This window comes from Candidatus Saccharimonadales bacterium (assembly GCA_035945435.1).
In the GTDB taxonomy this organism is placed as follows: Bacteria; Patescibacteriota; Saccharimonadia; order Saccharimonadales; family DASZAF01; genus DASZAF01.
Genome location: DASZAF010000028.1, coordinates 1 through 57,671, shown reverse-complemented (window position 1 = coordinate 57,671; position 57,671 = coordinate 1). Strand labels below are relative to the sequence as shown.

The following is a 57,671-nucleotide window of genomic DNA, read 5'->3' as shown; positions in this document are numbered from 1 at the left end:
CCGGGCTTGTATACTACGCCCCGGCAATAGACGGCAACGGGCACCGTCTGCCGTTCATCGCAGCAGATGTTGGCATGTGTCTCTGGGCCTATTATGATCATGAATCGGTAGTTGACGATAGGTGTGTTCGTGATGTTGTCGAGCGCCTGGTACGACCAGATATGCTTAACCCACAGGCAGGCATACGTGATTATAGCCTCGGTGCATCGTTCAAGCAGGGGACACACTATCATGGAGACCCGTATACGTATTGGCCATTCGTCTCGGCTCTGATCGTTCGTGGCCTAGATCACTTTGGCTACCGTGGGGAGGCACGAAGAGTGGCTGAGTCGCTTCTCAGAGGGGTCTCGCACTTCGATACCTGTATCGAGCTTTTCGTCGAGACTGCTAATCGCGGCTATAAGCCGTGGCATCATCCCACCCTGCCACAACAGAGCTCAGAGAACCAGGCATGGACAGCCGCAGCCATCTATTACGCCACGTCGTATCTGTTAAAGTAGAATGCTCGTTGTGATTAATATCATTGTGAAGCGGATATTCTAAGACTATAATTACAGTATTGTGTGTGTGATTGCACCCAGTCTTTGAAATGCGCGAAAAGAAGCTAAAAGTAGCTATAATCGCGCCCCCCTGGTTGAGACTCTATCCAGGCTGCTACCACGGTATCGAGAACGTGGTACATTACTTGGCTAGCTCGCTATATAAGGCGGGGCATCATGTCGAGCTCTTTACGGTTGGTGGTTCGACAACACGAGTCAGCAAGAAGCATTGGTACCACAAAGAGGAACAGTACAAACATATCCATCGGCCGTGGTATGAAGCGACTAGCGTAACTGCTCCGCATATTCTCTATGCCCTTGAAGTTATCAGACGGGCGGGGGACTTTGATATTATTCACGACCATAACAGTTTTATGGGGCCAGCCATGCTCTCATCAATTGGCGATGACCTACCTCCAGCCCTACATACACTCCACGAGCCGTTCACAGATGAACGGCTTCTTGGTCGGGGTATACCGGACAACCGATTACTCTTCAAGCACTTTAAACCTGGTAGTCGTCTTCACTTCAATGTCATATCCCAGAAGCAACTCGATGACGCTCCGAGACAGCTCAAAGGTTTAATCCACGGCATCGTCCACAACGGAGTAGACCTCGACTTTTTGCCGTTCTCCAGCGAGAAAGAAGACTACTTTATTAATGTAGGACGAATCGCCAGGGATAAGGGTCAAGGTCTGGCGGCACGTGTCTGTGATGAACTAGGCGAAAAGTTCAAGATGGCTGGGACGGTTACGCCAACTATCACAACTGCCCGCAAACTTGCCAGGGCGCTAGCTGATATCGAGCACATTGATTTGTGGCACGAAGATCTCGCTTACTATGCCAAGGAGATTCTGCCTCATACTGCCAAAAACAAGATAGAATACCTTGGCATTGTCACTGGTGAGGCCAAACAGAAACTATTTGCGAAAGCGAAAGCATACCTTGCACCGTATACCTGGGAAGAGCCGTTCGGCATGTCGATCATTGACGCTCTTGCCAGTGGGACACCAGTGATTGCCTATCGACGCGGCGCTCTGCCGGAGATTATCGAACATGGCGTCAACGGGTTCTTGGCAGATGACGCGCGCGAGCTTCGCAAGTACATTCAGCGTATCGGCGAGATTGATCCTGCGGCCTGTCGTAAGACCGTCGAGGAACGTTTCTCTGCTGACAGGATGGCTGAGGACTACGCGCGTCTTTATCGTGAGATCATCGCTCAGTCAGCTTGACGCTAGGCCTTAGACGTAAGTTACAATAGCAGAGTATGGTGGGCATTACAGAGCCTTGGTTCAGACACGCTGTCCTCTATGAGATCTACCTGAATAGCTTCTACGACTCGAATGGCGATGGCGTGGGCGACCTCCCTGGTATCATAGAAAAACTCGACTACCTAGCGGGTGGTGAGGATTCTCTTGGTGTTGATGCGATATGGATCACTCCTTTCTACCCATCGCCAATGGTCGACTCCGGTTACGACATCACCGACTACTATTCTGTCGATTCTTCGCGTGGTACGCTCGACGACATTAAAGTATTGGTGGCTGGGTGTCGCAAGCGTGGTCTCAAGATTTTCATCGACTATATTCCTAACCACACCTCTGATCAGCATCCGTGGTTTCAGGACTCTCGCAGCTCGCGTACGGCAAGGTATCGTGACTGGTATGTCTGGCGCTATCCGAAAGCTGATGGCTCTCCGCCCAACAACTGGCTCAGTGTTTTTGGCGGATCAGCCTGGCAGTTGGATAAGAAGACGAACCAGTACTACTTACACAGCTTCTTGACCAGCCAACCCGATCTCAACTGGGAGAACGCAGAAGTCCGCAATGAGATGAAGAAGGCACTGCGTTTCTGGCTCGACATTGGAGTGGACGGCTTCCGTTTCGACTCTACTGACTATCTAGCTAAAGACCCTCTTCTTCGAGATGATCCACCAAACAAGCGGTTGGATAAGCATAAAGATAGAAATCCGTATCATACCTTATCTCACGTCCACAGCAGAGATGGAGAGAAAGTATACGAGCGGCTCAACGATTTAACTTCAGTCGTCGCTGAATATTCGGGCCGTTTCACGGTTGCCGAAAACAGCCCCAATAAGCCCGACATCAATCAGTACTTCAAGGGTTTTTACGACAAGATCGATCATGCAGTCGCTGCCCCATTCAACTTCGGGCCCATTAACGCGCCGTGGGATGCCACCTACTTCAGTGATTTCGTCGGTCACTTTCAATCCTCTCTTCGCGGGACAAGCGTACCAGTCTACTGTTTTAGTAACCACGACCATGAACGGATAGCCACTCGTTACGGCCACGAACAAGCACGAACGGCAGCCATGATGATCCTGACGCTGCCAGGGATCGCTGTCATTTACAATGGCGATGAGCTTGGTCTAGCCGATGGCCGTATAGGACCACGAACGGCCAAAGACCAGTTTGAACGCAATGAGCCGGGTATCGGTTTGGGTCGGGACCCGGAGCGGACCCCAATGCCTTGGACTGACGGTGAGAATGCGGGGTTTACGACTGGCAAGCCATGGCTGCCAGTTGCCTCAGGTTATAAAACCTATAACGTGGAAGCCCAGGATAAGGACCCATCGTCGATACTGAATCTCCACAAAAGATTGATTCGTTTTCGGAAAGGCTCAACGGCTCTTCTGACAGGATCATATCATGGCCTTGATCTTCATCCGGACGTCTTTAGCTATACTCGTAGATCGGATAACGAGAAGCTCACAATATTGCTCAACTTTAGTGCCAGGCCGGTGACTATTGGCCGTGAGGTGAGTGGGCAACGGGCGATCTTATCTACAGACATAAACAGTCCGCTACCCGAAGTCGTCAATGACCATCTGACACTCAAGCCACACGAAGGTCTTATCTTAAGATAGATCGACAATGTCGCATCTTGCACAACGCTCAGGTAAAGCTTATGCTTTGCTATATAAGTAAGGAGTGTGCTTGATGGGACCTCTACAAAAGTTAGAAAAACAACTCGCCGTGCCGCTTGATACAAAGGCGCCATATAAAATGTCTGAAGATGCGCGCAAATCACTCGCCGGTGCCCTATGGTGGCTCGCCTTGATTCTGGGATTAATCCAGCTCATTGCTGCGTGGTCTCTCTGGCGCTTAGGTCAGGACGTTAATACGGTCGTCACGGTTGTCAACAACTTAGCCAATGCGTATGGGGCAACAACAACGGTTTCACTAGGCGTCTTCTTCTACATATCTCTGGCGGCCGTTGTCATTGATGGAGTCATACTCCTTCTGGCCGTCGCACCCCTCAAGGCCCTTAAGAAAGCAGGCTGGAACCTTGTTTACTACAGCTTGCTGCTGAATGTCGTATATGGCATCATCCGCGTCTTCTCAAATGTTGGAGGTGGGTTCGGTGATCTAGTGGCAGCCGTTGTAGGTTCAGTCGTGGCTGCGTACTTCATCTTCCAGGTACGAAGTGACTTTATGACGAAAGGTTCAGCTAGCGCCTCTGCGCCAAAGCCGGCAGCCCCTGCCTCTAAAGTTTAATCCATCATATCCTGTCCCTTGCCGCTTAGACACCCAATAGGGTACATTGAAACACATGGATGTGGGAGGTATATGGAAATCGCTCAGTCGTCGCTGGTCACTCTTTAGGGTCCAGCTTTCGAGGAGTCTCGCACTCCGTATCCTGACAGGATTTATCTGTCTATTCGTCGTTGGCGTGATTGGTGTTAGCCTATGGCTTACTTTTCTCGATCGGACCTCAGCTAATGCTAACCCGTTTACGGCTCAGGTCTTAGCCTCGGTCCAGTTTCCGTTATACTATCCGACTAACTTGCCGACTGGTTTCCGGATGGATCCCACCTCAGTAAGCAAACCCAGGGCTGACGTAGTCATATTCAACCTCGATGGGCCGGGTAGCCAAAAGATCTACTTCAGCGAGGAACCGAAGCCTGGAAAATATAACATCGGTGACTTCTTTAACTCACTGACAGGTCTGAAAGAGTACGGTGTTAACGGCGGCACGGTCGCCATTGGTCGGAATGCGCAGAGTGATGCTGAAATAGCTAACTATGTAAATAGCCAGGTATGGGTACTCGCCAACACGAACGCTCCCATCCCTACGGATCAAATGACCACCATGATGGAGACTCTGATCCTAGGCGGCCAAACGCGCAACTAACCGAGCGTCAAATTAGAAGCGGCAGTACTCACTATCTCGTCAGGGGTTCATTTACCCAGAAGGCTTCGTAGTCGTCTCCCATAATATGGAGAGATGAAGTTGTACTGGTTTCGGCAGCGTCACCACAGCCTGTTGTGCCGGTTGGGATATTGGTCGTCAGCGAATCATGCCAGAGCTGGGTCCCGCTGTCGTTGTATATGTAGAAATCGACCTGAGTAGCGTTGCTATTGACTTGGACCTTGACTCGATACCATGTCCCCGTGCTCATAGTGTATGTGGTGCCGGTTGAGCTCTGGGTGCCGGCTTTACTGGTCATGCCGGTGGCTACGCCGCTGGAGTTGACGTCCACCCAAGCGCCGTTGCTAATGGCGGTGTTAGCATTGTTATCGAAGTAGCCGAAGCGTTCTTCAACACCTGAGAAGCTATGAGGTATGATCGTTGTCTCGAAGCCGTTGCCACCGCCCAGCACAAAGGCGCCCCAGTCGGTCATCAAGTTATAACCACCGCCAGCCGATCCACCACCGTGGAAGTCTATGACGCCGATGTGACTACCAGTCTCGTCCCCTGTATCCATAGCGGCCGATCCACTCCCTTGGCCGGAAGGGTTGAACGGCGCCGTCTGGGAGCTGTTAAGACCAATCATGTCGGAAGAATAAATTGGCATCTGGCGCTGAAGATCAGGACTCTCGCCGACACAGTTGTACCACTTGCCCTGCTCCTGACATCTGAACTGACCAAGGCCTGAGTTGTAGTACATAGCACCGTTCGTGCCGGTCGGATCAGAGGTGTTGCTGTTGTTGTTCAAAACAAGCAAGATATTGTTTGTGTTTGCGGACGAGCTGCCGATGGTGATATATGAGTCGGTCGTATCTGCCGTAAGCAAGTTAACCCCGCTCTGGTTCTGTACCTGGAACGAGGTGGTTGAATTCGTCGTGTTCTTAAACGTGGCAAATCCGTTGGCGTTTAGTTCTCCAGAACTGTCGGTTGTTGGAGCACTGCCCCCGCCACCGGCCAGCCCTGTGTCGTTCAAATAAGTGTTGGAAGTGTTACCGATCAGGCCTGTTGTGCTCGGGCTGCCAGAGCTTGCTGTACGATAGACGTCGTAACTCACCGCGCCTATGATTGGCGACCAGCTGACGACGTTGTAGTTTGTGCCATTGAGTGTGGCTGCGCCCCCGCTCGTCGTAGTAACGGACGATGCTGGCGTTATACCGCCAGATGCTGAGACCGCCGCTACAGCGTAGCTATAGCTTGTAGAAGCGCCCGTGCCTTGCTGGGTAATCGTCGGCGCACCTGGTGTACTCAAACCGTTGATAGTTGCCCCGCCTTGGATACCACCGGCTACATTAAGAGCGCCCTGGATGAGAGTGCTACCAGCGATTCCGACGTTGCCGTTGACTTCAAGGTGTTGCCCTACTGATAGCCCGCCTTGAACGTTCTGGTCACCGGCGACCGTTGCGTTGGCATCGACTTGAAGTGTGCCGAATTCTGCGCCACCCGCCTGTAGCTGCTGGATATATGAACCGCCGAGGTCGTAAACGAGCAGATTGTTGGTCGAGTTGTTTGTAACGTATGCGTACCGACCAACGACTTTCATATCGAATGGTCCTGAGCCGCTTCCTGTAGAGACGGTTCCATCGCTGATGGGGTTATCAGGGTTAGAGATGTCCACGATCTGCATGGTATTGGTGCCGTTGTTAATGATGTACGCGTACCGACCTTGAACCTGAACAGCCTGAGGAGTAGTGCCCGCGCCTACGGCGAAGGTGCTATCGAGGACTGGCGACGTCGGATTAGAGATATCGAAGGTCATCAAGTTGCTATGGTTGGTATTCGTCGTCGTTACGTAAAGATATCGGCCTTGGACAGTGACTTGGTACGGGTTGCTATTCGAACCGGTTGAGGTCGAGTTAACGACAACCGGGCTTGTTGGCGTTGCAACGTTTACTACCTGTATCTGGTTGCCACCATTACCAGCTATATAGGCAAAGTTGCCATTCACGTAGATATAACGTGGCGAGCTTGCGAGAGATACTTGACCGAGGGCTACTGGCGCGGCGGGGTTGGAGACGTCATAGACTTCTAATTGGGCTGTGGTATTGAGAACGACGTAGGCGTATTTACCTTGGACGTAGACATCAACCGGGTGGGTACCTGTACCTGTCGCGATGGTGCTGACCGAGGACACGTTCGATGGATTAGCGACATCGAAGATCTGTACGGTGTTGGAGGTGTAGTTGCAGACATAAGCATACTGGCCGCTAACGTACACGTAACGCGGGTTGTTGCCAATCGAAGGCTGGCTGATAAGTGAAGGGCTGGCCGGATTGGAGATATCAATGACGTCCATGAGGCTACTGCCGTTATTGATGACGTATGCATAGTTGCCTTGGACAAAGATTCCTTCCGGTGATGCGCCACTGCCCAGGCTATAGTTGCCGATGGCTCCGGTCGGCAGGTTGCCGCCGACATACTCCTGGCCAGTCGGGGTACCCATCCCGCCTACAAGCACCTGGAGGTCGTTACTTGTGAGGGCGGCTGAGGTGTAAGCGGTGTTGGAAGCTGGGGCTACTGCCGTCCCGGCAACAAGATTGCCGTTGTCGGTGTAGCCAGTGGTGAGTGTTGTGGTCAGGTACACTTCGCTGCCGCTTGTCGTAGCTCGGTAGACTCGGTAACCGCTTGCGCCAGTTACAGCCGTCCAGGTAACGGGCAGAGTGAGATTAGATGAAGTTGTTGCACCTGAGGCTTCGGTTGAAGCGGCTGTCTCTCCGCCTGCACTATCTATGGCAGTGACCTTATAGTAGTAGGTTGTCGTTGCAGCTAGACTGCCCCCTGAAGTAGCGGTCCCGACGGACAGACCAGTAGGTGTACTCATGGCTGTTTCGGAAGCACCGAAGGCTACTCTGTTGTTTGTCGTATCCCCGGTCAGTATTGAAGTTCCTCCAGAGTTTTCAACCTCAAAGGCGGTCAGAGAGTTAGTACTGTTCTCAAACTCGGCTTGACCGCTGCTCCCGAACATACCTACCTGTACTCCGCTCCCGTTCTTGAGGTCTAAGATGTCTCCTGTCCCACCGCTGTTTGCTTCCAGAACAGCAGTCACACTACCACTCGTCGCAGCCTGCACGTTAAAGTTACCGGATTGGGTTGTGGTGTTGTTAACGATGTAGCCTGTACCAGTAAAGTTACAGTTCTGAGTATTCAGACAGACCGTACCTGAAGCATTGGGGAATTTAACAGTCTGGTTACCCGTCAGAGTGTTGGTCTCGACCTTGAGGCCGAAGTTATCTGTGGTGCCGTCGGCGAGTTCTAAGATTCCCGTTACGTCTTGGCCGGCCGTAGCGCTGGCGTTGCCGATTTGGACTATCCCGTTGGTCGTATCAACATTGAGAACTGGGTTGCTGCTTGCGTTAGCAACGTAGAACTCTTGAGTCGAGCTTCCGTCACCAAGTGCAGATGTTCCGTTAACAGTGAACGTTGACCCTGATGAGCTACCCGAGCCGACGGTCGTCCGATCGTTGACGGTATCAACGAAGAGATCGGCAACACCTAAGTGGTTCTCGACCATGAAGGCGGTCGTTGAGTCACTGCCGTTTGTCTTGACGACACCAATCCCGTTGATTGTCGTCGAGTTATTGGCAGAACTATTGCCTATATTAATTGCGGTAGCATTTGCAGTTCCGATATTGAGTGTCGCGCTGCTCATGATATCGAAGGCAGAAGCGGTGTCTATATTACCCCCTGCCGTTATGGCCGCGATGGTGGAACCGCTCGAGTTCTCAATTGCCAGCGAATTGGCGGTCTGGCCACCCCAACTCTGCAGGGTCAATGATGTACCAGCTGGTGTGGTTGGCGGTAGACCACTCGTTGTAGCTGTCCCAGTGTCAGAGTAGCTGACAGTGGCTCCGTTAGTGATGGTTGTTAGAAGGAGCGACCCTGAAGTAAAGCTATTACTTGTATTTCGGTAGACCTTGTAGCCAGTTGCCCCAGGAATCTGAGTCCAGGATAGAGTGATGGTGTCGTTGCCGGTAGTCGGCGTGTCGTTGACGCTGGAAGAGGCGACTGTCTCGCCGGCTGCATTTGTGGCCGTCATAACATAGTAGTATGTGGTGCCGGTAGTCAGTGAACCACCTGCAGCCAGACCGGGAGTATTAAGCGCTGGTGTGGTCAGAGCAAGTAAGGAGTTGTTAGCCCCGTAACTGGTAAATCCGCCAGAAGAGGTAATGCTACTGAGAGCGACATTGTGGCTATCAGTGTAGTTAACCAAGTTGCCAGTCTGGCCTGATGCGCCACTGATTTGCTCGGCGACCGCACCAGCGGCGAGAGTATTAACATTGAATGCTGGCGTGCCGTAGAACGTACTTCCGCCATTAACGACTGTATCACCGAATGTATCGCTTACATGGAAGTATGAAGTAGTATCGGTGTTATTCTCAACGTCAAAAGCGTTACGGGTGACGTTGGCATTGGGTGCGCCAAGAACGACCAAGCCGTTACCACCCGACTCTGCAGTAATAAGCGCTGCGGCATTGGTGGTACTGGCTTGGCTGTAGCTGCCATTGACATCGATATTGCTGTCGAAGGTAGTATGACCTTCTTCATATACGGGGACTGACGCCGATTGCACCAAGTCAACATTATCTATATAAAGGGTGCGGGAAGTAGCGTCTGACTGATCAATATAGATATAGGTTGAACCTGACGTCGTTCCGGTGGTGAAGGTACAGTTGTCTTGGTACCATTGACCGGAGAACGCGTCCTGGCTAGTCGCACAAGTGGTATTGGTCGAGCCGTTCTCTGAACGTCCCAGCTCGAGAGTGGTTGGGTTGCCTGAACCGGATTTGATGTACATGGAGAGGGTATACGTCGTTGAGCTGGCCAAGTTAACCGAGTATTCGGCCCCATCGTTAGCAGCGGCAGTAGTCGAGATCTTCAAAGAGTCTGCCCCAAATAGTGCCTGCGTATTGACCTGGCTAATGGTGGCGCTTCCTTTAGCCGACCAACCAGTCGTTCCACCTTCGAAGCCAGGGTTAGTGATAAGGTTGCCGGTGCCTGTGGTGTCGCTGTTTAGAAGGCTGTCACCTGACGCATTCTCTACTGCGAAAGCGTTTGTCGAGTTTGTACTATTCTCGAAGTTTGTTGCACCGCTGCTTCCAACTGTTGCCACTTTGATTCCACTTCCGTTCTCCAGATCTAAAATATCCCCGGTGCCACCCGAATTTGCCTCAAGAACGCCAGCCACGCTACCGCTTGTCGCAGCCTGTACGTTGAAGTTGGCGCTCTGCGTGCTCGTTCCGTTTTGGATGTAACTGCCCGATCCGCTGCTGGTCGCGAACCCACAGGCAGTCGAGTTGTCTAGACAGACGGTGCCTGTCAGGTTGGGGAATGTTATCGTTTGGTTGGTCGTTAAAGTGGTGGACTGTAAGGTTAAGCCAAAGTTGTCGTTAGTGCCGTCTGCGAGGATAGCCGAGCCTTGGACCCCCTGACCAGATGTGCTAGTAATGTTCCCAAGGGTTAGGGCTCCAGTAGATGTATTGACGGCCAGGTTGTTATAGCCGGACGAGTTTTCTACCACGAACGCTGTTGCTGAGTTGGTGTTATTCTCAAAGTTCGCAGCACCTGTGGAGCTGATGGAGGCCACTGTGCCGTTACCAAAAGTGCCGCTACCTACATCGAAGTTAATACCGTGTCCTGGACCTGATTGGACAACAGCGTGTTGGCCGTCATACCCATAGAAAGCCCGACCGTTGAAGCTCATATTAACCGATGTGTTAGTGGTGTCTCCGACGTAGAGGGATTGACCATTTGTGTTGGCTTCCAAAACCCCTGCGATGCCTGTGCCAGATATATTGAAGTTACTGCTGGCTTGCTGAGACGTCTGGTTGAGAATGAAACCACAGGCTGTTCCACCGATTAGACAGACGGTTCCTGATGAGTTGGGGAAGGCAATGGTTTGGTTGGCAGTTAGGGTGTTGGAATCAAGGGTCAAACCGAAGTTGTCGTTAGTCCCGTCAGCGAGGATGATACTGCCCTGGACGCCTTGACCCGAAGCAGAAGTGATGTTACCGACCGTCAGAGCCCCGGTGCTTGTGTTGACGTTTAGGATGTTGTAACCTGATGAATTTTCAATCTCGAAAGCGTTAGCTGAGTTAGTCGAGTTTTCGAAGAGTGCGGTGCCGGTTGCGCTAATTGTACCGACTGTTGTACCGGCACTATTTTCAAATGTCTGAAGAGGGTTTACCTGTCCGCCCCAGCTCTGCAGGGTCAGGGTTGTCCCATTCGGAGCTGTGGGTGGGAGACCAGTAGTCGTAGCGGATCCGGTATCGGTATAGCTTGTAGTTTGACCGCTGGTAATTGTCTTTAGTAGGCGCGCTCCTGATGTAAAGTTGTTTGATGAGTTGCGGTAGATCTTGTAGCCGGTAGCCCCTGGGACAACTGACCACGCGAGGGCGCTTGTGTTGTTAGACATGCCGAGGGATGCACTCTGGACAGTCTCACCGGTTGAGTTTGTAGCCGTGATGACATAGTAAAAGCTGGTACCAGTCGGAGCTGTAGTAAATGCGGGTGTGGCAAGGGCGAGAAGACCGGTGTTGGTGCCGTAGGTCGTATAAGCGCCGTTAGAACCAAATTGGCTGAGAGTGTCTCCGTTGCCAGCATCTTGTATCTGTATAGCAGCAACGGTGCTGCTGCCCTCAACAACTTCTCCGGCAATGTTACCGCTCTCTTCTACGAGAAGGTTCGATGCCTGATTGTTACTTCCGGTCTGCCCACTGACTGTCATGCCCGCAGCAGAATCTGAGTTGCCATACTGATTGACGTAGAATGAACAACTGCCTGAATAGTTCTCTACGCATAGCCCATTGACTGCAGGTGGAGATGTCGGAGGTGTCCCGGCGCTTGTCGTAGTCGTTGAGTCTATATAGCTCGTAGTGCTGCCTCCTGAAATTGTAGTCAGCAGCAGTGAACCAGAAGTAAAGCTATTGCTCGTATTCATGTAAATCTTATAGCCGGTCGCCCCGTTGTCAGCGTTCCAAGTCAGTGTGATCTGGTCGTTGACGCCAGCTCCAGTCGTGGCGTTAAACGATGGAGATCCCTCTGTTTCTCCGTCAACGTTTGTGGCAGTGATCTCATAGTAGTATTTGGTGCTACTGGCTAGACCGCTCCCACTCGTCGCAGTTGCCGAGGTGCCTGTTGGCCAGTGAAGAACTCCGAGAGTCGTGATGGTACCTATCCCAGTGTAGTTGCCATTACTATCGGTATGAGCGAGCACGTTGCCGTTCGAGTCAAGCACATCGATCAAATCACCAGTCTGTCCAGAAGCGGCTTTAATATTGAGGTCTGCTTGCGAAGCAGAGCCTGCATTATTAATACTTACTACCGCTGATGGCGAGTTTGTGCCGATGCCAACTCTGTCATTCGTTGTATCAACGTTAAAGACCGTCGTCGGTGAACCACCAGAAGTCTCAACCTGCAGAGCGTTTGTGGAGTTGGTCGAGTTCTGGAGGGTGACAATCCCGTTATAACCAAACGTTGCCACCTTCGCCCCACTGCCGTTTTCAAGATCTAAGATATCTCCGGTACCCGAGCTGTTTGCCTCCAGCACGCCCGCCACACTCCCGCTCGTCGCAGCTTGGACGTTGAAGTTGGCACTTTGGGTGGATGTGCCATTCTGAATATAATTCCCTGAACCTGTTGACGGAGCGAATCCGCAGGCCGACGAACTCTCCAGACAGACAGTCCCTGTCAGATTGGGGAAACTGATAGTTTGATTTGCCGTTAAAGTGGTGGACTCAACAGTTAGACCAAAGTTATCGTTGGTGCCGTCAGCTAGGGAAATTTGACCCGCAACACCTTGGCCCGAGGTACTCGTAATGTTGCCGAGACTTAGTAGTCCGGTGGTGCTATTAATATTCAACAAGTTGTATCCGGCTGCGTTTTCAATCTCAAATGCATTAGCCGAGTTGGTAGAGTTCTGGAAGAGCGTTGCGCCTGCGTAGGCAATTGTCCCAACTTTAGCACCGCTTCCGTTCTCCAAATCGAGGATGTCTCCCGTCCCAGTGTTATTGGCTTCAAGTACGCCGGCCACACTACCGCTCGTCGCAGCTTGGACGTTGAAGTTGGCGGCTTGCGTAGCAGTGGTGTTGTTTACGTAGCTGCCCGATCCACTGCTGGTAGCAAAGCCACAAGCGGCCGATCCTTCTAGGCAGACGGTGCCGCTTAAGTTGGGGAATGAGATGGTCTGGTTGTTAGTCAGAGTCAGGCTTTCGATCGTCATGCCAAAGTTATCGTTGGTACCATCGGCAAACGCGACCGCACCTTGGACCCCATGCCCGGATGTGGAAGTGATATTGCCTAGGGTCAGGGCACCAGTACTCGAGTTGACGTTCAGCAGGTTATATCCTGAGGCATTCTCAACTAGTAGTGCATTGGCAGAGTTAGTGCTGTTCTCAAACGTTGTAGCACCGCTGCTTCCAAACGTTGCCACTTTTGCTCCGCTTCCGTTCTCAAGATCCAGAATGTCGCCGGTGCCTGAGGAGTTTGCTTCAAGGACCCCGGCTATACTGCCACTTGTGGCCGCTTGGACATTGAAGTTAGCACTTTGAGTACCTGTCCCGTTCTGAATATAGCTGCCCGATCCACTGCTTGCAGCGAATCCACACGAAACTGAGTTATCCAAACAAACCGTGCCACTTGCATTCGGGAACGCAATCGTCTGATTGGCCGTTAAGGTCGCCGTATCTACGGTCATTCCAAATCCATCAGCGGTGCCGTCAGCGAAGATGACACTGCCAGCCACCCCGTCGCCCGTGGCGCTGGTGACGTTACCAAGAGACAGGGCGCCCGTACCGTTATTGACGGCTAGGTCGGTAAGACCGGATGTGTTCTCAACTACCAAAGGCCCGCCATTAAGAGTCAGTGATCCGGATGTATCGGTCGTTGGAACGCTATTTGTCCCAGTTAAACCAGTATCGTTAAGTGACAGACTCGTCGTATTGCCGATGAGGCCAGTGGTAGTCCCGCCGACCGTACGATAGACGTTGTAGCTAGTAGCGCCAGGTACTGCCGGCCAGGAGACGGTGTTGTAGTTAGTGCCTGTCAGTGTGCCTGGGCCGCTGGTTACCTGCGTCGCCGTTGAGGGTGCGCTCTGACCTCCCATACTGGTTTGAACGGTAATCTCGTACGCATAGGTAGTTGAGCCTGTTGCACCGTGCTGGGTGATCGAGGGTGTGGGGATATTATCGGTTACGAGAAGGTTACGAACGCGGTGGTTGTTGTTGAGAGCTCCACTTCGTGCACCCCAACCCATAATCGAGCCACCAAGCCCTCTATTAGAATCAGTGTATGAGAACTCCTGAGTGCCGTTCCAGTAGACTGTAATAACGTCGCCAGCTTCGGTGACTTGGACGTTCGTCCATGTTGAGTTGTTCATACCCGTCTGGCTGGCACTATCAAGCGAGGTGCCATTATAAAGCAGGCTGATCGTATTCGTGTGTTCATCCCAGCTGACCATGTAGCCGCCGGTTGCACTCGTCTCGTTGATCGGTGTCGTCGTGCCCCCCCAGTAGAAGTACTGCGAGTCTGCGCCGGTCCCACCGCCGGTAAACATCTGCCAAGTCGCCGTAAAGTAAGAACCTGGATTGGTCGAGTCGTATTGCAAAGCACCCCACGTATTGTTGGTGGCTGGGTTAAGTTGAACATACTGGCCCCCGCTACTGTATGTCGCTTGGTTAAGTAGCTTACCTTTTGGCGCAACGACCATAGGCTCGTTGACATATGTGGAGGTTAGGCTGTTAACTGTCTCACCACCTACAATGTTGAGCGCACCAGCGCTGTTGGTGTAGTTATCAATGGTATCGACGTTGAAGACGTTATTGGAGTCGCTCGACCCGCCAGCATATTCGATATTGAAGGCGTTCGTGGCGTCTGATGATGCTTGGAAGAATGCGCTACCCGAACTTCCAAACGTTGCTACTTTTGCCCCACTGCCGTTTTCCAGATCCAGAATATCGCCAGTCCCCGAAGCGTTAGCCTCGAGGGTTCCAGCCACGGTTCCGCTAAGTGCCGCCTGGACGTCAAAGTTAGCCGCTTGGGTACTCGTCGTGTTGTTGACATAATTGCCAGAACCGCTACTCGTTGCAAAGCCACAAGCTGTTGAGTTTTCCAAACAGACCGTTCCAGTTAGGTTGGGGAAACTGATAGTTTGATTTGCCGTTAAAGTGGTGGACTCAACAGTTAGACCAAAGTTATCGTTGGTGCCGTCTGCGAAGGCAATGGCCCCAGCAACACCTTGGCCAGAAGTCGCGGTGACGTTGCCAACCGTAATAACTCCCGTACTGCTGTTAACGTTTAGCAGGTTGAAGTTTGAAGCGTTCTGAATCACGAATTCGCTCGAGGAGTTGCTGTTGTTCGCGAAGACATTGCTCCCTCCCGTGAAGGTCTGAGTGGCGTTTAGCTTAGCCAGATTTGACGAGTCAGAAAGATTTGAACTAGCAATCTGTGAGCCATTTATCTGGAACTGGTTGCCAGTTGTGAGGTTGATATTACCGTTAACAGTAACTGTTCCACCTGACTCGCTTATGAGTGAGTTGCCGATTACCTGCGAACCGGTGAAGACGGCTAAATCGCCGGTCGTTCCGCCCGATGTCGTCACCCCGCCGCCAACACCTGAACAGTTGCCAACCGTGGTACAGATATTGTAAGTACCTGCAGCCGCTGTCTGGAGTAGATAGGTGACGTTTGCCGTTGGTGTCTGGAAACCGAGAGTGGTTGTCGAGCTGCCGTTTGTCGCCGTGAGCTCCGTTGACCCGTTGCCTTGGATGGTCAGCGTTTGGCTACTTGATCCGATGGTCATCGGCGCGGTCGGCGTGATGGTGTTGGCCGTAAGTGTGCCGGTCACCGTCGCGCCGCCGTTTAGGTTTGCTGCACCAGCCACCGCCAAGCTTCCTGTTAAGCTGGCCGCACTTGAAATGGTCTGACCGTTAACCGTCCCGTTGAGGGTGATATTACCACTTGCGTCGACATGTAGTTTGCTACTTCCATTCAACTGAAGATCTAGCAGGTTTCCAGTCGTGCCGGTATTCGTGTTGTTAACCAGCAACATGGCGTTTGAAACCTGGCTGGAAGTTAAGTTCAGAGTTGCGAAAGTCGGTGTGGCAGCCGTGTTAATGTTTTGAACAGTATTGGCGATGCCAGAACTAACCGTAAAGTTGGTCGAATTGAACTCAGCCAGACCAAGTTGACTGGTTGAAGCATTCTGAATGGTAACTGTGCTGCCGCTGCCAGTTGAGTTGGCGATTGTCAGAGAGCCTGCCAAGCCGTCGAGGAGACTGACGCCGGTATCTGGACAGGTTGTCCAGACCGGCGCACCTGAAGTGGAGACGAGGCAGTCGTTACTAGACCCAGCGACGAGCGAGGATATTGCTCCAGTGCCGTTACCCAGGAGCACTCCATTGGCTGTCAATGAGGTTGTTCCAGTTCCACCCTGGAGGACACTTAGTGCGGTAGTGAGTCCAGAAAGTGAGGTGATGTCAGAGTTGGAGCCGCTTGCAGCTGCACCCAAGTTACTACGAGCGACATTGGCACTGTTTGCGCCAGTCCCGCCGTTGCCGACACTCAAGGCGTTGGTTAGCGTTACGGTTCCTTGGACAGTCAGCCCGCCAGTATCTGTCACGACTGTACCGCTGTCGCTTAGTTCCGAGTTGCCGATACCTTGAGCAGCCGTGAACTTCGGGATGGTATTAATCGTTCCGCCCGCAGTTGTTACTCCACCACCAATACCAGTACAGTTGCCCGCAGTCGTACAAACGTTATACGTCCCAGCGGCAGTTGTCTGGAGTAGATAGGTGACGTTTGCCGTTGGTGTCTGGAAACCAAGTGATGTCGTAAAGCCGCTGTTGGTCTGGGACATAGTCGTCAAGCCACCCTGCAATGTCGTCGTCTTGCCAGCTGCGCCGACGGTTAAGGTTGTGCTAGAGGGTGAGATCTGGTTCGTATTCAGCCCGGCAAATGTGGGGGTTGAACCGGGGTTAATGTCCTGGACGGTATCGACTTGGCCGGTCGTGACGATAAGGTTGGTATTGTTGAATGAGGCTATACCTTCCTGGGTGTTGCTGGCTGTATCGATCGTTACTGTGCTGCCGCTGCCGGTTGAGTCGGCTAGGGTCAGGTTACCGGCCAGCCCGTCGAGGCTGCTAAATGTACCACCCGGACAGTTGACCCATTGTGGGGCTCCGTTTGTTGAGAGCAGACATTGGCCCGCTGAGCTGGCGGCTATGGTAGAGAGGGCCCCAGTCCCGCCTCCGACAACGAGGTCGTCACTAGCTAGACTGCTAACGCCGGTGCCACCTTGTACAACACCTAGTGGGTTTGTCAGATTAACATTTCCAGTGACGTTCAAGCCGCCGTTGACGGTAACCGTCGCACCGGTCTGACTGATCAGTGAGTTACCGAGTGTCTGACCGCCCGTGAATACGGCTAGGCTGCCAGCTGCTCCGCCGGCACCACCAGTCGATACGTTGCCGGACTGGGTGACGCTCAAAGTGGAGCCGTTCATCGCTAACCCGCTGCCTAGGTTTATCTGTCCCGCCTGACCCTGCAAAGAGAGAACGCCGCTGTTAAAGATTTGGCCGCCCGAAGAAGTCAGGCCGTTGCCAAGGTTGATAATGCCCCTCGAGCCGTTGAGGGCTGAGTTTGATTGAGAACTGCCAAGCAGGTTTACAAACTGACTGCCGTTGAAGTAGCTGAGCTCGTCAGTCTTCTGGTCAAAGTAGAGCTGGCCGGCTACTGCGTTAGTCGGTTGGCCATTCGGGGAAAGAACCAGGGAGTTGTTGACATCAAGCTGACCGTTGATGACTAAGTTGTGAGAGCTTTGGATATTAAGCTGACTGCCATTAGCCAGTTGGCCGAGGGGGAGTTCCATGGCGTTGAAGCTGCCCTTTGCGCTGTTTGAACTACCTACCGAGTTATTGATGTGGTTATTGGTATTGCGTCCGGTACTGATATGGCCGGCGATCAATGCGCTTCCGACCAAGATGGCTGTGACCAGCAAGCCAAGACCGACCATCTTGTAGGGGAAACCACCAAAATAGCTGGTCATCTTCTGCGAGAAAGATAGCGATGGTGACTCTTGAATTGCGGGAGCAGGTGTCGGAGCAAAACCGGGGGTCTGCTGCGGTTCAGTCTGAGTAACAACTGCCGGATTTTGGGCAGCTTGATTATCAAGCGTACTAACTGGTTGTACGCCTGGGCTTGCTCCCGCGGGAGCGCTCGACGATTGCGATCGCTCTTCCACCTCTGTAAAAATTTTTGTTTTAGTCTCTCTAAAACCTCATCAAAAGTATACAACGCTTATGCCTGTAATAAAACCCCGAGTCACACAGAGGCGGTCAAACTGTGGAAAAGTTGTGGAAAGACTGAGTGTTAGGCTTTGGCTGATTTGGCTTCAGTCGCGGCTAAGTAACCCGAGTCGATATCGACGAAGAGCGTCACCTTGTTCTGGGTCACTTTCATGATGCCACCAGAGATTGGGAAGGTCAGTATCTTAGAGCCCATACCGATGTTAACCGACACATCGCCCTTTGTCAGGATAGAGAAGAAGTTGGCGTGTCCGTCAAGGATGTCGAACGGCCCAACTTTATTCCGAGCCGAGACGGAGAGAGCCAGGCTGTTGTAGTAGACCTGGGTAGGGGAGAGGATCTTGACATGCAGCTTCGGTTCACCACTAAGGGCAACTCTGCTCATATCAGGATCTCCTCGATTCCCTTGAGCGTCTCTTCGCGGGTGAAGTACTCGCCCTTAGTGCCTGTCAGCTCTTCGGCGACCGAAAACGACTGCGAAAAGAAGTTGATCAGCTTCTGGGCTTTTTCGTAGTCGCGACGCTCATCGGGAGAAAGTTCACTCTGACCGATAATGGCGATGATGTTCTTAAGCGAGTCATACTTCTGCATGATGGTCTGGACCTGGGTTGCTAAGAGGTAATGACGGTCTCCGACGATCTCGGGTGAAAGTAGCGATGAGGTGGTTCGCGTGATGTCAACGGCCGGACGAATACCACTCTCGGCAACGCTCCTGGAGAGAACGACTGTTGAGTCGAGCTGTTGGGAGATCTCTTGGACCGCCGGGTCACTCAGATCGTCTGCGGGAATATAGATTGCTTGGACTGAGGTAATCGAGCCATCGCGGCTGGAACTGAGACGGTCTTCAAGTCGTCGCAGGTCAGAGAAGAGTGTCGCTTGATAACCGCCCTCGCTCGGCATCATGCCAAGACTGGTCGCCAGTTCGTTGCCAGCCTGGACGAAGCGGTAGATGTTATCTACGAAGACAAGAACGTCTCGCTTCTCAGTATCCCTGAAGTACTCGGCCACCGTGGCTCCGGATAGCCCAACTAGCGTACGCATGGCGGGTGTCTCGTTCATCTGGCCCATCAGCATGACTGTCTTGTCCATGACTCCCCGTTCGGTCAAGGTATGATAGAGCTCGTGGCCCTCACGGATACGTTCCCCAATGCCGATAAACATGGCCAGCTTAGAGTCATCTTTGGCAATGTTGTGAATAAGCTCCATGGTCAGGACGGTCTTGCCAACACCGGCGCCGCCGATAATACCTATCTTGCGTCCCTTGATGAACGGGGTCAGAAAGTCGATGATCTTGATACCGGTTTCGAGCAGCTCTGGTTTGCCAACGAAGCCGTTATGGACGGACGTCTGTTCCCGAACCGGTTTCCTGGACTTGCTTTTGACTGGACCTTTGCCGTCGATTGGCTCACCAGTAGCGTTCAGGACTCGACCGACTACTTCTGGACCGATGGGGACGGAGACGGGCTCACCGGTGGCTACGATATTGGCGCCACGCCGGACCTCTGAACTCCCTGTTAGATTGACGCATAACATCACATACGGTGTTGGATATGAAGTAACCTCCAGGACAATTTTCGGATTGTCGGCAAGGGCCACCAAATCGTTAGGCGCAGGGCGATCGCCGACGATGTCGACTTCGCATATTAGGCCGCGGATGGACTTAATCTGTCCTACTATGTCCATGGTGTACTACCTTCATAACTTCTTTGATCCGTTCGTCGCTCTCGGCTCGCTTAGCGTGATTAAACTCTCTTCGGTACTCACCAAAAAGGTCCTTGGCCTGCTGCTTGGCATTGCTCATAGCGTTGAAGCGACTGGCATACTGGGCCAATTTGGCTTCCATGATGATCTGGATTAAGGCCACGCCCATCATGACTGACTCCATGTAGTCCGCAATCTCGGTTATGTTTGGCTCGAAGATGTAGTCGTGACTGGAGACGACGTCGGTGGCATTTGTGACATCCTCACCGAGGCTGCGCACGGCGGAAGTTAGGCTGATGGAGGCGATCTTCTGGGACCTGAGCGATTCGTACGTTTGATAAAAGACGGTGATACGTCGATATTCGTTGAGAACCTTGATCATGTCGTTGACGCTGAAGTTAAAGTCGCTGATTGGCAGGGAGAAGGCGTGAGCTACTCGGATCCCTCTGCGGTTTAGGTAACTAAAGCCGTGGCTGCCAATGGTGACGAGGTCTGTCTTATGGGTACCTTGGTATGCTGTTAACACTTGCTCCAGAATCTTCTCGTCGGTTGATCCGCTCAGACGGCTTCCCTCACCGGTGACGGCAACGATGACGTCACGATCTTTCTGGATGGCCCGAGTACGTGCTAGTCGATCACGAGGATCGACTCTAAGACCCTGGTAGGTCGTCCAGAGTTCGGCAAAGAACGATTTACTGGCGACCACCCGGTTGCGGATTTTAGAGATATGGATGCTCGCAATACCTTCAAAGACTTCGGTTAGCGACTCGACAGTATCGGTCTGCTGCATATCCTGCTGGACAGCCAAGGATCGCCTCATAAGGTGCCTCCAATACGGGTCGTCTGGAGTAACTGCTGGACAGCCAGGTCGATGTCGACAGCATTTTTAATCTTTGGCGCGACTTCCTTGGCCTTTTTCTTAAGGTCACTGACATTCAGGGCAGACGTTCCACCGCTAGCGATAACCGTCTCCAGCATGAGCTCCTGCACAAGCGGTAGGTGAAGTTCGCGCGGGCCTTGTCGGAAGACTTCGTAGATCAGCATGCCAAGCTGTAGGGCGTGCTTAGACTCAGGTGTGATATCGGTAGTGAAGTGAGCAAACTCACGAGCCTGTCGATATTCAGCCAGTCGTTTGGTGACAGTTGCCGAGAGCAGTTTTTGACGGTTGTTAAGGGCCCGGCCCCCAACACGTGAGACCGAGAGACCAACATTGACGGCTGGCCTGATATTTTGACGAAATGTCTGGAGATCGAAGATGATCTGGCCATCCGTCATGGACATAATACTGGTTGGCAGAAAGGCGGTGATGTCATCGCCAGGTGTGATGACGACTGGCAGGGCGGTCAACGTTTTCGAGTTGCTCTTCAACTTGCCTGCCCGTTCGAGCAACGATGAGTGCGCGTAGAACATGTCGCCGGGGTATGAGTCACGGCCCGGACTGACGTTGGTTAGTAGTGAAACTTCGCGGTAGACCTTAGCGTGACTAGTTAGGTCGTCGTAAATTACGACGACGTCCTTACCTTTCTTGGCCCATAAGTATTCGGCGATGGCACAGCCGATGTATGGGGCGAGATACGACTGGGCCAGTGAGTCAAACATGTCGGCGATGATTAAGATGCTGTTGGCCATTGCCCCTGTTTCTCGAAGAGTGGCGATGGTCTGGCCGATCTCGACTCGCCGCTTGCCGATTAAAACATAGACGACGATTCGGTCGGTGCCGGTCTGGTTCATGCCGAGCTGCAGCAGGAATGACGTCTTACCGGACTTAGCGTCACCGAGGATGGCGATACGCTGCCCCAAAACGATAGGAAAGAGAAAGTCGACGATCGTCACTCCGCTACTGAGTTGATCTTTGAGTAGCTCCCGCTCTATCAGCCCGGGTGCTTCGTTATAGACTGGCCACTGAGCTTCGTACCGAATCGGCCCCTTGCCGTCGAGAGGTTCGCCAAGTGGAGTAACGATCCGGCCGATGAGTGCTTCCCCAACATCGGCCTTCATGCTGTGGTCCTGGAGAACCACTAAGCTACCAAGCTTGGTCTCCTCGCCCTGCAGGTTCAGGATAAGAACGGTCTCATCTGTAAGCTCTCTAACCATGCCCCGTTGGCCGGATTCGAAGACGACGAGCGCCCCGACACCGACACCATCGAGTCCTTTGACGGTTACGAGGAAGCGGTCACTCCCGATGACCTCGCCCGTGGGGTAGTTGGCTGTGACTAGTTGCTGGAACAGGTTATCGTTGTACACCGTGATATATCTCAGCGATTCTGGTCTTATTTGTCTTTAACTGTGTGCGAAATGAGAGATCGTAGATATGTGAGCCGGCTCGTAGAATTAGACCACCACCGATGTCTTCTCGAGTCGCAAAACTCAGAAGGGTATACGGGTTTATTTGGGTCCTAAACCATCTGACGAGCTGTGCTTTAAGAGCGGGTGTCGGGCTGGCAGTCAGGATGATATGGGCAACGGGCGCCTTATCCCTAATGGTACGGAGCTGTGTGGCCATCTCTTCTAAAGAGGCCATGTCTGTGGTTTCTATCTTGCTCTCGATGAGAGTATTGGTTAGCAATCCTGAAAGGTGCGGCTTCGGTCCAGTCGCTGCCTGATTGGTCACCTTTGCTTTAACGGCCGCATCACGCTGGGTGTCGATCGTCGTTCTCAGCTCAAGCATAATAATCCCGAGTTGATCGGGAGAGTAGAGTTCGACTGGCAGCCTGACGTTCACAACTGAAGGTCCTGTTTGATCTGGTCCTTGTGAGCTTCGAGAGCGTCGAAGATATACGTAGTCTGAGCGCCAAGGTCGACGTTGTTGCCGAGCGTCTCAGTCAGGTAACTGGATACCACGTCGTTGAGCCGGGCATCGAGTTCTTTGGCGAAGGCCTCCGACTGCTTCTTTTGGGCTTCACTGACTTCGCGAGTCAGCTCCTCTAGCAGCTTGCTTCTCTGGGCGTTGATCTCCGCCTGTAGTTTATTAAACTCTGCGATGCTTGACTCACGCAGCCCTTGAAGGCTGACTTGATATTTCTGAGTCTCTTCTTCGAGTGACTTTTCGGCAACTTCGTTAATCCGGCTGCTTAGGTTGGTTACCGTTTTGCTGACTGAGCTTTGCAGGGAAGACGAAGATTCGCCGATGACCTGCAGCAGCTGTTGACGGGCCGCCTCTTCAACCTTAGCCATGTCCAGTTCGGGAAAGACCTTGGCGCCGTCGACGTTAACGTTATATACCTTCGGTGTCGGCTTACCGTGCGCCTTCTCATTGGCGTAGAAACCCCAGATAAGACTGACGGTATTGGTGCCAGCCATGACCAGAATTCCTGCGATAAGTATGATTTGTGTTGTGTCCACGCTGCCCACCTAGGTTGTCAGGATTAAATATATCGTAATAACCATAACTAGTAAAATACCGAGCGCGATGCTACCAATCTCAACGAGGCTGTGATTAATAGCACCATGCGAAAGCGGATTACGGCCGATCGAAATGATACTTGAGCGTATCGAGGCGTAGATCAGCAAGCCGACGCTGATGAACCCGAGGCCGAGAACGATGAATGCAAGTAGGGCTCTGGTGGCTGACACGCTCTTACCGACAAGACCATCTGCCAGGTTCTGGAGCTCTATGGGTAGAATGGCCTTTTTGAGTGGTTGTGGCACGGTGAAGTAGGCGACGGCAATCTGGACCGGTATGACTCCCACATGGACGGTCTCAGCACGACCGGCAGTGTCCTTGACCGTTTCGCTGTGGAGAGAGGCACTCATTAGGTTGGCCTGGGCAGTACCGACGATCTGCCCGTCTGTCGAAGCCCTCATACCTACGCCGTCTATGGGTGAGGCGGTAATCTTATCACCTGTCTTGATTGGCCCATTGATATCGCTGACAAGGGTCGGAGCAGTTCCGTCGGTGACTACCTGGACCTGAGACGAGGAAGTCGAGTTAGAGAGCTCTACTAATGGTTTATTGCCAACCACCCCGACCATCTCTTCGACGTTGTTGATGGTTGTCAGACCAACTGTATCCTGGCTGGTCAGGCTGACAAGTGCATCGGGAACTACATTCGTATCACTAGTTTGGTAGCCTTGGGAAATAGCGGCATTTTGGGCATACACTATCGCCTCGCAGGCCGGAGCAAGGGCAACCATAAGCAGGTACGCAGAAACAGGGACCAGTGCGCACCAGGTCCTTAGCCGAACTCTAACTGATACCAGCGTCATCCCTCTACTCGTGGCCCACCGTTTATAATGTCTATGATTATAACGTAGTTATAACTGTTAAAATGTGGCAATCCGCACAGTCTGCGTGCTTGTGCTATCGACCCACTTCTACTACACTTTATTGGTAAGTTAAGTCTCACAGAGAGGTACGGGGTATATGGAGAGAGCGTCTGCTAAAAAGAATACTACTCAGCTCGTCGTTGCTGTTGTTATCGTGGTTGTCGTCCTGGTCGCAGGTTTTATGTGGTGGAAGAATGCTAACCCGGCATCCGGTATCAACACTGGAGAGTTTCAAGCCATCTTCTTGACGAACGGTCAGGTTTACTTTGGCAAGCTGACTGACACTAATAACACCTACGTCAAGATGACCGACATCTACTATCTACAGGTCCAGCAGAGCGTCCAGCCGCAGGGTGGTACCAGCAGCAATTCTAAGATCTCACTTACCAAGCTAGGTAACGAACTTCACGCACCTGAAGACGCCATGTACATCGCTCGCGACCAAGTCCTGTTCTGGGAGAACCTCAAGAGCACTGGTAAGGTTGTCCAAGCTATCGACACCTACCAGGCTCAGCACCCTGGCACCCAGTAATGACGGGTCGGACGCATGATCTGGCAGCGATTACTGCTCTCGGTGCAGTCGCCTTTGCCCTGCATCCGCATACGATCACTCTCTCGACTGTTCTAGTGGCTGTCTTTGCGAATCAGATTGGCGGGATAACGCCTGATATTGATCAGCCGACAGCACCTCTTTGGAAGAACCTGCCTATTGGGCACCCACTCGGGAAGTTTACTGACGCACTGATGGGCGGTCACCGGTTTCTAACCCACTCGATTCTTGGCTTGGCTCTGTTCGGATTTCTGGCCTTCACGCTACTCAAATTCTTAAGCCCTATCATGCACAGCGTCGACACCATGATTGTCTGGTGGGCATTCATGATCGGCATGGTGTCGCATCTTATCATGGACTCCTTTACTAAAGAAGGAGTACCGTGGTTACTACCGATAACAACTAAGTTCGGTCTTCCCCCAGAAAAAGCCCTTCGTATCACAACTGGGCACTTCGTCGAACTATTCATCATCTTTCCAGCCCTGCTCCTGCTCGACGGTTGGTACTGCGTCAGCCACTACCATCACCTGCTACTACTGATGCATCAGTACGTCATTTAGTTTTGACGTGATATTGCCAAGCAGGCATTATAGTATTCATCGTGAACGTGTTCCGCTCTCGTCGCAAAAAAGCTCTTAATGTCGTCATTACGCCGTTACGGCCGAGTGAGGTTGCTTCGTTGAGGCGTCTCTTCCTGCATGCTCTAGAGACAGACTTTCATTACTTTCCGTATGAGTACCGCCACCTGATAGCCAGACAGAATCGGCACCGGCACTTACTGACAGCCTATCTGCGCAAAGAGCGGGTTATCTATCTGGCCAAGCAGTCACAGCAACTGGTCGGCTATGTAATTGCCGGTATGCTGCCTGACGGGCGTGGCTACATCTATTGGCTCTACGTCGACCCGACGGCTCGCGGCGACAAGATCGGCGTGAAATTGGTTGAGCAGGCCAAAGAAACGCTCCGTAAGCTGGGCGCGACGGAGATTGACTTAGTGACCTACAACTTCGATAAGTACTATAAAAAACTAGGCTTTGAGTACAGTGGCACACAGGAGATACATGGTGTGACATTACATGAAATGACATATAATTATCATGATCATGCCCCAGAGCAAAAAACCAGCGACGCCTCGAGGCCGAAAGACGGCAAAAGAAAGGGCGCACGCCAAAAAAGAGCTTCATAAGAAGCGGGTCCGCTTTGCCTTTCTCGCTGGTTTTGTGGCGCTGATCTTTGCTGCAGGGATCATCATTTACCACATCAGTCACGAATCCAAAGCAGCGAAAACGGTAGCGGTTCAGACGAAACGCAAGACGACGTCTCCAACGACAAATAAACCTATCATCCCGCCAACGCCGGGTACTATCGATCAGATCATCTCCACCCAGACATACCCGGCCTCAACAGTCACGACGCTTGCTTCTCAAGATTACGGTAAAACCGTTCCGGCTAGTACGCATAATGTCACCCAGGTCCTCTTTACCTACTACAGCCAGGATACTCAGAACAAGCCGATCGTAGTCTACGCCAGGGCCTATATACCCCAGACCTCAACAGCCGCCCCGATACTCGGAATGGCACCGGGCACGACAGGTATCGGCGACGAATGTGCCGCCAGTCTGGAAAATGTCGCTATCAGCAACTGGGGGAACTATGAATCAGTCATGATGGCCTATGCCTCACAGGGTTTTGCCGGGGTCATCACTGACTATGAGGGCATGCGCGATCCGTCTCGCATCCATCACTATATGGTCGGCGTGCTTGAAGGACGTGCTGTTCTTGACAGCATCAAAGCCTTTGAGAAACTGCCACAGGCAGTAGGCCATCTCAACACAAGTCAGGTCTTTCTGGCTGGCTACTCACAAGGTGGACACTCGGCTTTCTGGGCCGACACGCTGGCTGCGAGTTACGCGCCGAGCATCAAGATATCTGGGCTTGTTGTCTGGGCGCCTGTTCTTAATGTGGAGCAAACCCTGCAAGGGATCTTGAGTGGTTCGACCCTCGACTGGTTCGGACCCTACGTTCTCGTCAGCTACAGCGACTACTACCATACCAACTACAACATCAGCAATATCCTGTTGCCAAAGTGGTCGTCGAACTTAGACGCCAACGTTCTTGGCAATTGCGTTGGAACGGCCATCTCATTCTGGGGGACTAACCCCGCGGCAGTCTATACGCCGCAATTCATAAGCGATCTACGAAGCGGCACCTTGCCCAGCAGTCGCTACGGTTCACTCCAAGACGATATGGCCCAGAACGTCACCGGCGATGAACCAACGGCAACACCGAAACTTATCGAGCAAGGAGAGACGGACAACGTCGTCTTAGCATCTCAGGCGAAAGACGCCCTGCCAGGCATCTGTGCCGCCAGCAAGGGCCCGGTCACTCTCACTCTCTACCCTCAAAACAACCACTACACCATCATGCATTCCAGCTTTACCAACAGTATTAGCTGGATGAACGGGATCGATAATGGCACCGTCTCGACTGCGCCCTCATGTAACACCGTTGGTGGCAGCTGATCGTGAAATGGTCAATCTATATCACGGCGACCGTCGTAGGTTTACTAGCTGGTTACATTCCGGTTCTGTTCTTTCACGCTAGCGCTTTCGGGATGGCTTCGCTAGTCTGGGGTTCAATCGGTACAATCGCCGGCATTTGGGTCGGCGTTAAGGTCGGCAGGGCTCTCGGTTACTAGCTTACGAAGAGGAATTCGTGGGGGTTGATGGGGTAGGGGACGGACTTGTGCCTGAGCCGGATCCAGATGGTTTAAGCTGGTTGATAATCGAAAGAGCATCAGACTGTGCTTTCAGCAGATCGGCCCGGGCCGTCTCAAGTTGCCCGACGTAGCCGCCGAGAACGGAGTTGTTGGCATCGTAGCTCTGAGCGTTCAGCGGGATAACGGCGTTATCTACCGCTACTGAGATTGACTGTGCAGCGCTTATCTCGCTATTCATATTACTGAGGGTTGATGCGAAACTGGCGGCGTTACTCAGTCCGCTAATATGCGATTGGATCTTCTGGGCGATAGTCGTCAGCTTACTTTCTATTACCTGCTGGTCGTCTGCCGCCCGGATGATATATATCTGAGGTGTGACCAGAAGATAGACCCGATATTCAGTGGTAATTCCTTGGGCGGCCGTTAAGGCTGCTTGAAGGGTGGTCGCCTGGTCGATAGTGGTCTGTAGGCTCTTCAGCCCGCTGATAGTGCCGTTGACCTCACTATTCAAGCTGGACTTATCGGAGCTAGTCATCTTAACGTCCAGGGAGATGACATTATAGAGGGTGTTGAGGTTACCGAGCCGTCTCTGTATCTCATCGTTCGCCTTCGATTGAAGAGTCGTCAGTTGTTGCTGCTCTTTGGCAGTCTGAGCGGCCTGCTTAGCCTGTAGGGCCGCCTGTTGTTCAGCCTGTTTGGCTTGCTGAGCGGCCTGAGCTGCCGCTTCGGCAGTCGCCTTAGCGCTTGCGGCGTTGACTGATTGGCTGTTGGTCGGCGGGATATTCTCGGACGTAGTAGCGGCACCTGAGCTTCCACTATTCGTCCTGCCCGTGTGGGAGGACGAGTTGGTCGTATCGGCGGCGAGAGCGACGTGTATTGGTCTACCGACGTAGAGTCCTATCGCCAAGAGACTGGAGGCTACGACGGCAGCGATGGCGAGTTCCTTGAGTCCGTGAAGCATATATCTCATAGCCAACCCCTAGTCGCTGACATTTAGTTGATGATCATTGACCGCCCCGGTACTGTTGTTGATGTTAGTACTGTCCTGGTTGAGGCTGTTTGATATGTTCGACATATCACCTTGGAGGTCGGAGTAGCTGTTACCGCTCGAAAGGGGCGCAGCGTTAGGGTTGGTCGAAGTTGCCGTTTTGGTGGCCACAGACGATGACGAAGAAGCACTCGGTGTGTTTTTATGTCGAGCCGTGTAAACCCGCCAACCTGCAAAACCAAAGATAGCCAAGAAAGCTATGACTACCAGGAGTATCTCCAGATGATTGCCGGCTTCGGTATCTTTATTTTGTTTTTGCATTTTTATTCCCACATTTAATACCTACTGTTATAGCATAAGCGTGAAAGAAGAGCCATCGGGTGTCTGGAGGGACAGTGTTAGGGGCGATGATCTCTCTGCTACAATTACCTCATGGATCATGAGATAGAAGAGCGTGTTAAGAAGGCTATCCACGAGCGCGTGACTCCGAATGCGGTTATTGGTTACGCCCTACCTGACGGACAGCAACACGTCATGGCTTTTGGAAGGAATACCTACGAAGTGGGCTCGCCCGAAGTCCGTGCCGATTTGCTCTATGACGTTGCCTCCATCACCAAATCGATCCCAACAAGCTCGATAATCCTCTGGCTTATCGACCAGAAACGCCTTGGTTTCAACGACAGAGTGAGAGAATTTTTACCGGATTTCGACGGCCAGTATAGTGACGAAGTAACGATCTACCATTTATTGACCTATACGGCCATTCTCGACTTAAAAGAGGCGGGTCTGAGCACCTACGCCGAGAGAGGCATAAAGGAGCTTCGGCGCGCGCTACTGCATAGTGGCTTGAAGTCCCGTCCTGGAGGTGAGTACTGGTACACCAATGCACCCGCCATCTTGCTAGGGATGGTGGCAGAAAAGATATTTCAGAAACGTCTGAACGAAATTGCCGAGGAACTGTTCTTCGGCCCACTTGGCATGACACGAACAACCTTCACTCCCGAGCAGTTCAAGCTAAGTGAGATTGTCCCGAGCGAGATGGATGAAGACGGCTTTGTGCAAGGAAAATCTACCGACGAGGCCGCCCGTGTCTTTCTAGAAAACGGACAGCCAACTGGCGTGGCCGGTCTTTTCTCTACGGCTGGCGACTTACTGACTTTTGCTCAAATGATGGTTAACGGCGGTGAATATGAGGGTCACAGATATCTCAGCCCAGATATTATCGGCCAGCTACGCACCAATCAGGTTGCTGAACTTGGCGAATCAACTGGTCTCGGTTGGGAGATTGGCAGGCCGTATATGGGTAGATTCCGTGATCGGCTCTTCGGCAAGGGCGGCTTTACTGGCTGTAGCGTGGTTATGGATCCCGAGAAGAAGCAGGCTATCGTTGTCATGGCCAGCTACCTCTACCCCAAGCGCCGGGGTCTCTACGACAGGGGCCCGATCAACCAGTTTCGTGGTGACTTGGCTGACATCGTCTTCAGGACCTAGAGAAAGGTATACTAGAGTCCATGACAGACAATCGGGTGAGGGAAGTGCCTATCGTATCACTTGATGAGGCGCTGAGAGAAGGTTCGGCAATGTTTGCTGGTGGGACTATCAAAGAAGCGCCAGCCACAGACCCCGATGTGGTCAGATTGAGACACAAACTCACGACCATCTTCGAAAAGTTACCACGCTGTCGTCTAGGCGAGAAGGCTATCGTTCACTCTCAGAGCGGCCTTGTCTTTAACGAGCTTATTATCGATCGGACTGTGTATCTGGTCGGTTGTGGTGAGACAAAAGGAACTACTCTGCAGCCGGGTCGCCAAACGGACATCATCACAGGGAGCTGTCTGTTCGGGTCGGAAGCGATCGTCGGCCATGCCGAAAGCCGGACTTACTCGCTAACAGATCCCCACGCTATACGTAATCTTAAGGAGCCTATCGAGACCATCTCAGTTGACACACGTCAGCACGTCTACGAGGCAGAAGCCGTTGCTCGCCTGAGTATGTTTGTTGAAGATTTAGCGAGCCAACTTGAAAAAGCCGAGATAACTGTCCACGTCCATGTCCCCGTACCAGAGTATGAAATCTACGGTCTCAGTCTCTACTGCGCTGGCAAAATGACCCGGGAGATTTTCGAACAGTATAGGGAGGCCGTTCGACAACGCGGCAGACTGGTGGAAGCTCTCATCACTGGTAAGATGAGTCGGAAAAACGTCCGGATTGTAGCCAAGTCTCCGCTCAACTGGCTCGATACGTTCGACGTCTTTGGCCCAAAGCCCGAGGAACTGGCACGACGTCTCTGTATCCGAGCTAGAGAGTACAATGGCCTCTGGTACGATCTGATCGGCGAAGACGACACGCTGCCCCTAAGCGAACTCAATCATCTTAGCTACATCTACAGCTACCTGGCTACCGCCAAGCAGGCTGCTCACTTACAGTCGCAGGTTCTCTTTGTGGAGGATCCAGACGAGGCGGCTATCTACTACCATGCCTTGAAGGCGCAGGAGCGAACCGGTATCTATATCGACAAGATGACCGGACTCTATGTTCATCCCAGGGTAGCTGTGAAGAATCTGGCTTTTCCGAATGAAGATTATGTTCTCTTCAACTGCAAAGACGGCTGTGAGCCGGAAACGGTTGACATGACCTTGCGTCTATACGAGCGCTGACCACTGTAATACGATTGACGTATAAGTACTATAAGTGGTATAATAGTTATGGTAATAAACAGTGGTGGGCCCTTGTCAAGTAGGTCAATATTAAGAGGACAACCAGGCGATGGGCAAACCATGTGTAGCAGTGATCGGTGGCTATTCGGTCCCCGAGCAATCGATGGGGCTTCTTGCAGAGGCCATTGACGGTCTCTATCGAGTAGATGACGTCAGGACGATAAGCTTCAGAAACGGGCTGCAAGACCCGGACCGTCTTCGAAGAGTGGCGAAAGGCGCCGTCGTTATCGGCCACTCGGCTGCCATGCTGGCTCTCGACGAAGCCCAGCTGGGTCATACGATCAAGCTGAAAGGCCTTATGACGGTTGACGGTGCCGAACCTATGTCCGTTCCTCGGCTGGTGCGCGGCGGTATGAGGATCACAAGCAATGAGAAACGCATCATGAAGTTACGCTCTACCCCGTCTGGGGTACGAGCCGCTATGAGTGAGCAGTCCGCTGCAGCCCAGCGCGAGGTCCTCCGACATCCAAGTTTCCACGCTCGTGTCATGCCACGTATTGCCCGTCTCTCAAGTGTACGGAGCGTGACTATGGCGCATGGGATCAGGCGGCTGGATGGCCAGAATCTACCAGCTGTCTGCCTGAAGTTTGACAATAGCGAGTTTGGCTTCCAGGCATCTGGTCAAGATGCGCTCGATGCTCAAGCGGAAGGCGTTCGGCTCGATACGGTTGGGGGCGACCCGAACAGAGTCACGCATAACGCTCTTTTGTGGAACCCGTATCACGTATTAGGCATGCTGGGCGTCCAGCGAATCGGTCTTGAGCGACGAGACAGGTTGCCGATCTAAACCTCCTGTATCAGTCTTCTTTCAGAAAGCCTGCCTACAATTCCCCTCAACATCACATAAATGTTAAGGGGAATTTTCGTTTATGAACACGATTACCTTCGGGATTCGCAACACTACGCGTAATCTCATTCGGAGCACGTCGATCGTCCTCATTCTGGGTCTCAGTATCGGTCTCAGCCTGACGATGTTGATTGCCCACCAGGCAGTCTCAAACAAGATCAAAACGATAGAAGGTTCAATCGGTAACACCATCTCTATCTCACCGGCTGGTTTCAGCGGGTTTAGTTCAGTGAACAATGCCCTGACAACCAGCCAATTGAGCAAGGTCAAAACGTTACCGCACATAACGAGTCTTCAGGAATCACTGACTGACCACCTGACAACGGTCGGGTCCAGTCAGCCGGTCACGCCATTTGGCGGTTCGTCGAACAGCACAAATCAGACAAGCCTGAAGTCACCTATTAAGATTAACTTCAGCGGCAACGGCGTCTCGGGAACGACTGGATCAGGCGGCGGCTTCAAACTCTTCATTGCCGGCGGTCTCGGCCAGAGCGGGATACCCGCTAACTTCTCGCCACCGGTCAGCGTAGTCGGCACAAACGATACAACAGACGTCAATGGTCAGACCCTCACTATTACGAGTGGTACAGCCATCAACGGGAGTTCAAATACCGATGACGCAATGGTCTCTCAAGCCATGGCCAGCAAGAACAACTTGAAAGTTGGCTCAACCTTCACGGCCTACAGTACAACCCTCACTGTTGCCGGTATCTTTACTACTAGCACTCAGGCAGGCAATAACTTTGTTGTTCTTTCACTTCCGACTGAACAGCGACTCAGTGGTCAGAGTAGCGACGTGACGAGCGCGACGGCTACGGTAGACTCCTTAAGCAATCTTAGCTCGGCGACAAGCGCTATCTCAAAACAGCTTGGCTCCTCTGCAGATGTGGTCAGCTCACAGACGCAGGCCAACAACACGCTCGCTCCGCTTAACAGTGTCAAAAGTGTCTCACTCTCCAGTGTCATCGGGGCCACCATTGCCGGCGCCGTCATCATCTTGCTAACGATGATTATGATCGTCCGCGAGCGACGAAGGGAGATTGGTGTTCTGAAAGCAATCGGTGCCTCCAGTAGTCGAGTTATCAGCCAGTTTGCCGTTGAGGCAGTTACCTTAACACTGATCGCTTCAGTCATCGGCATGGGGCTCGGTGTTATTGCCGGCAACCCAATCACCAAGACCCTCGTCAACAACAGCACGAGCTCTGCCGCAAACAACGTGGCCGTGACCGGTCCTGGCGGGGCTGTAGCTGCAGGCCCAGGCCCGGGAGGTGGTTTCTTCAGGAGGATTGGAGGTGGTGGTCAGCTCTTCAGGCATAATCTCTCATCGATACATGCGGCAGTTGGCTGGAGCATCATCATCTATGGTTTAGGAGCGGCCATTCTGATTGCCATAATTGGCAGCGTCGTAGCCTCGTGGATGATTACGAAGATTAGACCGTCGGAAGTAATGAGGACTGAATAATGCTACAAGTTACACACCTTACTAAACGATTCAAATCAGGAGACGCTATTGTCTCCGCAGTCGATGACGTCAGTTTCAAAGTGCCCGAGGGCTGCTTTGCTTCGATCATCGGCAAGAGTGGAAGTGGCAAGAGCACCCTTCTCTCCATGCTAGGCGCGCTCGACCGACCGACCGAAGGATCTATCAAGGTCGATGGTACGGACATCACCTCACTGCATGGGGGTCGACTGACGAACTACCGACTCAAACGAATCGGCTTCGTCTTCCAGAACTACAACTTGATCCCAAACTTAACGGCTCTTGAGAATGTAATGCTGCCCCTGGCTTTTGCGCACATACCCGCTAAAGAGCGTCGCCAGAAGGCAGAAGAACTTCTTAATAGTGTTGGGCTGACTGGTGACAAGCAGAAGCGTAAACCTGGTAAGCTCAGCGGCGGCGAACAGCAAAGGGTCGCCATAGCCAGGTCACTAGCCAACCACCCTAAAGTAATTCTGGCTGACGAGCCGACCGGTAACCTAGACACAGAGACCGGTAAGATGATCTTCGATTTGCTTCACAAACTGGCTAAGTCCGAGAACGCCACTATTCTTGTTGTTACGCATGACCTGTCGATCGCCGGCAGGACGGATATGACATTTAAATTAAAAGACGGAAGGCTTGAGGATGCCAGGCAGAAAGCATAACCCCGCTGACATCTCACTACCGGCTCCTAACGAACACGAAAAGCCCGTAAAGCACGCTCATTCAGTCTCCTCAACATCGAAACCACGTGCTACCTTTCAGGTACCCAAGACTGCAACAACTGTGATCACAGGGCTCTTTGCCATAGGCTTGGCTTTCTTTCTCGGTACTTACTACGGCGAGCATATACATACTACCGCCAGCGCATCCAACTCTCCTTCGGGGACGACCTTTAGTAGCAACAACAGCAACTCACCATTCGGCGGCGGTTTTAGGGGTGGTGGATTCATGCGGCGTGGTGTCTTCGGCCAGGTGACAACCGTGAACGGCAGTTCGTTCACGGTTCAGAACCCACTTGGAAACTCAACAACGGTCCAGACGAGTAGCGCGACCACATATACAGGCGGATCGTCAGTAAGCGTTGGTGACACGGTTATCGCTAGGGGCAGCAAGGCCAGTTCAGGTACCTTTAACGCAACCTCAGTCACTATCAACCCGACAACGACCTTTTCGCCGTTTGGCGGAGGAACAAGTGGTAATGGGGCGAACACCCAGTCGAATGGGTCATCTACGTAAAAATAACTACATTACCCAAGCGTGAGCGGTATTATCAGCAAATTTTAAGATTTCGGTGCTTGAATTAAAATATGCCCCGCGTTAGCGCCCGAGTCTGGGGAACGTATAGCGGAGTTAAAAGTAAATCAAATAAAAGGGGGGAGAATCATGCGTATTGCCCAACGGACGAACAAAGTTCGACGTGATCTCTACTACTTGAGCCAAGAAGGTTTCAAGCGGTTTAAGAAACGTCTGCGCTCGCTTCGAAACGAGCACGCCCACTCATTGCGTACGCTGAGGGCTCTCAAAGACGCCCGCTCAGCCAACAAGTACGAAGAGCGAATCTCGCTGACCGAACAGGTCAATCAACTCCAGCTAATCGAGGAGGAGATTATTGAGACAGAGTATATTTTGAAAAAAGCCAAACTACTACCACGCATCCGCCAAGCAACAAAAGTAAAACTTGGTTCGCACGTCCATCTTAAAGGTGATGGCAAGGAGCTTGCTTATACAATCGTCGATCCTTTGGAGGCTGATCCTGCTCAGGGCAAGATCTCCAATGAGAGCCCATTTGGGCAGAATCTGATAGGCAGGAAGATCCGTGATGTAATTCAGTGGAGTTTTGGTCCGGCTGGTGCCAAGCCGATTAACCTGCAGATTGTAGGGATTAGCTAGTAGTACTATTGCCTGTCAACGCTTCAGCTGCCGCACGTGCGAGGTGATGTCCATGGGTTTCACCTCGCTTGCCTATCTGCCCGAGGCCTGCTCCTAGGCTGACGACTGCCAAGTTTGCGAGTGATCTGTAGATTACGGGCTTCGCCGCAGTTACAATTGCTTCGCTAAGCTGGCTGGGAGAGCCGGACTGTCTTCTTGGCCGTCTCCTGATTGCTCATCCTCGGGAACTGCTCTAGTAATAGTCGTGGCTACTATCTCGGCTGCCGCACGATAGGGACCCTTATTCCAGGTTCGTACCCTCTCTTGTGTCACACCTGCAGCGCGACCGACAAGCAGGCCTGCTTTTGAAGCACCGACGAGTAGTCCTACGAGAGCCCTGCCGGTGGCGGTCAGTGTTGGTGGCTCGCGATCGGCGCTAGGTCTGTCTTCTGTGATTTCTCTAAGTTCAGTCATGATTCGTGATTATGACACCGTTTATGCCCATGTCAATCTTAAGCGTTGGCGATTATTCCATGACAGCAACTAAGAGAGTTGATAGGCGTATTGTGCTAGATATCAATTGTTCCTTAGATATACAAAAGATTCTGCGATTGTTTCTGCGTCGCTGATACTTGGATTACTATTGACGATCTTCTGGGCATTTGCATCAGTCTGCGCTAAGTTATTTCCGGCAGGAATGATCTGCATAAAGTATACGGAGTTTGCGTTACCGAAAAAGGACTCATAGCCAACACCTTGTGCGTATGTACAGAAGTTGGCATTTACCCCAATAGATTTGATATACACACTAAACGCCACACTCGCCCCCTCGGTGGTGCATTCCTGTAGTTTAGCTTCGGCGGCAGCATTAGTATCTCCTCTCTTACCATCTAAGGCTACCAAGATTGGCACACTGCCAGTGGCTGTAGAAGGTGAAAGCAGGACTCTACTAGTGACTGTTCCAAAATTGTAGTTTTCTTGGACCGAGTTCTTATAAAACACTATTCTGTACTTCTCGCCTTTGTCATTTGAGAATGTATACTGTCGGAACTTTGAGTCAGTAATGATGGCTCTCAAATTATAGCTTGAGGTCATCAGATATCCTCCGATCCCGATAACTATCAGTAGGGCTGCCAACAAACCAAAACGTACCAGCTTGCCTACTAGGCGCTTTATTCTTCTATGGCGTAACCATGGCGGCTCGACTGTATTAGTTGGTAGTGGGTCTACCGAGCCAACGATCGGCTGGCTGCTAGGTGGAGATGTCTGCGGAGGCGGCTGGGTTGACGTTTGGTTGGGTGGTAGACTAGCCCCAGTACTCTTTAGGCCTGGCGATGAGCCTATTTGACTATCCATTTTTGCTTTGGACCATTCGTGCACAGTTTAGCACACAACAAGAGTGCATTTAATAAACATATGCAGCTTCGTGAGTTAACTTAAGGCGAGTCGGACCTAGTACACTTTTTACCGGGTCTTCTCTGGAGGAGTATTCCTAGCTAGTGTTCTAGGGCGATGATTGAATCCAGCGCCTGTTGAGCGGGGGTGGGCGCCGATGGAGAGATATTCATCCAAAAACCTTGGACAGTTGCGCGGACGGCTTGCCACGCACTTACGATACTCGATGAATCGTAACCTCGGTAAGATGTCAGCCCGGCGATAACAATCATATTTGGGTTAACCGCATGAGCTTGCTGAGCCGCGCTATTAGTGAATGAGGTATAGAGCGGTAGATCTGTCTGGTCTCCTTGTGACTGGATGTCCATAACATCAGCATCTTGGGTGTCGGCAGCGATATTGCATGCCAAGTAAGCTGCCTCGACACTGCTCGCTCCAGTCGTAGCTTGGTCACAGTCAGCTCCCTGCACGGACATCAAATCGCGAGCTGGTGTCTCGATGACCTTAAAGCCATGTTGATGAGCCAACTGAGCGAACTCTTTAAGGTAAGTCTCGGGATGTTGCTGTTCAATAGATGGCGTACCAGACCATGCCTCGTCGTCATAGAGTACCCACTTGATACCAGACGCTATGTTTCCAGTTACTATGTCGCTCGCAAACTGTGCGTATGATTCATAGTCGGCTACTGGGCTGGCTGCTCCTATGCTCATGCCATAGCCGCTTATGACCCAATCCTGTGAGCCATTAAAGAACCATGACGCAGCGGTAGGATCGCTGGCTTGCAAAGCACTCATGCCAGAACTGTTTATCAACCAGTATTGCGAGTCTTGGGTCGTCGTGCCACTACCAAGAGATTGAGTAGGTGAATTGCCAGATGACGAAGTCGTTGACGTAACGCTATGTGGGTTTTGGCTGGTGGTTGGGGCCGTTGAGTGATGTGGGTTTGACGATGTCGCACTACTCTTATTTTTCGCACTAGCCCGGGTAGTAATATTCGAAGCGCTATGGCTTTTTGTACTTGGTGATCCTTGCAGGAGTATGGTTAGTACGATGGCCATGGATACTATAAACAGACATGCGACGGCATACCAATACTTACTAACTTCACCTTGCCGTATGCGCCTAAAGACACGTATAACAAATCTAGATAAGCGCACGAGGGCTTGATTGGATGTGCTGTTATTATCTGGCGTTTTCAACCAGAGCCGGGGGGTGTGCATAAAGGGGCGTCTCTTATTTAATGTTATAAGTATAGGTTGCGACTACAGTAAAGGCTAGATCACAGCAGTGACGTAATGTAGACTCTGTATGCTTGCTGTCAGGGGATAGTCGCCTAAGCGTTACTCTCGGCGACGAAGTCGATCAGATTGAGCAGTTGATCGGCCGCCTTCTCTTCCATCAACGCTATGGCTCTATCAAAGATCTGGCCGATTCGATTTCTGGAAACACCTCTAATCAGAGCTCGAATTTTCTCAAACTCCCATTGCCTCCCATCAACCAGGCCAAGACGGTATGCGACTACGGTTCGCTGGTCGGCATTGAGCTCGGCTGCGTCAAAGAGCGCAGCGAATAGCCGATACCGTTCACCATGGGTAGCGTACTCTTCTTGGGAGGGTTCTTGACTTGCCAGTAGGTCTCCAAATTCTGTACCACCTCCCTCGTCATCCTCCAGCTTGTATTCAAGTGAGAATGGGTCACGATCGAAGCTTAGCGACTCCTCGACTTCATCAGGAGTTATTCCAAGCGCTGCGGCAATCTCTTCTGTGGTCGGCTCACGCCCAAGCTCTTGCAACTTATCTCGTTGGGTTCTCTTGATCTTGTCAATTACCTCAACTTCATGAACCGGTACGCGTATGGTTCGGGCCTGGTTTTCAATCGCTCTCTGCATGGCCTGTCGGATGACAATGGTGGCGTGCGTAGAGAATTTGTTCCCTAGCTTATGGTTATATTTTTCAACCGCCTTTCGGTAGAGTGCGAGATTACCTTCTTGGATCAGATCGAGAAAGGAGACGCCCTGCCCGGTCATTTTTTTAGCTATGGACACAACGAGACGGAGATTCGCGTTTGCCAGCTCTTTTTTGGCGGTAATGCCGTCGTCAACAAGAGCTTCGTCTCTTTCACGTTCGCTCTTTCCTTCCTCTTTTCGCCCCTTTTCGATGCGTTTTCCAAGTTCGATCTCTTGTGCCTTAGTTAGAAGAGGCACCCTGCCGATACTGCGCAGGTAAATACGCACTAAGTCCTCAGTCCGCACGTCAACCTCCGGCTCGCGGGCGGGCTGGTCTTCGTCTGTCTCATCGACAGACGCTTCGTCTTCGACAACCTCGATTAGATCGCCCCCGTCAGTCACAATAGCGGCATCAACCTCATCAGCGGCCGTGAGCTTTATATCTACGACGAGGCCGGTGACCCGTTTCAAATACTGATGATCCGGGCCGAGTTGCATACGGTACATTCTCTCAAGGGCAGCAACTTCACTAGCGCGAGTCGCCTCCCCAAGAATCTCAGCAGTCATTGTTACTTACAGTATCATTTAATTGTACAAAATACAATTTGCTGATAAAGAAGTGACTACGGGAAGAGCGCGTAGACAGCGGCAATACCAGAGGCTGCCATCAAGAAAACTGTGATCCAGCCGACAACCGTGCTCGCCTTACCGTTCTTCCATTCGCCCATCAGATGCTTACTGCTGGCGATTAGAACAATCTGAACGATGATGATCGGGGCTACGACACCGTTAAGGACGGCCGAGTAGATGAGGGCTTTGATCGGGTTGAGACCGATGAAGTTGATGCCGAGGCCGACTAGCATCGAGATGATGATTGTGCCATAGAAAGCATAGGCCTGCTTGAGCTTGTGGTTGAGCCCTTGGTGCTTACCCATACTCTCACTGATGGCGTAGGCACTTGATCCGGCCATGACGGGTATAGCTAGCAGGGCTACACCTATTATGCCAATGGCGAAGAGCCATTCAGCGGCGTTGCCAGCGAACGGCTTCAGTGCCTGGGCAGCCTGGGCGGCTGTATTAATGTTTGTGATGCCATGTTTGAAAAGTACACTCGCACAGGCAGCAATAATGAAGAACATTACTACGTTGCTCAGGAACATACCCGACCAGACGTCGACACGCATGGCTTTCATCTGTTCGGGCGTTGACCCGACCCTAGAAGCGATCGTTGTTTCGCCAGCGGCGATCTCTTCCTCAATCTCCTGGGAGGTCTGCCAGAAGAAGAGGTATGGCGTGATGGTCGTACCCAAGATAGCGCAGATAAGGAGGATCTGGGTCTTCGTAAACTGAAGATGGGGGACGACAGTGTTTCTGAAAGCGGTATGCCAGTCCGGATGGGCGAGGATAGCTGAAACGATATAGGCAAGCAAGATTAGAGCCAGCCATTTCAGGTAACGGGCATACTTAACGTACGGGGTGTAGATCTGTAGAAGCAAGATAAAGATGGTGAAGACAATTACCAGCAGTGTGAAACTGAGCCCGTGACGGAGTAGTTGGGCTGCACTGGCCATAGCACCTATGTCCGCTCCGATGTTGAAGGCGTTAGCGGCGAAGAGCAGAAGCGTCGTAATATAGAGGATGCGTTTGCCCATGTGGGTGCGGATGTTGCCGGCCAGCCCACGGCCGGTCACCAACCCGATTCGGGCGCACATCTCTTGGACAACGGCCATCAGGGGGAAAGTGAAGGGCGCCAACCAGAGCAGCCCAAAACCATACTGGGCACCTGTCTGAGAGTATGTGGCAATACCTGACGGGTCGTCGTCTGAAGCCCCTGTCGTCAGCCCCGGCCCAAGCGTATACCAGAAGTCCTTGGCTTTCTTAACCGGATGGTGGTTCTTAAGAGGGATAGTATTGGCAAACGTCTGCATGCCCTCGACGCTCTTTTCGAGCGCAACGGCGGGGGCCTCTACGGTCCTCTCTAATACAGTCAGCCCTATTTTTTGGTTTTTTGTCATTTCAGAAGCCAGTGGTCGGTCTCTTAAATACCGCTAGCTGGTCACTATGTTCATTTTACATCTTCTACTGTGGCGCACAAGAGGGAACGTAAGCGAGATAATATGCCACTTTTCGGTCGAAAAAACAAAAGTCAAGAACTTTTTCTTTACTTTTGGGAAAGAGGTGTATAGTAGATGTATGGAAGAGTCTAAGCGTCACGATAACTATCTGGTGAGTATACTAGACAGCTCGGGCAAGATTATTGGCTCAAAGAAACGCGCAGAGATCGACAAACTCCATGATATCTATCATGGAGTTTTTATCTTCCTGATCACTCCACTCGGGGAGTTAATCATCAGCAAGATCCCTTCACGTAAGGATCTGCCGAATCTCTACGCCGGCAAGTTCGGGGTACCAGTGGCGACCATTATGAGGAGCGATGAGACTCCACTGCAGGCCGCTAAGCGAGCGCTCAAGCGCGAGCTCTACATTGATGCTACTCCGACGTACATCGGTGAGGATATACGCACCTTCCCCGATGGTTCGACGACCTATGCGACCAGCTACTTCTTGGTTGTAGAGGACGTACCTGCCAAGTTCAGCGCCATAGATGTCGGAGCGCCTAGGGCTACCAGTGCCCACGAACTGATTAAGGACTTGGTGCTTCACCCGGACCGCTACGCGCCGACACTCAAAGCGGCTTGGTCAGAGTGGCACGCTCGTCTGCCCGTCTAGTCCACGATTTACATACCCTGGTTTTTAGTTGCACATAGGGTGTGGTGTTCGTTTGACTCTGAACCTGTTTTTGCTTAAGATAGAGCATAGCATTTAACTGATGGGGAAGTTGTAACTGTGAGAGTACGCTATCAGCAGAATAGGTATCTATTTATCGGCGTTTCGGCCATTATTGTTTTACTGGCGATCGGGACGACTTACTACTACACCAAGTACCAGGATTTGAAGAAGAACCCGAACGCAGCCAATCAAGCGACTGCCAACAAGGTCATCCAGGAAGTAGGCAAGCTCTACGTTCTGCCCAAGGGCCAAACTCCGACCGTGGCCAAGATCGTCAACGTCAACTCTCTCAAAGGACAGGCCTTCTTCCGGAACGCGCAGGATAGCGACCAGCTTCTTATCTACACCAAGGCCCAACTGGCCATCATCTACCGCCCAAGCACCGACATGATAATTAACGCCGGACCGGTCGTGCTCAATAATAGCTCCGGCACCAGCTCGACACCGGCAGGAACGTCAGCAGTCCCCAGCAAGCCGGTCGTAGCCGTTCTCAACGCTTCTAGTACGAATGGTAAAGCTGCCTCCACAGGTGCATCAATCAACAGTAAGTTCGGCTCTCAAGCAAGTATCAGTTCAACTTATGCCAACGCGTCCGTTAAAGAGTCCAAGACTCTCGTCGTAGCTGTTACGAGCAGCGACGCCAGCCTTGCCAGCCAGATAGCCAGCTATCTTGGTGGGACAGTCGGCAGTATGCCGGCAGGACAATCAGTCCCGTCTGGTGCCAACATCGTTGTGCTTGTTGGCCAGTAGCGTTACCAATCAAAGACAACCCAAATAACGAAGATGATATAGGCGAGCATGACAAGGGGGCCACTCTTGGCCGCCAGTTCGCCAGCCAGTGAGCTGTCTGGATCAAACTCCCCCGATAACCAGCCGATCCAACGGGTGGCAAGAGCCAGGCCAAAGACAAAGTAGAAGATGAGCGTTAAAGCGTCAGGGGCCAGAGAGTTCTTCGCCGCTTGGGAGTGAACCGCCACAATAACGGCGATGATCACAAGCGATATGTAGTCAGATGTGCGAATACCCCGAGGATTCATGGGCTTATTTTGACATGGTTAAAACAGGTGTGTCAAAGAAGGCCCTAGAAGAGTGGCATGAATCCGCCTGGATTAACAGGTGCCGGCGCCAGTCCTATCGTGAAAGCGGTCAGCCAGCAGTTGGAAGCAACATCAGCAGTGTTGGTAAATACTCCACCGCCTATGGTAGTGGAAGCCGGTCCAACAATGCCGTTACTGTCAGCAATAACCGCGATCATACCTCCGCCTGTGCTGGCAAGCTGGCGCTGGGTGGTACCTGACGGGACACTTACCCCGGAGCCATTGTTGCCGCCGGCCATAATATAGATACCCCAGTCGTTAGCGGCATTGGTGGTTTTGGTCGGACAGGTGATAGTGAATGCCGATTGCCCCGGTATTGAGGTACCACCGATAACGTCGATTGAGCTCGTAGTACGTGCTCCGGTGTAGCTGGCCATGGCAGCTCCAATCCATGTCGTACTTCCTGGTGATCCCGTTTCGCTGACTGTGACGGTAGCGTGAGCCGACGATGCTGTTGCCACAGCAGAGTAGACAAATCCATAGGTGTAGATACCGGCTCCTGCTGCCAGTTCTACGGGGCTGACAATCGTCCATACTTCTGAACCTGTCGATGTGACTGAAAAGGCAGGTTGCGTTGAGTCCTCAGTGAAGACAACAATCCCGAGGATCATGACATCATTGACGAGGACTCCAGCTGGCGCGGTGTAGTTGATGCTAGTTACGTTAGCCGCACCGCCCGTTGCTCCCGTGTTATAACTTATACCCGCCACGCAAGTTCGTTCCTTAGCTAGTTTTTTATTGTACAGAACTCCCTTATGTTTTGCGAACGACCTCGAGAAGTAAGAGGGTAGTGACTCTAAGCACAAGCGTTCAGTCTCGAGATGTATTATTATTGGAAGTACGTAGAGACATGCTGCGGAGTTATTGCTATGGCGACGTATAGACTCTTTCCATCTACTAACGGACCGGCTTCTTCGGTCACTTATACTGGTCCATTCGTGAGTGGTATTAGTTTCACTGTTACCCAGCCGACGCTATATCTAGCAGGCTACTGGTGGTGGGTGGCGAGTGGACAGTCGACTTCAGCTCAGAAGTTCTGTCTCTGGTCGCTTGGTGACGGGCTTAACGCAGTCGTCCCCAACTCAACGGTTACTTCGGGGACACTTACGTCCGGGCAGTGGAACTATGTGCCACTAGCTACCCCTATTCCCTTATCAGAACGCTACGTACACGTCGCGGCCACTGGCTTTTCGAATAACTTTTCTGAGACTAAAAATCAGTTTGGTTCAGGCGATCCATACTCGGCGGGCATTACCAATGGCCCGCTCATGGCCTACTCAGATTCTACAGGAAGTGCAGTGTCGCCGGTTGCGAATCAACCCCAGGGCTCTTTCAGTATTGGCGGAACAGACCCTACGGTCAATATGCCCAATCAGAGCGACACCTCGGCGAATCTCTGGATAGATGTCCAGATTACCGATGTAGTTCCGGCTGGCGCAACCTATCGGCTCTTCCCTTCATCCACTGCACCGTGGCTGCTCGGGGGTTCCAGTGGTAACTTTACACTCACAACTCAGATTGCTATCTCACAACCTGTAACCGTCGAGAAGCTTTGGTACTATTCGGGAGCCGGAATGGCCGTTCTACCTTCGAGATGTGGTCTCTTTAGTACAACCTCGCAGACAGAGGTCGCGGGTTCAGATAATAGTTCACCGTCGTGGAAACTGCCAGGCGGCGGAGCGGCGGCGGCAGGGAGTGGCTGGGTCTACGTTGATTACAGTTCGTCTGGCTTGCAACTCCAGCCGGGTGGCTACCAGGTGGCCGTATACGCCAGCAGTGGCTCCAACTGGTTTACCTACACCTCGAACTACTGGAACAGCTCCAGTCCTTTTGTCTCAGGTAATAGTGGTGCAGGGAACGGGCCGATCAGCGCACCATCATCCGTCGCTTCGCTCGTCGGTCAGTGTGCCTATTTCACGGGGGCATGGGGTTATCCGAACACAAACAGCAATGGTGCAAACTGGTGGATTGATCTTGAAGTGATGCCTGCAAGCAACCCGGGCGCCTTTTTTTCGGTCTTCGGCCTATGAAGATTCTTACTCGTGATGTCTGAGCGGGATCTCTCGCAAGAAGAGGCTGATGACGAACGAGACGGCTACGAGCGCCGCACTGACGACAAGTACTTTATCGATGGAGTAGACGAAAGCTACTTTTAATTTATCTATGAACTCTGCATAGGCTGACATAGCAGCGGGGTGAAGCTGAGAGGGCAGGTGACTAAGCTGTGAAGTAATAGCCTGCTGTCCCTGCGGCGAGAGGATACCTTGGACACTGTTCTCATTAAGGTGGGCCACCTGGCTGCCATGGCCCGTCTTCTGGGCGATCTGGACAAACGCGTTGTTATGGAGATTGCTGAGGCGATGGACGAGGAAGTTGTTGAGGACACTACCGAGGGCTGCGACGCCGACTGTTCCACCAAGGCCCCTGGCAAGCTGAGTCGAAGATGACGATACACCCAACTGCGACTGCGGGAAAGCGTTCTGTACAACGAGGTTAAAGACCGGCAGGCCGACACCAAGCCCGGCGCCCGTGATGATCATGCCAAGAGCCATATGCCCCGCTGTCGTATGGACGCCAAGGTGGCTGAGCATGATCAGGCCGACAGTCGTGACTGCTAACCCTACAGACGCCAGGATCTTATATCGGCCGGTACGTGAGATGAACTGTCCAGCGGCGATACTAACGACCACGATGGACAGGACCATTGGAGTCAGTGCCAATCCGGCTCCAGTCGCTGTTGCCCCTTGGACCTCTTGTTTAAAGAGGGGGATATAGATAATGCCACCGAAGAAGGCACCACCAAAGAGAAAGACGATCGGAGCTGCCACACGAAAGACTGGATTCTTGAAGAAGCTCAGGGGAAGTAGGGGAGCTTCGGCTTTTCGCTCGACGAAGACAAAGGTGATAAAGAAGACCAAAGCAAGAGCAAACATGCTCAAAATCTGCCACGAACGCCATGCGTACTGGTTACCACCCCACGATAGCGCCAAGATGAGAGAGACCAGACCACCCGTGATGAAGGTAGCTCCAAGGTAATCGATCTTCTCTCGCTTTTGGGTGACATGAGGCATGAAGGTACTGATAAGGAAGAGGGCTAGAATGCCGATAGGCACGTTGACGTAGAAGATCCATCGCCAGTCAGTTGTCAGTCCGAACAAGTGATGGGTGTCTGTCAGATATCCTCCAAGCAATGGGCCGGCCACGGATGCTAGGCCAAACATAGAGGCGATAGCGCCCTGCCACTTACCTCGTTCAATGGGGGTGAAGAGGTCGCCGATAACGGCAAAAGCGTTAGACATTAATAGACCTGCGCCGATACCTTGGACAGCCCTGAAGGCTATGAGCTGATGCATGCTGTTTGATGTCCCCGAAAGCGCTGACCCGATCAGAAATACAGCGATTCCGAGTAGAAGAAACTTCTTGCGGCCGAACATGTCTGAGAGTTTGCCGCTGATAGGGAGGACGACTGTCGAAGTCAGAAGGTAGGCGGTGATGACCCAGCTCAGCTCCGAAAGACCATTGAGCTGGCGGATGATGGTTGGCAAGGCAGTACTGACGATCGTCTGATCAAGCGCGGCCAAGAAAAAGCCCGACATAACGGCGAGCATAATAACTATTTTCTGTCTGGTAGGGATATTCTGTAGCATCTTGATTTTCGATCTGGGAGTTGGGGACGTACAGCTGCCATCATAGCAAACTCAGGCCCAGTTTGACTAGCGGATTCGTAACTCTAACAGAGAGAAGATTAGCGCGACTTGTAGTAATGTTCATACTTTTCTCACGCACTCCCCTATTTCTACTTTAGTTCTATTTTTGTACTGAATGTTTTGTTGTTCTGGCATAGAACAGGATATATGATCTGCTGCAGTTCTATATTTGTACAGATCGTCTCGAGACCACTCCCCTACTTTTGACAACGTTTCGGATTGATGATCATAGTAGAGAGTCATCGTGCTACGAGAGATGGCTAGCGGCATGGGTCGAAATCACGTACACTATAAGCGTTATGGGCTGGCTAATACTCTGGATTCTTTTGGTTGCCGCGTGGTTAAAGATGGCCACTTGGACCAGCTTGTTGAACAGGGTGCGTCCGTGGCGGACACTCCAGCCACCGTGGCAGCGTTATCAGCGGCTTCTTGTCCGGCTTGAACACCTCAAGACCGGTTTTCAACTGCTCAACTGGTTCTTTACGGTCGTCACCATCAGCCTGATGGGTTACTTTGTAAGCAAGGACGAAGGGCTGTTAGTTGGCATTATTCTATCTATCGTCGTGGCTGCCGTCGTGATGAGCCTTTCATATGTCGAAGCACTCCAACTGCTTCTCCTGAGGCTGACTCTGTCGGTTCAGGGAGCGCATGGCACTAAACTTGGTTTTTTGGTCTCGTTCCTCCGCTTCTGCACCTCACTCGGTAAGTTGTTCTATCCTGACTATCCGTATTGGTACGACGAGAAAGAGATGGCGGCCTTTGTCGAATTCCATCATCGTCGCTACAAACATACCGAGAGCGACTCCGAGAAGCAGCTCGTCTCTTTAATGAAGGTTGATGAACGAAAGATCGGCCAATTGATGGTTGGCTTAAAAGATGCCCTGTTGATCAAAGGTGATGAGACAATCGGGCCAATTGTGCTCAAAGAGCTACACGATAGCAAGTACAGTGTCTTCGGCGTCTATGAGGAAAAACGTGCCCACCTAGTCGGAATCCTCGAGCAGGGCGTAGCTCTTAGCCACGCCTCGCGAAACGTTAAGGTCTCATCGCTTATGGATGAGCATATCCTCTATCTCGCTCCGGATACAAGCTTCAAAGAGGCGCTCGGCACCTTTATGGAAACGAACACGACGCTAGCGGCTATCGTTGATGAGAGTAGTAAGCCGATTGGTGTCATCTATCTCCGAGATATTCTCGGTAAGCTCTTCGGCGAATAGGTAACGGTACCCTTCTTGCAACCTGTCTCTCATCTGTTATAGTAGGCTCAACTATGGAACGAGTTCTTACCCGAGATATTGCTGATCACGTCGGCCAAAAAGTCATTCTCAAAGGCTGGTTGCATAAGAAGCGACTGCTCGGCGGGATGACATTTATAGTTGTCCGCGATCGTAGTGGTCTTGCCCAGGTGCTGCTCACCAGCAAAGAAGAGGTGGAGAAACTTCGTGAACATCAGATCGGCACCGTTCTCGTAATCGAGGGGACAGTCGTTAAAGATGAACGGGCGCCTGGTGGGGCTGAAGTGCACGACGCCACGCTGACTATTCTTGCTGCTGTAACCGACGAGCCACCCATCGAGATTGATAAGCCGCTCAGTCATCGCCCGGAAAATCTGGATACCCTCTTTGATAACCGAGTGATCGGATTGCGCAACATCCAGGAACGTGCCATCTTTGAAATCCAAGCCACCCTCTGTAAAGCACTACGAGCATTCTTTGACGAACGAGGCTTTACAGAGATGCATACGCCGAAGTTGCTAGCCGAGCCGACCGAAGGTGGCGCCGAAGTCTTCTCACTGGATTACTTTGGTAAGACCGCTACCTTAGCCCAAAGCCCTCAGTTTTATAAGCAGATGATGGTAGGGGTCTTTGAGCGAGTCTATGAGATCGGCCCAGTCTACAGGGCAGAACCGAGCGCTACCACCCGGCATATGACCGAATATACTTCGATCGACGCCGAGATGGGTTTTATAACTCTCGATGATCTCCGAAACCTCTTGAGCGACCTCCTTGGTCATGTTGTTGACGCTGTCTGGCGGGCTCACGAAGCCGACTTGAAGAGCTGGCAGGCGACTAAACCAGTTCTACCAAAAGAGATACCAGTCATGACGATGGCTGAGATCCATGAGGCTTATACGAAAGCGACTGGCCAGAAGACGATCGGTGAGAAAGATCTTCGTCCCGATGAGGAACGTTGGGTCTGCGAATATGCAGCCAAGGAACTACATAGTGAAGCGGTCTTTGTCAGTGAGTGGCCGGCTAGCGAGATGAAGTTCTACCATAAAGCCAACGAAAAGAACCCAGCAATCGCCGACCGTGTCGACCTTCTCTTCCGGGGAGTCGAGATCACGACTGGCAGTATGCGTGAGAACCGATACGAAGTGGTCATCGAACAGCTCGAAAAATTGGCCGGGGGAGACCCGGATGATCCCGGCTTTGCCCCGCTCCTAAGCGCCATGAAATATGGTATGCCACCACACGGCGGTTTTGGAATGGGGCTCGAGCGCGTCACTCAGCGACTACTCGGATTACATAACGTCAAAGAGGCTACCCTCTTCCCGCGAGACATCCACCGTCTCATGCCCTGATATGTCTGAACCAGATTCACCGGAAGCACTTACAGCATGGGAGAGTGCTGAACGTCGGCTGCCGCGTCGAGTCTACGAGGAACGAGGTGCCCAGATTGTCCTGGCTGGGGCGGCTCTTGCGCTGTCGATAGCCCTCCGCAGGCATCTTCCCGAGTTTATGCTTAGCAAAGGTACGCTCGCGGGTCTTGTCCGTCTTGGTGCAGCTGCGGCAATGATGGTCGTGAACGCAGCCGGGGACCGTTATCGTCGTAAGGCCGTAGAATATGCTGACAGAATCGGAGATATTATTCCGGTAGATGCCCCAGATCGTTCATCGCCTCGTGCAGATCGACTTAGGCAAGGTGGCTCGACACTTGGTCCTCTTTTTCTAGGATTGTCCGGACCAGCTAGCTTTGTCTCTCCCTTCGCGACTACACTACCAACAGTCTTTTGGGGCGTAGAAGCTATGGCCAACTGGCGTAAAGCTCGACGGGTTCACACGGCACTCGACGCATATACGCCGGATAATGTTCACTATTTAAGGAACCCAGGTCCTGAGGAAGCTGTCTGACAGAGTTATGCAGACCATCCTTGATAGCCAGTTTAGGCGTCTCGTATGGGCTCATTACAAACTGCATGGGCGGACGATGCCGTGGCGAGCGCAGCCGACTCCCTATAACGTCGTTGTCTCAGAAATCATGCTCCAGCAGACACAGGTCGAACGGGTTATTCCCAAATTTGAGTCCTTCACCAAACGTTTTCCGACGTTCGCAGCTTTAGCGGGTGCTCCTCTCGACGAAGTTCTCATCCAGTGGGTGGGTCTTGGCTATAACCGCCGGGCCAACTACTTGCACCAACTGTCGAAGCGAGTGGTTGGTAGTTATCACGGTCTGCTCCCCAAAACTGTCGATGATCTCGAAGCATTACCTGGAGTAGGGCCCCAAACTGCTGGAGCCATCCTCGCCTACGCCTATAATCTGCCGGCAGTCTTTATCGAGACCAATATTCGGACAGTCTATCTTCATCACTTCTTCGCCGACCGATCAGGTGTTGATGACAAAGAGATCGTACCCATTGTCGAACGGACGCTTGACGTTACTCAACCTCGGGAGTGGTATTGGGCGCTGATGGACTATGGCACGTCTCTCAAGAAGACTATTGGCAACCAGAACCATCGGAGCCGTCACTACACCCGCCAGTCGACTTTTGCAGGTTCATCGAGACAGCTGCGGGGCACGGTTGTCAAACTGCTCGCTGAAAGGCCATTAAATAGACACGAACTGGCTGAGGTGATTGGTGACGAGCGTCTCCAGTCGGTTATCGATCGACTGGTTAAAGACGGGCTCGTTGAAGAGGTTGGCAGTCGTGTACAATTGAAGGGAAGATGAAACTACGACACCTATCAGTAGCTCTAACAGGGGTTTTGCTGGCCGCAACCTCACTGGTTGTCTCGCCGGCTTCTGCAGTTAGTCTCAGCCAACAGCAGCTGGGTGTGGTGGCTAATAACTGCTACGTAGGCCAGGTCGGTATGCAGCATCTGAGACGGGACGATGTGGTTCTGCGGATAAACTTGGGCAACCTTTACGGAGCTGTCGTGGCTCAGGCTTCAGCCTTCACTACCCGACTCGGCAACGATAACGTCAAAAGCAAAGCCATCACTAGTACGACCCAGTTGCTCAACTCCTCGGAGAATCAGTTCCAGAACGATTTCAATAATTATGCTATTCTGCTCGAGAACGGCCTATCTCTTAACTGTGCCAGTAATCCACAGCAGTTCTACAACATCCTGACTGAAACCCAGGAAGCACGGGCCGACACCAATCGTGACGTCCAAAGTCTCAACCAACAGCTTGGTCAGTACATCCAAGAGATATCCGCACTGAAACCGCCAACCTCTGGCCAACAAGGAGCAACCCAGTGATTGAGCGAATCAAGACACGCTTTGATGCACTGGCCGCCAACCTGTTGCAGCAGACATGGGGAGAGCGTTCTCACCAGTTCAGCCTCTTCGGTTTTCTGACCGTCTCCATCATTATGTCTCTCGTTCTAGTTCTGATCAGTGCTTTTCTCTACGTCAACAATCCCGACTACGCCCTAGACATCACTCGGCCGGGCCTAAACGGTATCCCTAACCAGCAGCTGATCCAGGTTAACGACAATCAAAACTACAATACGACCGGCCCGGTGACCTCCGAGGTTATCAATAATGAGAAGAGTAGTATTCAGTCGCAGCTTAATAGCATCCAAAGCTACAACGGTTTTAGTAACCAGCAGTTGAATAACCTGACCACCCGTGTCTTAACTGACTGCGGGGCCGCCAACAAGACCTCTCAGCAGACAGCAATCTGCGCCGCCAACTATTAGATCTTGAAATTCTGGCGAGCCCAGTCGTCGATCGGGCCCGCACCCATAAAGATGACATGGGCACCTCTGTTGAGGTCTTCCTTGATTTTCTGGATCAGTGCGTCGTTCATCTCGGCCGGCTCAGCTTTGTTGGAATCGGCCAGGTTTTTGATAAGCTCGGCGGGTGAGAGGATGGGTAGGTCTTCCTGCTCTCGGGTGATATAGGTCGGCAACCAGTAGACATGGGCGGCCTGATCGAAGGCATCTCGATACTCTTTCGCAATGGCGTGTTGGCGGGTGTTCTGATGGGGCTGGTAGACGACGATGACCTCGTCGGCTACCTCTCGGACTGCTTGGAGATCGACCTTGATCTCTTTCGGGTGATGAGCGTATGTCGTATAGATTGCGCCACCGGCCGGGGAACGTGCCAGTACTTCCAGGCGTCTGTCGGTACCCGGGTACTTGCCAAGGATGGCTAGGAGCTCCGACTCATCGGCTTTCTTAGCACCTGCGAGCATCTGGTAGGCTCTCATTGCTTGGTAGGCGTTCTGTCTGACGTGTTCACCAACGAGTGGTAACTGCTTTCTGTCAGGTACGTCAGCATAGGTGAGAACGACTGGCTTCAGATGATGGTTATCCAGCTTGCTCAGGTCGTCTTCCCAGACAACCAACTGCCCGCACTGGGAGGCGAATTGGCCGAAGGCAGCCTGGTAGCTCTCTTTAGTCGGGTAAGTGTCGGGATGGTCGTAGTCAATGGTCGTGATGACCCCAAGATGAGGGTGAAAGGCGAGGAAGTTGTGGTCGTATTCGTCGCATTCGTAGATGAAGTAATGGCTACCTTTCTGGAACTGACCGTAGGGGCCAAACGGAACAACGGTACCGATCGAGTAACTGACAGGCTCGTTGAGCTGTTTGAAGAGCCAGGTGATCATGGCTGTAGTCGTGGTCTTGCCGTGAGTGCCGCTGATGGCTACTAACTTAAGATCTTGCTCTTTTAAGATATGGTTGATGAGCTCATCGCGCTTGGTCAGCTTGATATTGTGTTTCTTGGCAAAGGCCAACTCTGGGTGGCTTTCAGGCAGTGACGACGTAACAACTATCCAGTCTATTGGCGACTGAGTGTGGGCTGCAGCGATCTGGCTACCATCCTGGCCGATCTTGACGTCTACACCCCGCTCCTTAACGATATCCGTTAAACGGGACCGCTGGATATCTGAACCAGAGACTTCATAGCCAAGATCTTGGGCGATAAGGGCGAGCGGGCCGATGGCGACTCCCCCGAGGCCAGAGAAATATACATGCATACTATAACCTTACTCTAGGCCACCGTAAGCGGCAAATGGACGGTATAATGAGCGTAAGATGACGCTCGACAAGGGTAAGATCAATCATTATCTAAAGCAGTTTTTGAAGATCAGGATCTGGCAGTTGATACTGGCGACCATCGTCTTCGGACTACTGAGTATATATCTGCTCCGACAGAATAACCTCGGCATGATTACAAGGCGCACAGCCGTCGTTAGGGCCGACCAGGAAAACGGGAACGTCGCTGGGGCTTTGAGTAATCTGCGTGCGTACATGATGGATCATATGAACACCCGTATGAGCCAGCCACTTGAGTTGCAATATAGTTACCAGCGTGTCGTCGAAAAGCTGACCGAGCAGGCTGCCTCGAGTAACACCGTAGCAGACCCCGGGGTCTACCAACAGGCCCAGGCAGCTTGTGTTAACAGTGACTATATCGTCTACGCTCAGTGCGTTATCGACAAGACGAGGGCTGCTGCCAGCGGGACCAACCCCAACCTGTTCGTTCACTATCCACCAGTTGCTCTTTTCTCGTACCAATTCTACTCGCCCACTTGGAGCCCCGACCTGGCTGGCTTCTCTGTTCTAGTGACGTTCTTGCTAGCCCTGCTGATAGTTGTTCGGGCCTTCGGGGAACAGCTTGGGAGGTGGTTTTTACGACGCCACGTCTAACACCTTACAACAGGCTGAAAGAAGTAAAATCACTGTCTTTCTCTTGAAATATCATTGACAAACAGTTTACCGACAGCGTAAGGTATGATTACGTAGGCAACTAATAAGGAGGAAGACCATGGCTTACTCTTATACCAACTCGAAGGGGGTAACTTACTACCTGCATTCTAAAGTAGTCACTCTGCGTGGTGGCAAGCAGCAGCGCATTTATTACTTCGCCAAGGACGTACGAGACGCCGAAGCTGTTGACGAGCTCCCATCTGACCGAGTTGTGAACGAGAACCCACGAAACGGTTTCTTGACCCTTAAGAAGAAGTAGATCGTCCTTAGTCAGACGATTTTTTAATATGCCGGGGGGGCCTAATGGCTCCTCCGGTTTCGTGATATATTGAGGAAAGCATGCCAGATATTTTGAAAGTATCCCATCTAACCAAGTCCTATGGCGGCAAGAAGGTCGTCAACGATGTCTCATTTACAGTCAAGGAAGACGAGGTCTTCGGTATTATCGGTCCCAACGGAGCGGGCAAGACAACTACATTAGAGATGATCGAAGCGCTCAGAACGATCGATAGTGGCGAGGTTATTCTTGACGGTCTCGACGTTGCCAAAGAACCCCAAAAGGTCAAACAGATCATAGGAGTGCAGTTACAGAGTAGTTCCTTCTTCGACAAACTGACGTTGACCGAGCTTCTGGACATGTTCGCCAGCCTCTACGGGCAGCGTGTCGATGCGATGGCCCTGCTTGAGGAAGTCAAACTGAGCGAAAAGGCCAAGAGTACCATCAAAGAACTCTCTGGCGGGCAGAAGCAGCGCTTCAGTATCGCTTCGGCCCTTGTCAACGAACCGCGAATCCTCTTTCTCGATGAGCCGACGACTGGTCTTGACCCTCAGGCACGCCGTAACTTATGGGAACTCATACAGCAGATCAAGAAGAAGGGGATCACGGTCATACTGACTACCCACTATATGGAAGAGGCTCAGCTTCTCTGTCATCGGGTAGCTATCATGGACGGCGGCAAGATTATCACCCTGGATACTCCCAAAGATCTGATCAAGAAACTGCTCGCCAAGGGCTTTAAGAAGCATATTGAGGTCCAGCAGGCGACACTCGAAGATGTCTTTATTGATCTGACCGGGAAGGAGTTGAGAGACTGATGCAGTACTTTATGGCCGTCCGCAGCCTTGTTAGGATGCAGCTGAGGCGATTCTTCCGTAATCGTGTCGCCCTCTTCTTTACTTTCCTCTTCCCAGTCATCTTCCTGCTCATCTTTGGCTCGCTCTTTAAGACGAGCGCTTTTCACTTCCATGTGGCCGTCTTCAATGATGCTAAGACGCCGTATGCAAACGGTCTTGTCAAAGAGATTGAAAAGACAAAAGGTTTTAACGTCGCCAACGTCGACTCCATGAGCACGGCAAAAACAGAGCTTGGCGAAGGCCAGCTAGACAGTATTGTCGTCTTGCCGCCGGGCTTTGGAGAGCCGGACAGTCAAGGGGTGCCAGCCGGCACGGCTGTCAGTTATTATGAGCAAGCCAACCCGCAAAGCGGGCAGCAACTTTCGACTGTCCTCCAGAGTATTCTTGATACAACCAACAACCACTTCTACCATCAGCAGAAGCCACTTAAGGTCGCTTCCGAACCGGCTCAGACAACGAATCTGACTGAGTTCGACTATACCTTCTCGGGGCTGCTCGGTTTCTCGATCCTCTCTCTTGGCATCTTCGGGATGGCAAACGGTTTTGCTACCGACAAGGCCAACGGAGCTCTGAGGAGGCTGCGGGTCTCACCGATCAGAGCCTCCCAGTTGGTTATGGCTACAGCGGCCCAGTATGTGGTGGTCGGTCTTCTCTCGTTGGCCTTGATGTACTTTTTGGCTGTCAGGATTTTCAATTTCCATATGCACGGGAGCTACCTCTCCTTGATTGTCTTCGCTATTCTCTCGATCGTCATGATTTTCGGATTCGGCCTAACTATCGCCGGCTGGGCTAAAGACGAAAAACAGGCTGCGCCTCTGGCTAACCTGGTTGGTATACCGATGATGTTTCTAAGTGGAAGCTTTTTCCCCCGCTATCTGATGCCTGAATGGCTCCAGCATATCTCCGGGTACTTACCGCTGTCTCCTGTCGTTGACGGAATGCGCTATATCGTAGCTGAGGGTAAGACCTTGCCGCAGGTCTTACCGCAGATCGGTCTGATTGCGGCCTGGGGTGTGGTCATCTATATCGTCGCGTTCTACGTCTTCCGCTGGGAGTAAGCGACTAGTCCTCTTCCTCACGTTCGCCACCTGTTTCGTCGTCATGTAAGGCGGCCATGCGCGCTTGCACTTCCGACCAGGGTGGGGGAGTGTGTGTTGGTCGTCCGCGTCTAACCCACTGCCTTCTACGGGTCGCTCTACCCTCAGCCGCTAGACGGCCAGCCTCGGCCAGAAGCCGGCGCCTATCACGATCACCAGAGGTTTCACGCCCACTACCGGCAGCGGCAAAGGGTCTGTCGTCAAAGAGACCCCCGTCGTCAGGGTAGTGAGGTTCTTGTTGAGGCCCTTGATTCATATTCACTATATTAACACATTACGCTTATGTTTGCAAACTCTCTTATAAACAGCTGCTGCTGGTGGCGTGCATCTGTGCTATCTTTATGTAATGCCATCCTATCTGATAACTGGTAACTCCGGCTCTGGTAAGTCGAGCGTCATCGAAGCACTACGCCGTAGAGGCTATACTGCATATAATACCGATGATCTACCGGCGACACGCCTCGAAGATATGTCGGGCCGAGCAGTCGATTGGCCGCCTAAACCGATCGACTGGTCGAAATATGCATGGAACTGGCAAGGGGAGGAGCTCAAGAAGCTGCTTGCTAGCGACGAGACTGTCTTTGTCGGTGCGATAGTCTCCAACCAGGCCCAGTTTTACGATCTTTTCGATAAGATATTCGTGTTGACAGCCACCCCGGCTACAGTGCGCCGCCGCCTCCTGAACCGGACGAATAACGACTTTGGTAAACATCCCGACGAGTTGAAGGGTATTCTTGCCTACCATGTCCACCTGCAGAAGAAACTGTTGAGGATCCCCACGGCAGTTACTATCGACGCCAACAGACCGCTGGACACAGTTGTTGACGATATTGTTGCCGCCATCTCTACTTAACCCCATAGGCAACGGGGTGATATAGTTGATTATGTAGTTCACTAAACGGATTAGAGCCACTTGCCAAAGCCCCTGCACGCCCTCAGACATATTCTCCACCGAATCGATAGCGCGACCCCTATACAACCATCAACCAAGTCGCCAGATGAACTCCTCGGTGAACTCTTTCAAGACGTCCAGACACAGCGTGTCTATCGTGACGGCATCACCTTTGTCGACCTAGTGCCAGCTGTCAGACTAAAGAAGATTCTCGACCTCTATGAGCTGCAGCGTCAAACACCTGGTTTTAACTTACATGCTTTTGTCGACAAACACTTCCATAAGTATCTGGTCCAGGGGCCTGCCTACCATACAGATCCGAACCATACGATCGAAGAGCATATCAACGAGCTGTGGGATATTCTGACCCGCGAAACGCTCGACAGTAAAAGCGCCCTTATCCCCGTACCTTATCCGTTTATCGTACCCGGAGGTCGCTTCAGGGCCCTCTATTACTGGGACACCTACTTTGCTATGCTCGGCCTGGCAACTGCTGGCAAGTGGGATCTTATCGAGGGGATCATGAAGGATTTCGTCTACCTTATCCGGAAATTCGGCTATATCCCGAACGCCAGCACCACCTATCAGGCCAGTCGCTCTGAGCCGCCATATTTTGCCTTCATGGTCGACCTGGTCGGCACCCATAAGGGCAAAAAACGTAGTCTGGCCCGCTATCTGCCGTATATGCGCCGCGAGTACCACTTCTGGATGAACGGGGTCGATAAGCTCAAAGACCGACAGGTCGCCTACCGCCGGGTAGTCAGAATGCCGGATGGTGAGATCCTCAATCGCTACTACGACAACAAGAGCACACCCAGGCCCGAAATGTATCGCGATGACATTGATACGGTTGCCGCGGCTCGAGATCGCCGACCGAGTAAGGTCTATACGGACATCCGGGCTGCAGCAGAGTCGGCCTGGGACTTCAGTTCTCGCTGGTTTGGAGACCGTAAGCATATGGCGACTATCCACACGACCGACATAGTTCCGGTAGACCTCAACGCTATGCTTGCGTATCTTGAGCTTGCTATCGCTCGTGGCTATGAGGCAATCTTACAGAGTCACCTGGCGGAAAAGTACCACCAGCGAGCCATCAACCGGATCGCCGCCATCCAGAAATACTGTTGGGACGAGAAGGAAGGTTTCTACTTTGACTATGACTTCTCGACCCAAGAGCACACCGGTGTCTACTCGCTGGCTGCCGTCTGGCCGCTCTTTTGCGGGATTACCACCCAGGAGTGTGCCGAGCGGGTAGCAGCCAGGCTGGAGCGTGACTTCCTCAAAAAGGGCGGGTTGGTCAGCACCCTTATTAACACCGGGCAACAGTGGGATAGTCCCAATGGCTGGGCTCCTCTGGAGTGGGCTGCTATTAAGGGCTTGCGCCACTATGGCCTCAATCGCTTAGCTAACGAGGTTAAGAAGCGTTGGATTGAGACCAACATCAACGCCTTCAACAGGGACTACAAGCTTGTCGAGAAATATAAC

52 protein-coding genes (1 of these 52 running past the window's edge) are annotated in these 57,671 nt (G+C 52.2%); 32 read left to right on the top strand and 20 right to left on the bottom strand.

The features are described 5' to 3' along the window. The 5 genes from VGS28_04235 to VGS28_04215 form a co-directional block, all read left to right on the top strand. Window positions 1–500, top strand: partial view of a hypothetical protein gene (locus VGS28_04235; protein ID HEV2412979.1) — the 3' end only. It extends 859 nt beyond the left edge of the window; 500 of the gene's 1,359 nt are visible here — the last part of the coding sequence; the start codon falls outside the window, past its left edge; the stop codon is at window positions 498–500. 134 nt (window positions 501–634) lie between these two features. Beyond that, window positions 635–1,771: a glycosyltransferase gene (locus tag VGS28_04230; GenBank protein HEV2412978.1), complete on the top strand. Its 1,137-nt coding sequence runs from the start codon at window positions 635–637 to the stop codon at window positions 1,769–1,771. A gap of 35 nt (window positions 1,772–1,806) precedes the next feature. Beyond that, complete coding sequence (locus tag VGS28_04225; protein HEV2412977.1) at window positions 1,807–3,426, top strand: alpha-amylase family glycosyl hydrolase; 1,620 nt, start codon at window positions 1,807–1,809, stop codon at window positions 3,424–3,426. 73 nt (window positions 3,427–3,499) lie between these two features. Beyond that, window positions 3,500–4,057 carry a hypothetical protein gene (locus tag VGS28_04220; GenBank protein HEV2412976.1) on the top strand — a complete coding sequence of 186 codons (558 nt, stop codon included), beginning with the start codon at window positions 3,500–3,502 and terminating at the stop codon, window positions 4,055–4,057. Window positions 4,058–4,112: 55 nt separating this feature from the next. Next, window positions 4,113–4,694 (top strand): hypothetical protein, encoded by a 582-nt coding sequence (locus tag VGS28_04215; GenBank protein HEV2412975.1) that lies wholly within the window; start codon window positions 4,113–4,115, stop codon window positions 4,692–4,694. Window positions 4,695–4,725: 31 nt separating this feature from the next. Here the strand turns inward: VGS28_04215 and VGS28_04210 are convergent, their stop codons facing one another. The 8 genes from VGS28_04210 to VGS28_04175 all read right to left on the bottom strand — a co-directional run bounded on the left by VGS28_04210 (window position 4,726) and on the right by VGS28_04175 (window position 23,881). Then, window positions 4,726–17,982, bottom strand: coding sequence for a hypothetical protein (locus VGS28_04210; GenBank protein ID HEV2412974.1), 13,257 nt, complete (start codon window positions 17,980–17,982; stop codon window positions 4,726–4,728). 128 nt (window positions 17,983–18,110) lie between these two features. Further along, window positions 18,111–18,431, bottom strand: coding sequence for a hypothetical protein (locus VGS28_04205; protein HEV2412973.1), 321 nt, complete (start codon window positions 18,429–18,431; stop codon window positions 18,111–18,113). Beyond that, entirely contained in the window at window positions 18,428–19,729 is a 1,302-nt protein-coding gene (gene atpD / locus VGS28_04200) for a F0F1 ATP synthase subunit beta (GenBank protein ID HEV2412972.1), read from the bottom strand. The genes VGS28_04205 and atpD overlap by 4 nt, the downstream gene beginning before the upstream one ends. Further along, window positions 19,707–20,567, bottom strand: coding sequence for a F0F1 ATP synthase subunit gamma (locus VGS28_04195; protein HEV2412971.1), 861 nt, complete (start codon window positions 20,565–20,567; stop codon window positions 19,707–19,709). Before VGS28_04195 ends, atpD begins: the two co-directional genes overlap by 23 nt. Further along, entirely contained in the window at window positions 20,564–21,991 is a 1,428-nt protein-coding gene (locus VGS28_04190) for a sodium-transporting two-sector ATPase (GenBank protein ID HEV2412970.1), read from the bottom strand. The genes VGS28_04195 and VGS28_04190 overlap by 4 nt, the downstream gene beginning before the upstream one ends. Then, complete coding sequence (locus tag VGS28_04185; GenBank protein HEV2412969.1) at window positions 21,978–22,469, bottom strand: F0F1 ATP synthase subunit delta; 492 nt, start codon at window positions 22,467–22,469, stop codon at window positions 21,978–21,980. The genes VGS28_04190 and VGS28_04185 overlap by 14 nt, the downstream gene beginning before the upstream one ends. Next, complete coding sequence (locus VGS28_04180) at window positions 22,466–23,089, bottom strand: hypothetical protein (GenBank protein HEV2412968.1); 624 nt, start codon at window positions 23,087–23,089, stop codon at window positions 22,466–22,468. Before VGS28_04180 ends, VGS28_04185 begins: the two co-directional genes overlap by 4 nt. Window positions 23,090–23,098: 9 nt before the next feature. Next, entirely contained in the window at window positions 23,099–23,881 is a 783-nt protein-coding gene (locus VGS28_04175) for a hypothetical protein (protein ID HEV2412967.1), read from the bottom strand. Window positions 23,882–24,110: 229 nt separating this feature from the next. Between VGS28_04175 and VGS28_04170 the strand changes: the two genes are divergently transcribed. The 5 genes from VGS28_04170 to VGS28_04150 are packed head-to-tail and all read left to right on the top strand — an operon-like array spanning window position 24,111 to window position 27,261. Further along, the gene (locus tag VGS28_04170) at window positions 24,111–24,545 is read left to right on the top strand and encodes a hypothetical protein (protein HEV2412966.1); all 435 of its coding nucleotides are present in this window, start codon (window positions 24,111–24,113) and stop codon (window positions 24,543–24,545) included. Then, complete coding sequence (locus tag VGS28_04165; protein HEV2412965.1) at window positions 24,545–25,123, top strand: metal-dependent hydrolase; 579 nt, start codon at window positions 24,545–24,547, stop codon at window positions 25,121–25,123. Before VGS28_04170 ends, VGS28_04165 begins: the two co-directional genes overlap by 1 nt. Before the next feature lie 41 nt (window positions 25,124–25,164). Further along, window positions 25,165–25,749 carry a GNAT family N-acetyltransferase gene (locus VGS28_04160; protein ID HEV2412964.1) on the top strand — a complete coding sequence of 195 codons (585 nt, stop codon included), beginning with the start codon at window positions 25,165–25,167 and terminating at the stop codon, window positions 25,747–25,749. Beyond that, window positions 25,667–27,085 (top strand): lipase family protein, encoded by a 1,419-nt coding sequence (locus VGS28_04155; protein HEV2412963.1) that lies wholly within the window; start codon window positions 25,667–25,669, stop codon window positions 27,083–27,085. The genes VGS28_04160 and VGS28_04155 overlap by 83 nt, the downstream gene beginning before the upstream one ends. Window positions 27,086–27,087: 2 nt before the next feature. Next, window positions 27,088–27,261: a hypothetical protein gene (locus VGS28_04150; protein HEV2412962.1), complete on the top strand. Its 174-nt coding sequence runs from the start codon at window positions 27,088–27,090 to the stop codon at window positions 27,259–27,261. 1 nt (window position 27,262) lies between these two features. Here VGS28_04150 and VGS28_04145 read toward each other — a convergent pair whose 3' ends face one another. Continuing rightward, on the bottom strand, window positions 27,263–28,252 hold the full coding sequence (locus tag VGS28_04145) for a hypothetical protein (GenBank protein ID HEV2412961.1): 990 nt from the start codon (window positions 28,250–28,252) through the stop codon (window positions 27,263–27,265). Window positions 28,253–28,261: 9 nt separating this feature from the next. Further along, window positions 28,262–28,591, bottom strand: a complete 330-nt coding sequence (locus tag VGS28_04140) for a hypothetical protein (GenBank protein HEV2412960.1) — start codon at window positions 28,589–28,591, stop codon at window positions 28,262–28,264. A 111-nt stretch (window positions 28,592–28,702) separates the two neighbouring features. Here VGS28_04140 and VGS28_04135 point away from each other — a divergent pair, with 111 nt between their 5' ends. The 7 genes from VGS28_04135 to VGS28_04105 all read left to right on the top strand — a co-directional run bounded on the left by VGS28_04135 (window position 28,703) and on the right by VGS28_04105 (window position 35,207). After that, window positions 28,703–29,761, top strand: coding sequence for a serine hydrolase domain-containing protein (locus VGS28_04135; protein HEV2412959.1), 1,059 nt, complete (start codon window positions 28,703–28,705; stop codon window positions 29,759–29,761). A 20-nt stretch (window positions 29,762–29,781) separates the two neighbouring features. Continuing rightward, window positions 29,782–30,927, top strand: a complete 1,146-nt coding sequence (locus tag VGS28_04130; protein HEV2412958.1) for a hypothetical protein — start codon at window positions 29,782–29,784, stop codon at window positions 30,925–30,927. Between the two features lie 109 nt (window positions 30,928–31,036). Next, on the top strand, window positions 31,037–31,774 hold the full coding sequence (locus VGS28_04125) for a hypothetical protein (protein ID HEV2412957.1): 738 nt from the start codon (window positions 31,037–31,039) through the stop codon (window positions 31,772–31,774). Window positions 31,775–31,856: 82 nt separating this feature from the next. Further along, window positions 31,857–33,296, top strand: a complete 1,440-nt coding sequence (locus VGS28_04120) for an FtsX-like permease family protein (protein HEV2412956.1) — start codon at window positions 31,857–31,859, stop codon at window positions 33,294–33,296. Then, on the top strand, window positions 33,296–33,979 hold the full coding sequence (locus tag VGS28_04115; GenBank protein HEV2412955.1) for an ABC transporter ATP-binding protein: 684 nt from the start codon (window positions 33,296–33,298) through the stop codon (window positions 33,977–33,979). Before VGS28_04120 ends, VGS28_04115 begins: the two co-directional genes overlap by 1 nt. Continuing rightward, window positions 33,960–34,553 carry a DUF5666 domain-containing protein gene (locus tag VGS28_04110; GenBank protein HEV2412954.1) on the top strand — a complete coding sequence of 198 codons (594 nt, stop codon included), beginning with the start codon at window positions 33,960–33,962 and terminating at the stop codon, window positions 34,551–34,553. Before VGS28_04115 ends, VGS28_04110 begins: the two co-directional genes overlap by 20 nt. Window positions 34,554–34,700: 147 nt before the next feature. Next, window positions 34,701–35,207 (top strand): GreA/GreB family elongation factor, encoded by a 507-nt coding sequence (locus tag VGS28_04105; GenBank protein HEV2412953.1) that lies wholly within the window; start codon window positions 34,701–34,703, stop codon window positions 35,205–35,207. 150 nt (window positions 35,208–35,357) lie between these two features. On the opposite strand, the gene VGS28_04100 is transcribed toward VGS28_04105, so the two are convergent. From VGS28_04100 to VGS28_04080, 5 genes are all read right to left on the bottom strand, one after another. Continuing rightward, window positions 35,358–35,660, bottom strand: coding sequence for a hypothetical protein (locus tag VGS28_04100; GenBank protein ID HEV2412952.1), 303 nt, complete (start codon window positions 35,658–35,660; stop codon window positions 35,358–35,360). 102 nt (window positions 35,661–35,762) lie between these two features. Continuing rightward, on the bottom strand, window positions 35,763–36,542 hold the full coding sequence (locus tag VGS28_04095; protein ID HEV2412951.1) for a hypothetical protein: 780 nt from the start codon (window positions 36,540–36,542) through the stop codon (window positions 35,763–35,765). A gap of 140 nt (window positions 36,543–36,682) precedes the next feature. Next, complete coding sequence (locus VGS28_04090; GenBank protein ID HEV2412950.1) at window positions 36,683–37,639, bottom strand: hypothetical protein; 957 nt, start codon at window positions 37,637–37,639, stop codon at window positions 36,683–36,685. Between the two features lie 275 nt (window positions 37,640–37,914). Continuing rightward, window positions 37,915–39,093 carry a sigma-70 family RNA polymerase sigma factor gene (locus VGS28_04085; GenBank protein ID HEV2412949.1) on the bottom strand — a complete coding sequence of 393 codons (1,179 nt, stop codon included), beginning with the start codon at window positions 39,091–39,093 and terminating at the stop codon, window positions 37,915–37,917. Between the two features lie 56 nt (window positions 39,094–39,149). Continuing rightward, window positions 39,150–40,541, bottom strand: coding sequence for an Nramp family divalent metal transporter (locus VGS28_04080; protein HEV2412948.1), 1,392 nt, complete (start codon window positions 40,539–40,541; stop codon window positions 39,150–39,152). Between the two features lie 178 nt (window positions 40,542–40,719). Here VGS28_04080 and VGS28_04075 point away from each other — a divergent pair, with 178 nt between their 5' ends. Together VGS28_04075 and VGS28_04070 are read left to right on the top strand one after the other, a co-directional pair. After that, a complete protein-coding gene (locus VGS28_04075) occupies window positions 40,720–41,256 on the top strand; it encodes a hypothetical protein (protein HEV2412947.1) in 537 nt (178 codons plus the stop codon). 117 nt (window positions 41,257–41,373) lie between these two features. Further along, the gene (locus tag VGS28_04070; GenBank protein ID HEV2412946.1) at window positions 41,374–42,066 is read left to right on the top strand and encodes a LytR C-terminal domain-containing protein; all 693 of its coding nucleotides are present in this window, start codon (window positions 41,374–41,376) and stop codon (window positions 42,064–42,066) included. A gap of 2 nt (window positions 42,067–42,068) precedes the next feature. Here VGS28_04070 and VGS28_04065 read toward each other — a convergent pair whose 3' ends face one another. Together VGS28_04065 and VGS28_04060 are read right to left on the bottom strand one after the other, a co-directional pair. Then, entirely contained in the window at window positions 42,069–42,353 is a 285-nt protein-coding gene (locus VGS28_04065; GenBank protein ID HEV2412945.1) for a hypothetical protein, read from the bottom strand. 44 nt (window positions 42,354–42,397) lie between these two features. Then, on the bottom strand, window positions 42,398–43,123 hold the full coding sequence (locus VGS28_04060; protein HEV2412944.1) for a hypothetical protein: 726 nt from the start codon (window positions 43,121–43,123) through the stop codon (window positions 42,398–42,400). 228 nt (window positions 43,124–43,351) lie between these two features. Between VGS28_04060 and VGS28_04055 the strand changes: the two genes are divergently transcribed. After that, complete coding sequence (locus VGS28_04055; GenBank protein HEV2412943.1) at window positions 43,352–44,443, top strand: hypothetical protein; 1,092 nt, start codon at window positions 43,352–43,354, stop codon at window positions 44,441–44,443. A 6-nt stretch (window positions 44,444–44,449) separates the two neighbouring features. On the opposite strand, the gene VGS28_04050 is transcribed toward VGS28_04055, so the two are convergent. Continuing rightward, window positions 44,450–46,021: an MDR family MFS transporter gene (locus VGS28_04050; GenBank protein ID HEV2412942.1), complete on the bottom strand. Its 1,572-nt coding sequence runs from the start codon at window positions 46,019–46,021 to the stop codon at window positions 44,450–44,452. A gap of 398 nt (window positions 46,022–46,419) precedes the next feature. Between VGS28_04050 and VGS28_04045 the strand changes: the two genes are divergently transcribed. The 6 genes from VGS28_04045 to VGS28_04020 are packed head-to-tail and all read left to right on the top strand — an operon-like array spanning window position 46,420 to window position 51,047. After that, on the top strand, window positions 46,420–47,337 hold the full coding sequence (locus tag VGS28_04045; GenBank protein HEV2412941.1) for a CBS domain-containing protein: 918 nt from the start codon (window positions 46,420–46,422) through the stop codon (window positions 47,335–47,337). A 53-nt stretch (window positions 47,338–47,390) separates the two neighbouring features. Next, complete coding sequence (gene aspS / locus VGS28_04040) at window positions 47,391–48,704, top strand: aspartate--tRNA(Asn) ligase (GenBank protein ID HEV2412940.1); 1,314 nt, start codon at window positions 47,391–47,393, stop codon at window positions 48,702–48,704. A 1-nt stretch (window position 48,705) separates the two neighbouring features. Further along, a complete protein-coding gene (locus VGS28_04035; GenBank protein ID HEV2412939.1) occupies window positions 48,706–49,254 on the top strand; it encodes a hypothetical protein in 549 nt (182 codons plus the stop codon). Between the two features lie 7 nt (window positions 49,255–49,261). After that, window positions 49,262–50,071, top strand: coding sequence for a hypothetical protein (locus VGS28_04030; GenBank protein HEV2412938.1), 810 nt, complete (start codon window positions 49,262–49,264; stop codon window positions 50,069–50,071). Continuing rightward, window positions 50,068–50,604: a hypothetical protein gene (locus VGS28_04025; protein ID HEV2412937.1), complete on the top strand. Its 537-nt coding sequence runs from the start codon at window positions 50,068–50,070 to the stop codon at window positions 50,602–50,604. Before VGS28_04030 ends, VGS28_04025 begins: the two co-directional genes overlap by 4 nt. Beyond that, on the top strand, window positions 50,601–51,047 hold the full coding sequence (locus VGS28_04020) for a hypothetical protein (protein HEV2412936.1): 447 nt from the start codon (window positions 50,601–50,603) through the stop codon (window positions 51,045–51,047). The genes VGS28_04025 and VGS28_04020 overlap by 4 nt, the downstream gene beginning before the upstream one ends. Here VGS28_04020 and VGS28_04015 read toward each other — a convergent pair. Further along, the gene (locus VGS28_04015) at window positions 51,044–52,330 is read right to left on the bottom strand and encodes a Mur ligase domain-containing protein (protein HEV2412935.1); all 1,287 of its coding nucleotides are present in this window, start codon (window positions 52,328–52,330) and stop codon (window positions 51,044–51,046) included. The two genes, VGS28_04020 and VGS28_04015, sit on opposite strands and share 4 nt — an antisense overlap. A gap of 58 nt (window positions 52,331–52,388) precedes the next feature. Here VGS28_04015 and VGS28_04010 point away from each other — a divergent pair, with 58 nt between their 5' ends. The 4 genes from VGS28_04010 to VGS28_03995 all read left to right on the top strand — a co-directional run bounded on the left by VGS28_04010 (window position 52,389) and on the right by VGS28_03995 (window position 55,255). After that, complete coding sequence (locus VGS28_04010; protein HEV2412934.1) at window positions 52,389–53,003, top strand: hypothetical protein; 615 nt, start codon at window positions 52,389–52,391, stop codon at window positions 53,001–53,003. A 118-nt stretch (window positions 53,004–53,121) separates the two neighbouring features. Further along, the gene (locus tag VGS28_04005; GenBank protein ID HEV2412933.1) at window positions 53,122–53,322 is read left to right on the top strand and encodes a hypothetical protein; all 201 of its coding nucleotides are present in this window, start codon (window positions 53,122–53,124) and stop codon (window positions 53,320–53,322) included. 80 nt (window positions 53,323–53,402) lie between these two features. Next, complete coding sequence (locus tag VGS28_04000) at window positions 53,403–54,158, top strand: ABC transporter ATP-binding protein (GenBank protein HEV2412932.1); 756 nt, start codon at window positions 53,403–53,405, stop codon at window positions 54,156–54,158. After that, on the top strand, window positions 54,158–55,255 hold the full coding sequence (locus VGS28_03995) for an ABC transporter permease (GenBank protein ID HEV2412931.1): 1,098 nt from the start codon (window positions 54,158–54,160) through the stop codon (window positions 55,253–55,255). Before VGS28_04000 ends, VGS28_03995 begins: the two co-directional genes overlap by 1 nt. Before the next feature lie 4 nt (window positions 55,256–55,259). Here VGS28_03995 and VGS28_03990 read toward each other — a convergent pair whose 3' ends face one another. Further along, window positions 55,260–55,550, bottom strand: coding sequence for a hypothetical protein (locus VGS28_03990; protein HEV2412930.1), 291 nt, complete (start codon window positions 55,548–55,550; stop codon window positions 55,260–55,262). A gap of 90 nt (window positions 55,551–55,640) precedes the next feature. On the opposite strand from VGS28_03990, the gene VGS28_03985 reads away from it, so the two are divergent. Together VGS28_03985 and VGS28_03980 are read left to right on the top strand one after the other, a co-directional pair. After that, on the top strand, window positions 55,641–56,147 hold the full coding sequence (locus VGS28_03985) for an AAA family ATPase (GenBank protein ID HEV2412929.1): 507 nt from the start codon (window positions 55,641–55,643) through the stop codon (window positions 56,145–56,147). Window positions 56,148–56,207: 60 nt separating this feature from the next. Next, window positions 56,208–57,671 (top strand): trehalase family glycosidase (locus VGS28_03980; GenBank protein HEV2412928.1); only part of this gene is annotated, 1,464 nt, incomplete at its 3' end.

Bases quoted from the DNA above. Each gene is read 5' to 3' on its own strand.
- VGS28_03985 (HEV2412929.1), top strand. From the start codon at position 55,641: ATGCCATCCTATCTGATAACTGGTAACTCCGGCTCTGGTAAGTCGAGC.
- VGS28_04145 (HEV2412961.1), bottom strand. From the start codon at position 28,252: ATGAGATATATGCTTCACGGACTCAAGGAACTCGCCATCGCTGCCGTC.
- VGS28_04100 (HEV2412952.1), bottom strand. From the start codon at position 35,660: ATGACTGAACTTAGAGAAATCACAGAAGACAGACCTAGCGCCGATCGC.
- VGS28_04125 (HEV2412957.1), top strand. From the start codon at position 31,037: ATGGGCAAACCATGTGTAGCAGTGATCGGTGGCTATTCGGTCCCCGAG.
- VGS28_04205 (HEV2412973.1), bottom strand. From the start codon at position 18,431: ATGAGCAGAGTTGCCCTTAGTGGTGAACCGAAGCTGCATGTCAAGATC.
- VGS28_04115 (HEV2412955.1), top strand. From the start codon at position 33,296: ATGCTACAAGTTACACACCTTACTAAACGATTCAAATCAGGAGACGCT.
- VGS28_04225 (HEV2412977.1), top strand. From the start codon at position 1,807: ATGGTGGGCATTACAGAGCCTTGGTTCAGACACGCTGTCCTCTATGAG.
- VGS28_04090 (HEV2412950.1), bottom strand. From the start codon at position 37,639: ATGGCCATCGTACTAACCATACTCCTGCAAGGATCACCAAGTACAAAA.
- VGS28_04170 (HEV2412966.1), top strand. From the start codon at position 24,111: ATGGAGAGAGCGTCTGCTAAAAAGAATACTACTCAGCTCGTCGTTGCT.
- VGS28_04105 (HEV2412953.1), top strand. From the start codon at position 34,701: ATGCGTATTGCCCAACGGACGAACAAAGTTCGACGTGATCTCTACTAC.
- VGS28_04085 (HEV2412949.1), bottom strand. From the start codon at position 39,093: ATGACTGCTGAGATTCTTGGGGAGGCGACTCGCGCTAGTGAAGTTGCT.
- VGS28_04195 (HEV2412971.1), bottom strand. From the start codon at position 20,567: ATGAGGCGATCCTTGGCTGTCCAGCAGGATATGCAGCAGACCGATACT.
- VGS28_04015 (HEV2412935.1), bottom strand. From the start codon at position 52,330: ATGCATGTATATTTCTCTGGCCTCGGGGGAGTCGCCATCGGCCCGCTC.
- VGS28_04035 (HEV2412939.1), top strand. From the start codon at position 48,706: ATGTCTGAACCAGATTCACCGGAAGCACTTACAGCATGGGAGAGTGCT.
- VGS28_04165 (HEV2412965.1), top strand. From the start codon at position 24,545: ATGACGGGTCGGACGCATGATCTGGCAGCGATTACTGCTCTCGGTGCA.
- VGS28_04140 (HEV2412960.1), bottom strand. From the start codon at position 28,591: ATGCAAAAACAAAATAAAGATACCGAAGCCGGCAATCATCTGGAGATA.
- VGS28_04175 (HEV2412967.1), bottom strand. From the start codon at position 23,881: ATGGTTGCCCTTGCTCCGGCCTGCGAGGCGATAGTGTATGCCCAAAAT.
- VGS28_03990 (HEV2412930.1), bottom strand. From the start codon at position 55,550: ATGAATCAAGGGCCTCAACAAGAACCTCACTACCCTGACGACGGGGGT.
- VGS28_04075 (HEV2412947.1), top strand. From the start codon at position 40,720: ATGGAAGAGTCTAAGCGTCACGATAACTATCTGGTGAGTATACTAGAC.
- VGS28_04135 (HEV2412959.1), top strand. From the start codon at position 28,703: ATGGATCATGAGATAGAAGAGCGTGTTAAGAAGGCTATCCACGAGCGC.
- VGS28_04025 (HEV2412937.1), top strand. From the start codon at position 50,068: ATGAAACTACGACACCTATCAGTAGCTCTAACAGGGGTTTTGCTGGCC.
- aspS (HEV2412940.1), top strand. From the start codon at position 47,391: ATGGAACGAGTTCTTACCCGAGATATTGCTGATCACGTCGGCCAAAAA.
- atpD (HEV2412972.1), bottom strand. From the start codon at position 19,729: ATGGACATAGTAGGACAGATTAAGTCCATCCGCGGCCTAATATGCGAA.
- VGS28_04000 (HEV2412932.1), top strand. From the start codon at position 53,403: ATGCCAGATATTTTGAAAGTATCCCATCTAACCAAGTCCTATGGCGGC.
- VGS28_04095 (HEV2412951.1), bottom strand. From the start codon at position 36,542: ATGGATAGTCAAATAGGCTCATCGCCAGGCCTAAAGAGTACTGGGGCT.
- VGS28_03995 (HEV2412931.1), top strand. From the start codon at position 54,158: ATGCAGTACTTTATGGCCGTCCGCAGCCTTGTTAGGATGCAGCTGAGG.
- VGS28_04045 (HEV2412941.1), top strand. From the start codon at position 46,420: ATGGGCTGGCTAATACTCTGGATTCTTTTGGTTGCCGCGTGGTTAAAG.
- VGS28_04220 (HEV2412976.1), top strand. From the start codon at position 3,500: ATGGGACCTCTACAAAAGTTAGAAAAACAACTCGCCGTGCCGCTTGAT.
- VGS28_04130 (HEV2412958.1), top strand. From the start codon at position 29,782: ATGACAGACAATCGGGTGAGGGAAGTGCCTATCGTATCACTTGATGAG.
- VGS28_04050 (HEV2412942.1), bottom strand. From the start codon at position 46,021: ATGCTCGCCGTTATGTCGGGCTTTTTCTTGGCCGCGCTTGATCAGACG.
- VGS28_04005 (HEV2412933.1), top strand. From the start codon at position 53,122: ATGGCTTACTCTTATACCAACTCGAAGGGGGTAACTTACTACCTGCAT.
- VGS28_04110 (HEV2412954.1), top strand. From the start codon at position 33,960: ATGCCAGGCAGAAAGCATAACCCCGCTGACATCTCACTACCGGCTCCT.
- VGS28_04215 (HEV2412975.1), top strand. From the start codon at position 4,113: ATGGATGTGGGAGGTATATGGAAATCGCTCAGTCGTCGCTGGTCACTC.
- VGS28_04155 (HEV2412963.1), top strand. From the start codon at position 25,667: ATGCCCCAGAGCAAAAAACCAGCGACGCCTCGAGGCCGAAAGACGGCA.
- VGS28_04120 (HEV2412956.1), top strand. From the start codon at position 31,857: ATGAACACGATTACCTTCGGGATTCGCAACACTACGCGTAATCTCATT.
- VGS28_04030 (HEV2412938.1), top strand. From the start codon at position 49,262: ATGCAGACCATCCTTGATAGCCAGTTTAGGCGTCTCGTATGGGCTCAT.
- VGS28_04065 (HEV2412945.1), bottom strand. From the start codon at position 42,353: ATGAATCCTCGGGGTATTCGCACATCTGACTACATATCGCTTGTGATC.
- VGS28_04010 (HEV2412934.1), top strand. From the start codon at position 52,389: ATGACGCTCGACAAGGGTAAGATCAATCATTATCTAAAGCAGTTTTTG.
- VGS28_04080 (HEV2412948.1), bottom strand. From the start codon at position 40,541: ATGACAAAAAACCAAAAAATAGGGCTGACTGTATTAGAGAGGACCGTA.